47 protein-coding genes, 5 pseudogenes and 1 riboswitch (1 of these 53 running past the window's edge) are annotated in these 56267 nt (G+C 71.1%); of the genes and pseudogenes, 19 read left to right on the forward strand and 33 right to left on the reverse strand.

Annotated elements, in window-relative coordinates; translation table 11 throughout:
- Positions 1-12 precede the first annotated feature (12 nt).
- The 7 genes and pseudogenes from ACFU53_RS10340 to ACFU53_RS10370 all read right to left on the reverse strand — a co-directional run bounded on the left by ACFU53_RS10340 (position 13) and on the right by ACFU53_RS10370 (position 8971).
- Positions 13-1203: a 4-hydroxybenzoate 3-monooxygenase gene (locus tag ACFU53_RS10340; RefSeq protein ID WP_383988678.1), complete on the reverse strand. Its 1191-nt coding sequence runs from the start codon at positions 1201-1203 to the stop codon at positions 13-15.
- 189 nt (positions 1204-1392) lie between these two features.
- Entirely contained in the window at positions 1393-2583 is a 1191-nt protein-coding gene (locus ACFU53_RS10345) for a type III PLP-dependent enzyme (RefSeq protein WP_383988681.1), read from the reverse strand.
- 87 nt (positions 2584-2670) lie between these two features.
- Positions 2671-4398: an IucA/IucC family protein gene (locus ACFU53_RS10350; protein ID WP_383988684.1), complete on the reverse strand. Its 1728-nt coding sequence runs from the start codon at positions 4396-4398 to the stop codon at positions 2671-2673.
- Between the two features lie 154 nt (positions 4399-4552).
- Positions 4553-4864: pseudogene (locus tag ACFU53_RS10355) on the reverse strand (MFS transporter); the annotation flags it as partial.
- The gene (locus ACFU53_RS10360; protein WP_383988822.1) at positions 4861-6648 is read right to left on the reverse strand and encodes an IucA/IucC family protein; all 1788 of its coding nucleotides are present in this window, start codon (positions 6646-6648) and stop codon (positions 4861-4863) included. The gene ACFU53_RS10360 and the pseudogene ACFU53_RS10355, both read right to left, overlap by 4 nt.
- 65 nt (positions 6649-6713) lie before the next feature.
- Positions 6714-7913 carry an acetyl-CoA carboxylase biotin carboxylase subunit family protein gene (locus ACFU53_RS10365; protein WP_383988687.1) on the reverse strand — a complete coding sequence of 400 codons (1200 nt, stop codon included), beginning with the start codon at positions 7911-7913 and terminating at the stop codon, positions 6714-6716.
- A 193-nt stretch (positions 7914-8106) separates the two neighbouring features.
- Positions 8107-8971: pseudogene (locus tag ACFU53_RS10370) on the reverse strand (FecCD family ABC transporter permease).
- A gap of 246 nt (positions 8972-9217) precedes the next feature.
- Here ACFU53_RS10370 and ACFU53_RS10375 point away from each other — a divergent pair.
- Positions 9218-10108, forward strand: coding sequence for a (2Fe-2S)-binding protein (locus tag ACFU53_RS10375; RefSeq protein WP_383988690.1), 891 nt, complete (start codon positions 9218-9220; stop codon positions 10106-10108).
- A 208-nt stretch (positions 10109-10316) separates the two neighbouring features.
- Here the strand turns inward: ACFU53_RS10375 and ACFU53_RS10380 are convergent.
- A pseudogene (locus tag ACFU53_RS10380) lies at positions 10317-10684 on the reverse strand (3-hydroxyacyl-CoA dehydrogenase NAD-binding domain-containing protein); the annotation flags it as partial.
- Between ACFU53_RS10380 and ACFU53_RS10385 the strand changes: the two are divergent.
- Both ACFU53_RS10385 and ACFU53_RS10390 read left to right on the forward strand, forming a co-directional pair.
- Positions 10611-11108, forward strand: coding sequence for a hypothetical protein (locus tag ACFU53_RS10385; protein ID WP_383988839.1), 498 nt, complete (start codon positions 10611-10613; stop codon positions 11106-11108). The pseudogene ACFU53_RS10380 and the gene ACFU53_RS10385 sit on opposite strands and share 74 nt — an antisense overlap.
- An 80-nt stretch (positions 11109-11188) precedes the next feature.
- Positions 11189-13297 (forward strand): family 43 glycosylhydrolase, encoded by a 2109-nt coding sequence (locus tag ACFU53_RS10390; RefSeq protein ID WP_383988693.1) that lies wholly within the window; start codon positions 11189-11191, stop codon positions 13295-13297.
- Here the strand turns inward: ACFU53_RS10390 and ACFU53_RS10395 are convergent.
- The 3 genes from ACFU53_RS10395 to ACFU53_RS10405 are packed head-to-tail and all read right to left on the reverse strand — an operon-like array spanning position 13269 to position 15499.
- Entirely contained in the window at positions 13269-14189 is a 921-nt protein-coding gene (locus ACFU53_RS10395) for an endonuclease/exonuclease/phosphatase family protein (RefSeq protein WP_383988696.1), read from the reverse strand. The genes ACFU53_RS10390 and ACFU53_RS10395 overlap by 29 nt on opposite strands.
- Positions 14190-14215: 26 nt before the next feature.
- Positions 14216-15130 carry a LysR substrate-binding domain-containing protein gene (locus ACFU53_RS10400; RefSeq protein WP_383988699.1) on the reverse strand — a complete coding sequence of 305 codons (915 nt, stop codon included), beginning with the start codon at positions 15128-15130 and terminating at the stop codon, positions 14216-14218.
- 9 nt (positions 15131-15139) lie between these two features.
- Positions 15140-15499, reverse strand: a complete 360-nt coding sequence (locus ACFU53_RS10405; protein ID WP_383988702.1) for an ArsR/SmtB family transcription factor — start codon at positions 15497-15499, stop codon at positions 15140-15142.
- A gap of 194 nt (positions 15500-15693) precedes the next feature.
- On the opposite strand from ACFU53_RS10405, the gene ACFU53_RS10410 reads away from it, so the two are divergent.
- Complete coding sequence (locus ACFU53_RS10410) at positions 15694-17076, forward strand: MFS transporter (protein WP_383988705.1); 1383 nt, start codon at positions 15694-15696, stop codon at positions 17074-17076.
- A gap of 34 nt (positions 17077-17110) precedes the next feature.
- On the opposite strand, the gene ACFU53_RS10415 is transcribed toward ACFU53_RS10410, so the two are convergent.
- The 6 genes and pseudogenes from ACFU53_RS10415 to urtA form a co-directional block, all read right to left on the reverse strand.
- The gene (locus tag ACFU53_RS10415) at positions 17111-17722 is read right to left on the reverse strand and encodes a nucleoside deaminase (RefSeq protein WP_383988708.1); all 612 of its coding nucleotides are present in this window, start codon (positions 17720-17722) and stop codon (positions 17111-17113) included.
- A gap of 139 nt (positions 17723-17861) precedes the next feature.
- Positions 17862-18554: an urea ABC transporter ATP-binding subunit UrtE gene (gene urtE / locus ACFU53_RS10420; protein WP_383988825.1), complete on the reverse strand. Its 693-nt coding sequence runs from the start codon at positions 18552-18554 to the stop codon at positions 17862-17864.
- Positions 18555-18778: 224 nt separating this feature from the next.
- Positions 18779-19543, reverse strand: a pseudogene (gene urtD / locus ACFU53_RS10425) (urea ABC transporter ATP-binding protein UrtD); the annotation flags it as partial.
- Complete coding sequence (gene urtC, locus ACFU53_RS10430) at positions 19540-20682, reverse strand: urea ABC transporter permease subunit UrtC (protein ID WP_383988711.1); 1143 nt, start codon at positions 20680-20682, stop codon at positions 19540-19542. The gene urtC and the pseudogene urtD, both read right to left, overlap by 4 nt.
- Positions 20679-21563: an urea ABC transporter permease subunit UrtB gene (gene urtB / locus ACFU53_RS10435; protein ID WP_383988713.1), complete on the reverse strand. Its 885-nt coding sequence runs from the start codon at positions 21561-21563 to the stop codon at positions 20679-20681. Before urtB ends, urtC begins: the two co-directional genes overlap by 4 nt.
- Before the next feature lie 165 nt (positions 21564-21728).
- The gene (gene urtA, locus ACFU53_RS10440) at positions 21729-22982 is read right to left on the reverse strand and encodes an urea ABC transporter substrate-binding protein (protein WP_383988716.1); all 1254 of its coding nucleotides are present in this window, start codon (positions 22980-22982) and stop codon (positions 21729-21731) included.
- 260 nt (positions 22983-23242) lie between these two features.
- On the opposite strand from urtA, the gene ACFU53_RS10445 reads away from it, so the two are divergent.
- Positions 23243-23737, forward strand: a complete 495-nt coding sequence (locus ACFU53_RS10445) for a MarR family winged helix-turn-helix transcriptional regulator (RefSeq protein WP_383988719.1) — start codon at positions 23243-23245, stop codon at positions 23735-23737.
- Here the strand turns inward: ACFU53_RS10445 and ACFU53_RS10450 are convergent.
- The 3 genes and pseudogenes from ACFU53_RS10450 to ACFU53_RS10460 form a co-directional block, all read right to left on the reverse strand.
- Complete coding sequence (locus ACFU53_RS10450; protein WP_383988722.1) at positions 23694-24812, reverse strand: substrate-binding domain-containing protein; 1119 nt, start codon at positions 24810-24812, stop codon at positions 23694-23696. The genes ACFU53_RS10445 and ACFU53_RS10450 overlap by 44 nt on opposite strands.
- A 112-nt stretch (positions 24813-24924) precedes the next feature.
- Positions 24925-25149: pseudogene (locus ACFU53_RS10455) on the reverse strand (HoxN/HupN/NixA family nickel/cobalt transporter); the annotation flags it as partial.
- Between the two features lie 312 nt (positions 25150-25461).
- On the reverse strand, positions 25462-26205 hold the full coding sequence (locus tag ACFU53_RS10460) for a DUF1775 domain-containing protein (protein ID WP_383988724.1): 744 nt from the start codon (positions 26203-26205) through the stop codon (positions 25462-25464).
- Positions 26206-26402: 197 nt separating this feature from the next.
- A riboswitch (cobalamin riboswitch) is annotated at positions 26403-26609 on the forward strand.
- 29 nt (positions 26610-26638) lie between these two features.
- Between ACFU53_RS10460 and ACFU53_RS10465 the strand changes: the two genes are divergently transcribed.
- Genes ACFU53_RS10465 through ACFU53_RS10480 form a run of 4 tightly spaced genes read left to right on the forward strand, consistent with a single transcriptional unit; the run spans position 26639 to position 29446 of the window.
- On the forward strand, positions 26639-27352 hold the full coding sequence (locus tag ACFU53_RS10465) for an energy-coupling factor ABC transporter permease (protein ID WP_383988727.1): 714 nt from the start codon (positions 26639-26641) through the stop codon (positions 27350-27352).
- On the forward strand, positions 27349-27819 hold the full coding sequence (locus ACFU53_RS10470) for an energy-coupling factor ABC transporter substrate-binding protein (RefSeq protein WP_383988729.1): 471 nt from the start codon (positions 27349-27351) through the stop codon (positions 27817-27819). Before ACFU53_RS10465 ends, ACFU53_RS10470 begins: the two co-directional genes overlap by 4 nt.
- Before the next feature lie 6 nt (positions 27820-27825).
- Positions 27826-28581 carry a cobalt ECF transporter T component CbiQ gene (cbiQ, locus tag ACFU53_RS10475; protein WP_383988732.1) on the forward strand — a complete coding sequence of 252 codons (756 nt, stop codon included), beginning with the start codon at positions 27826-27828 and terminating at the stop codon, positions 28579-28581.
- Position 28582: 1 nt separating this feature from the next.
- Positions 28583-29446, forward strand: a complete 864-nt coding sequence (locus ACFU53_RS10480; protein WP_383988735.1) for an energy-coupling factor ABC transporter ATP-binding protein — start codon at positions 28583-28585, stop codon at positions 29444-29446.
- Between the two features lie 29 nt (positions 29447-29475).
- Here the strand turns inward: ACFU53_RS10480 and ACFU53_RS10485 are convergent, their stop codons facing one another.
- From ACFU53_RS10485 to ACFU53_RS10510, 6 genes are read right to left on the reverse strand one after another with little or no spacing between them, the layout of a single operon-like run.
- Positions 29476-30336, reverse strand: coding sequence for an amidohydrolase family protein (locus tag ACFU53_RS10485; RefSeq protein WP_383988828.1), 861 nt, complete (start codon positions 30334-30336; stop codon positions 29476-29478).
- Positions 30337-30395: 59 nt separating this feature from the next.
- Positions 30396-30707, reverse strand: coding sequence for an L-rhamnose mutarotase (locus tag ACFU53_RS10490; protein ID WP_383988738.1), 312 nt, complete (start codon positions 30705-30707; stop codon positions 30396-30398).
- A complete protein-coding gene (locus ACFU53_RS10495; protein WP_383988740.1) occupies positions 30704-31720 on the reverse strand; it encodes an aldo/keto reductase in 1017 nt (338 codons plus the stop codon). Before ACFU53_RS10495 ends, ACFU53_RS10490 begins: the two co-directional genes overlap by 4 nt.
- On the reverse strand, positions 31717-32505 hold the full coding sequence (locus ACFU53_RS10500) for an SDR family NAD(P)-dependent oxidoreductase (protein ID WP_383988743.1): 789 nt from the start codon (positions 32503-32505) through the stop codon (positions 31717-31719). The genes ACFU53_RS10495 and ACFU53_RS10500 overlap by 4 nt, the downstream gene beginning before the upstream one ends.
- Positions 32502-33839 carry an L-fuconate dehydratase gene (locus ACFU53_RS10505; RefSeq protein ID WP_383988746.1) on the reverse strand — a complete coding sequence of 446 codons (1338 nt, stop codon included), beginning with the start codon at positions 33837-33839 and terminating at the stop codon, positions 32502-32504. Before ACFU53_RS10505 ends, ACFU53_RS10500 begins: the two co-directional genes overlap by 4 nt.
- An 11-nt stretch (positions 33840-33850) precedes the next feature.
- A complete protein-coding gene (locus tag ACFU53_RS10510; protein ID WP_383988750.1) occupies positions 33851-34702 on the reverse strand; it encodes a fumarylacetoacetate hydrolase family protein in 852 nt (283 codons plus the stop codon).
- Positions 34703-35110: 408 nt separating this feature from the next.
- On the opposite strand from ACFU53_RS10510, the gene ACFU53_RS10515 reads away from it, so the two are divergent.
- The 4 genes from ACFU53_RS10515 to ACFU53_RS10530 all read left to right on the forward strand — a co-directional run bounded on the left by ACFU53_RS10515 (position 35111) and on the right by ACFU53_RS10530 (position 39677).
- Positions 35111-36160, forward strand: a complete 1050-nt coding sequence (locus tag ACFU53_RS10515) for a sugar ABC transporter substrate-binding protein (protein ID WP_383988831.1) — start codon at positions 35111-35113, stop codon at positions 36158-36160.
- A gap of 91 nt (positions 36161-36251) precedes the next feature.
- Positions 36252-37901: a sugar ABC transporter ATP-binding protein gene (locus tag ACFU53_RS10520; RefSeq protein WP_383988753.1), complete on the forward strand. Its 1650-nt coding sequence runs from the start codon at positions 36252-36254 to the stop codon at positions 37899-37901.
- 2 nt (positions 37902-37903) lie between these two features.
- The gene (locus ACFU53_RS10525; protein WP_383988756.1) at positions 37904-38944 is read left to right on the forward strand and encodes an ABC transporter permease; all 1041 of its coding nucleotides are present in this window, start codon (positions 37904-37906) and stop codon (positions 38942-38944) included.
- Between the two features lie 31 nt (positions 38945-38975).
- A complete protein-coding gene (locus ACFU53_RS10530; protein WP_383988759.1) occupies positions 38976-39677 on the forward strand; it encodes a FadR/GntR family transcriptional regulator in 702 nt (233 codons plus the stop codon).
- A gap of 447 nt (positions 39678-40124) precedes the next feature.
- Here the strand turns inward: ACFU53_RS10530 and ACFU53_RS10535 are convergent, their stop codons facing one another.
- The gene (locus tag ACFU53_RS10535; protein WP_383988762.1) at positions 40125-41441 is read right to left on the reverse strand and encodes a phytase; all 1317 of its coding nucleotides are present in this window, start codon (positions 41439-41441) and stop codon (positions 40125-40127) included.
- Positions 41442-41630: 189 nt separating this feature from the next.
- A complete protein-coding gene (locus tag ACFU53_RS10540) occupies positions 41631-42863 on the reverse strand; it encodes a DUF418 domain-containing protein (RefSeq protein WP_383988765.1) in 1233 nt (410 codons plus the stop codon).
- Between the two features lie 191 nt (positions 42864-43054).
- Here ACFU53_RS10540 and ACFU53_RS10545 point away from each other — a divergent pair, with 191 nt between their 5' ends.
- The 3 genes from ACFU53_RS10545 to ACFU53_RS10555 all read left to right on the forward strand — a co-directional run bounded on the left by ACFU53_RS10545 (position 43055) and on the right by ACFU53_RS10555 (position 45963).
- Positions 43055-43732: a response regulator gene (locus ACFU53_RS10545; RefSeq protein ID WP_383988768.1), complete on the forward strand. Its 678-nt coding sequence runs from the start codon at positions 43055-43057 to the stop codon at positions 43730-43732.
- The gene (locus tag ACFU53_RS10550; RefSeq protein WP_383988771.1) at positions 43729-44850 is read left to right on the forward strand and encodes a sensor histidine kinase; all 1122 of its coding nucleotides are present in this window, start codon (positions 43729-43731) and stop codon (positions 44848-44850) included. Before ACFU53_RS10545 ends, ACFU53_RS10550 begins: the two co-directional genes overlap by 4 nt.
- 141 nt (positions 44851-44991) lie before the next feature.
- Complete coding sequence (locus ACFU53_RS10555; RefSeq protein WP_383988834.1) at positions 44992-45963, forward strand: NAD(P)-dependent alcohol dehydrogenase; 972 nt, start codon at positions 44992-44994, stop codon at positions 45961-45963.
- Positions 45964-45988: 25 nt separating this feature from the next.
- On the opposite strand, the gene ACFU53_RS10560 is transcribed toward ACFU53_RS10555, so the two are convergent.
- From ACFU53_RS10560 to ACFU53_RS10580, 5 genes are all read right to left on the reverse strand, one after another.
- Positions 45989-47155: an SGNH/GDSL hydrolase family protein gene (locus ACFU53_RS10560; protein WP_383988836.1), complete on the reverse strand. Its 1167-nt coding sequence runs from the start codon at positions 47153-47155 to the stop codon at positions 45989-45991.
- Positions 47156-47234: 79 nt separating this feature from the next.
- Complete coding sequence (locus ACFU53_RS10565; protein WP_383988774.1) at positions 47235-49658, reverse strand: glycoside hydrolase N-terminal domain-containing protein; 2424 nt, start codon at positions 49656-49658, stop codon at positions 47235-47237.
- A gap of 26 nt (positions 49659-49684) precedes the next feature.
- On the reverse strand, positions 49685-51508 hold the full coding sequence (locus ACFU53_RS10570) for an alpha-galactosidase D (RefSeq protein ID WP_383988777.1): 1824 nt from the start codon (positions 51506-51508) through the stop codon (positions 49685-49687).
- Between the two features lie 101 nt (positions 51509-51609).
- Positions 51610-52797, reverse strand: a complete 1188-nt coding sequence (locus ACFU53_RS10575; protein ID WP_383988780.1) for an ROK family protein — start codon at positions 52795-52797, stop codon at positions 51610-51612.
- Between the two features lie 184 nt (positions 52798-52981).
- Entirely contained in the window at positions 52982-53455 is a 474-nt protein-coding gene (locus ACFU53_RS10580) for a response regulator transcription factor (RefSeq protein WP_383988782.1), read from the reverse strand.
- A gap of 259 nt (positions 53456-53714) precedes the next feature.
- Between ACFU53_RS10580 and ACFU53_RS10585 the strand changes: the two genes are divergently transcribed.
- From ACFU53_RS10585 to ACFU53_RS10595, 3 genes are all read left to right on the forward strand, one after another.
- The gene (locus ACFU53_RS10585) at positions 53715-54404 is read left to right on the forward strand and encodes a response regulator (protein ID WP_383988785.1); all 690 of its coding nucleotides are present in this window, start codon (positions 53715-53717) and stop codon (positions 54402-54404) included.
- Between the two features lie 171 nt (positions 54405-54575).
- Entirely contained in the window at positions 54576-55847 is a 1272-nt protein-coding gene (locus tag ACFU53_RS10590) for a sensor histidine kinase (protein ID WP_383988788.1), read from the forward strand.
- 220 nt (positions 55848-56067) lie between these two features.
- On the forward strand, positions 56068-56267 hold the beginning of the coding sequence (locus ACFU53_RS10595) for a phytoene desaturase family protein (protein WP_383988791.1). Its footprint extends 1225 nt past the window's final position; 200 of the gene's 1425 nt are visible here — the first part of the coding sequence; the start codon lies at positions 56068-56070; the stop codon falls past the right edge of the window.

Consider the following 56267-nt stretch of genomic DNA (forward strand, 5'->3'; position numbering starts at 1 on the left):
CGCCCGGCCCGGTCAGGAATCGGTCTCCAGCGACAGCCCCGTGTAGTTCTCGGCGAGTTCGGCCGCCGCGTGGCGCGAGGTGGCGACGCGGTCGAGTTGGGAGAGCTGGAGCCTGGTCTCGAACGGGGACTGATCCGGGTCGGCGTGGAGGGTCGTGGTCATGAAGTAGGAGAAGTGCTCGGCCCGCCAGACCCGGCGCAGACAGGTGTCGGAGTAGGTGTCGAGCAGGTCGGTCGAGCCGGTCTCCTTGAGCCGGGCGAAGGCGCGGGCCAGCACGATGACGTCGGTCGCGGCCAGGTTGAGCCCCTTGGCGCCGGTGGGCGGCACGATGTGGGCGGCGTCCCCGGCCAGGAAGACCCGGCCGTAACGCATCGGCTCGGTGACGTGGCTGCGCATCGGCAGGACGGCCTTTGCGGTGACGGGCCCGCGCTTTAGCCGCCAGCCGGGGTTCGCGGTGAGCGCGAACCTGGCGTCCAGCTCGTCCCAGATCTGCTCGTCGGACCAGTCGGCCGGGTCGGTGCCGTTCGGGACCTGGAGGTAGAGGCGGCTCACGGACGGCGACCGCATGCTCGCCAGCGCGAAGCCGCGCTCGGAGTGGGCGTAGATCAGCTCGTCGTAGACGGGCGGGGCGTCGGCGAGGATGCCCAGCCAGGAGTAGGGGTACGTCCGCTCGTACGTCGTCCGCACGCCGTCCGGGACAGCGTCACGGGCCACCCCGTGGAAGCCGTCGCAGCCGACCACATAGTCGCAGGTCAGGGTCTTCTCGTGGCCCTCGTGGGTATACCGGATCAGCGGGCGGTCGCTGTCGGCGCCCTCCACCGCGTGCACCTCCGCCTCGAACAGCAGGGGTCCGCCGTCGGTGAGCTGGAGGGCGATGAGGTCCTTGACGACCTCGGTCTGGGCGTAGACCCACACCCGGCGGCCGCCGGTCAGCTCGGGGAAGTCGACGCGGTGGGCTCGGCCGTCGAAGCGCAGCTCGATGCCGTCGTGGGGCATGCCCTCGGCGTCCAGCCGTGCCCCCGCGCCGGCGGAGCGCAGCACGTCGACGGTGGCCTGCTCCAGGATTCCGGCGCGCTGGCGCTGCTCGACGTAGGCGCGGTCCTTGCGTTCCAGAACCACACTGTCGATTCCGGCGTTGTGCAGCAGACGGGCCAGCAGCAGCCCCGCCGGGCCGCCGCCGATGATGCCGACAGTGGTGTGCATTGAGTACTCCTCGTCGTTGAGGACGAGCCGCGTCCCGTCCCCAGGCCGCCGACCTTGTTCGTCAGGTGAAATTCATTTCACTGTCTTGTGCGTATGAGTCTGCGCCCGGCCTGCCCGCCTGTCAACGGTCACACTCCCCCAGAGGGGTCGGGCGGGCGGGCGGGTTCCGTCGAGGAGCGGGCGGGCGGGTCAGTCGAGGAAGTGGAAACCGGGGTGGGGGTGCATCAGAAAGTCGTGGTGCGAGATGTTCCAGGCGTACGCGCCCGCGAGGGCGAAGGCCACGCGGTCCCCCGCCCGCAGCCCCGGTGCGTGGGCGGCGCGGGCGAGGAGGTCCTTCGGCGTGCACAGCTGTCCGGCGAGGCTGACGTACTCCCCCTCGGCCACCGGGCGCGGCCACGGGTGCGGCCACTCCTCCACCGCCAGCACCGAGCACGGCTGGTCGTGGCCCTTGGTCGCCGGGGTACGCAGATGGTGGGTGCCGCCCCGGACCACGGCGAACTCCTCGCCGTGGCTGTGCTTCACGTCCAGTACCTCGGTGGCGTACCAGCCGCAGTACGCGGTGAGCGCCCGGCCCGGTTCGATACGCAACGTCAGGTCCGGGTGGGCTTCGACGAGTTGGGCGAGGCCTTCGCCGTACGTCTTCCAGTCGAAGCGACTGGCGGGGTGCGTGTAGTCGACGGCCATGCCGCCGCCGACGTTCACCTCGGAGAGCGGTACACCCAGCCCCGTCGCCCACTCCACGATCGAGCGGGCGACGGAGAGCTGCTCGGGTGCGTCGAGCCCGCTCGCCAGGTGGGCGTGGACGCCGAGCAGTTCGAGGTGCGGATACGTGCCGTCCGTGAGGGGGCGGAGCACGTCCGGCGCCCGTGAGGGGTCCAGGCCGAACGGGGTGGGGCGTCCGCCCATGGCGAGGGAACTGCCCGCCAGTGAGCCGTCGGCGACCGCGAGGTTGAAGCGGAGGAGCACCCCGACTCGCGTGTCCGGCACCACCTGGCGGGCCAGCCCGGCGAGCATCCGCAGGTCGTGCTCGCTCTCGACGTGGAAGCGCTCGACGCCCTGCTCCAGGGCGGCCCGGATCTCGTCCGGGGTCTTGCCGGGGCCGCCGAAGGCCAGCGGGCGGCCCGGGACGGCCTTGGCGACGTGGACGAGTTCGCCGCCGGAGGACACCTCGTAGCCGTCGACGTACGGTCCGAGTGCGGCCAGGATCTCCGGCTCGGGGTTGGCCTTGGCGGCATAGTACAGCTCGACCCGTTCGGGGAGGGCGGCGCGTACGTGTGCCGCGTGTTCGCGCAGGGTCGTCAAGTCGTATATGTACGTGGGGAGTTCGGCGGGCGGCAGGGACAGGACGCGGTCGCGTACGGCGGGGGTGGGGAGGGGCATCGAAGGCTCCTGGCTCAAGGAAGGCTCATGGCTCGACAAGGGATCCTGGCTCAAGGACGGCTCCCGGCCCGACTAAGGACCCATGGCTCATCGAGGGCTCCAGCGAAGGACGTCCTCGGCGAGGGGTGAGGGCAGACGGACGTAGCCGGCCTCGCGGTCGGCCTTGCGTTCCCAGCGGGTGAGCAGGTTGGTCTTGGCGGGGAGCGGGACCCCCGCGAGAAGGGCGGAGAGGCGGGGCGGGCAGCCCTCCTCGTCGGCGTACGTCCGGATGGTCGCGCGGACCGCCGCCCACAGGTCGGCCTCGGTCTCGGGGTGCAGGTCGGCGAGAGCGGCGAGCAGTTCGGCGATGTGGTTGACCAGCAGGCAGTACACGACGCGGTCCCAGCCGCGCCGGGCGCCGTACGACATCGGGCCGGCGACCTCGGACGGGAGCGCGGCGAGGGTGTCCGCGTGGTGGTCGGGGACGAGCTTGGTGCCCTCCAGGTCGCGGAAGAGGACCTGGGCGGGCATACCGTCGGCGTCGACGCAGATCAGGACGTTCTGGAGGTGGGGTTCCAGGACGAGGCCGTGGTGGAAGTAGGCGGAGAGGACGGGCGGGACGAGGAGGCGGAGGTAGGCCGTCCACCAGTCCAGGGCGGCCTGGGGGCCCGCGCCGTCGAGGAGGCGGGAGATGTGGGCGGCACTGGTCGGGTACTCGTCGGCGACGGCGGCCGCGAGCAGCGGGGTCGTGCCGGGCAGCAGCCGCCGGGACAGGCCCTCGCGGACGATCACACCGAAGCCTTCGAGGAGGGCCCGGTCGGGGGTGCCGTCGGGGCCGGGGACGGCGAGGCTGCGGTAGGCGGGTTCGCGGAGCATCGCGCTTCCGGGGAAGCGGGTCTCCAGGTCGGCGAAGGCGGGGGCGAGGACGCGGGTGAGGGCAACGGCGCCGGAGAGTTCGTAACTGGCGTTCTTGCGAAGGCAGTTGGTGATGCGGACGTTGAGGCTGAACTTCAGGAAGGAGTCGCCGTCGAAGAGGGTGCGGACGGAGGCGGTGGCCGCGTACTCCCGGCCGCCTGGGCCGAGGTCGAGGATGTCGCCGCGGCCGAGCGCCGCGCGCAGCAGCCGGTGTTCGCGCAGCATCTCGTACTGCCAGGGGTGGGCGGGCAGCAGCCGGTAGCCCTCGGGGACGTCGCCGCGTTCCCGGTCGAGCACGGCGGTGGCGCCCGCCTCGGCGCTCTCCTCGGCGATCAGGTGGTCGCGGACGGCGAGGTGGCGCAGCGGGAAGGAGGCGCCGGCCTCGGGGGCGTACGACTGCCAGGCGTCCGCGTCGCCCGTGCGGGCCTTGGGGGTGGGGTGGAAGCGGTGCCCGAACAGCAGGGACTGCTCGGAGGCGAGGTAGTCCGGGAGCCCGTGCGAGGCGTTGTCGTGAGTGGTGAGCGCGGTGGTCTCGCGGGTGGCGAGCGCGGTGGCGAGGGTGCGGTGGCTGGAGTCGATCTGGTACAGGAACTCGTCGTTGCGGACGCCGGTGCGCAGCGACAGCTCGTCGTGCGTGTACTCGGCGAGGCGGCGCCAGTCGAGTTCTCTCCAGCCGGTGTCGGACTGCTCGTGGACGGGACCGGTGAAGCGATGGGCGCCCAGCAGGGACGTGCGGCGGAGGGCCACACGGAGGAGAAGGCCGCGGCGCGGCAGGCGCAGCAGGAGGTGGCCGTCGATGACGGCGGTCTGGTGTTCTGGGCCGGACACCTCGCGCAGCAGGCAGTTGAGGAGGGTGTGGGCCACCACGTCGTCGGCGGTGGGGAGGTGGGTGATACCGAGCGAGTCGGTGAGCGGGGGCATTCAGTGGCTCCAGCGGGTACGCGGATGTGGGGTAGGAGAGTCGCGAAGACGGTGAGGGCGGCTATGCCGCCGCCCATCAGCACCGGCGCGGCGGGTCCGAACCGGGCGCTGCCCACGGCGGCGGTCACCCCGGCGCCGACGGCGCCGGCCTTGGCGAGTCGGCCCAGCCTGCGAGGACGAAGGAGGCGGCGAGGCCCAACTGGGCCCGCAGCAGCAGCCGTTTCCGTCCGAAGCGGTCGGCGAGCCGCCCCCACAGGGGTGCCGCGATCGCGCTGAACACGGTGGGCACCACGTGCAGCACGCCCGCCCAGTGGGCGGTTCGGTCGCCGAGTTCCGGCAGTATCTCCGTGAAGTACGGCGGCAGCCCCGGCGCGGCGAACGTTGCCACGAAGTAGCAGGCGGCCACGGCGTGCACCTGTCGGCGGCCGAACGCGGGGCGCGACATCGCAAGCGCCTCGGCGGTCATGCCGAACCTCCCTCCCGGAGCAGGTAGTTGGGCCCGGTGGTGTAGTGCTTGTTGATGTCGGCGGCGCCAGACCGCTCCTTGCTGAGCAGGGTCCCGGCGGTCACCATCGCCTTCACCGGCAGCTCGGGCGCGTTCAGCACCCGCTCGCGCAGTACGGCCGCCGCGTCACCACCGAGACGGTCGACCGCCTCGGCGAGGCGGTCCCGTACGAGGCCCAGCAGCTTCGGCAGCGGGGCGCGGCCGTGCCGGGCGAGGCCGAACGCATAGGCGCCGGCGCACAGATGGACGGTGATGGTGGTGAACACGTCGGTCACCGCGCGGTCGTCGGTGGTGAAGGTGCGTGCGTCGTCGAAGCCCCAAGTAGTGTCGTTCTTGCCGAACTTTGCGGTCAGCCGGACCCTGTTGATGCGCGGCCCGTCGTTGTCCTTCAGCAGCAGTCGCAGGTCGCCGGGCTCGGGGCCGAACACCAGGGAGACGTTCTGCTGGTGCGACTCCAGCGCGATGCCGTACCCGAAGAGTGTCGTCTGCCAGTCGAACAGCAGGGTGAGCACGGCGTCGAGCAGGGCGGTCGTGTCACCGCCGTGGAAGCGGTCGGCGAGGTGGTCGACGACCAGTCCCCCGCCGGGTGCCTCGGCGAGCAGGACGGCCATGGGGACGACCACACAGTCGTCGAGGTCCGTCGGGTAGCGGCGGCACAGGACGGCGAGCAGTTCGTGTCCGGCGTGCGCGTACACCGTCTCGTCGGCGTGCAGCACCCGGCCCTTGAAGCGGGGCTCGCGGTCGATCACCGCCGCCAGCAGCCGCTGTCCGGCGGCCCCGTCGACGAGGGTGCCGGGCTTGATGGACCGCTTGTTGCGCAGGCCCAACGTCGCGGTAGCCAAGGGAAGTTTGAGGTGCAGCGAGGGGGCGGCGGCGGGCGCGACCGTACGCATCGACAGTGTGGGCACCACGGAGAGGTACGCCCGGTCGGCGAGCACGGCCCGGTCCGCGAGTCCCGCCTCGCGCAGGGCCGCGTCGAGGGGCGCGCCGACGGTCAACGGGTGGACGGGCAGGGCGACATGGGTCCGGTCGAGGTCCGCGAGTCCGAGCCCGGAGGGGGTGGGCCAGCCGTCCGGGAGGTCCCCCGTGACCGTGACGGACTCGCGGGGCAGGGCGAGCCAGTGGAGTGCGAAGCTCGGGTGGAACTCCGGTGCGTGGCCCCGCAGTTGGTCCTCGTCTAGGCCCGAGCGGCCGCGTGCGGTCGGGTAGACGGGGTGGTCGAGGCGCGCGGCGAGGGTCTCGTACGCGAGGCCGCCGCGCAGGCCCGTCCAGTCGGCGAGGTCGGTGCCGTACAGGTCGGTGAGCCCGTCGGCGATCTCCTCCCCCGTCGCCTCGTGCAGCCGCATCGTCGCGAGGGTCTGGCGGCACTCCTCGGCGAAGGCGTCGAAGCCGTCGTGGTCGACGGGCTCGGCCAGTGTGCGCAGTTCGGCGAGGGCGGTGTCGCAGGTGGTGAGGGGCGTGCCGTCCGACTCCCTTACGAGCAGGGGCAGTCGGGCTGCGTACGTGTGCTGGAAGCCGTCCTCCGTGACGGGGAGAAGGAGGGCGTCGTCGCCGTCGGTGGCAGGAAGGCGGAGCCAGGGGCCGTCGGGGCGGTGGACGAGGGTGCTGCGGGAGCGCAGGTCGACGACGTCCTCGCGGAGCAGGGCGCCGAGCACGCGGGTGAGGAGTTCGGCTTCGGAGCCGTCGACGGGCTCGGGAGCGACGGTTCCGGCAGGGGCGGTGGCCACGGAAGTTACGGGGGTCATGGAAGTTACGGGGGTCACGGAAGCGGCAGTGGTCACGGCGCCGTGCTTCTCGGAGGCGACGGTGGTCACGGCTGGATCTCCCAGCGCTGCGCGGCGAGGAAGTCCGCCACCACCCGGTCGACGGTCCCCTGGCCGGTGCCGGTGGCGCGGAGCACTCCGAGGTAGTCGCGGTTGGTCCAGTGCAGCTCGTGGTGTGCGCCGACCTCGCGGAGCGGACGGTACATCAGATGGACCCCGTCGACGGTCAGTTCGGTGGCGGCGGGGGCGGCGACGAGGGTGCCCGCCCGGTCGGCGCAGGGGTACTCCAGACGGGCCGCGCCGTCGCGCCGGATGTCCAGGTCGGCGGGCAGCGGCTCGCCGAGGTGGGTGCGGAGGATGTGCTCGAAGAGCGGAAGCTCGAGGAGCTGGGCGAGCAGCAGGTCGCACTGGTCGCCGATGGCACGGTAGTTGACCTCGATGATGCGGGCCCGGCCGTCGTGCACGACGAACTCGGTGTGGCAGGCGCCGAACCCGACGCCCAGCGCGTCGAGTTGGGCGAGGATCTGTGCGACGACCGGCTCGGGGTGGGCCGGGACGAAGCTGAGCCGCTCTTCGATGAAGTACGGCGGCGGAGACAACTCGGTGTGGAAGCCGCCGAGGACGTGCCGGACGTGGCCGTCGCCGAGGGTCTCCAGGGTGTACAGCTCGCCGGGCAGATACTCCTCGACGACGAGGGTGACGCCCGGGCGGCGGGTCAGGATCTCCTTGCCGCGGGCCACGAGGTCCTCGGCGGTGTCGACGAGCACGACGTCCTCGCTGGCAACGCCTTCGCGGGGCTTGATCACACAGGGGTAGGGGGCGTCGACGACGAGCGTGCCGGTGAGGTCGGCCGGATCGGTGATCTCGGCGGACCAGACGGTGTCCACGCCGGCGGCGGCGAGGTGGCGGCGCATCTCGCCCTTGTCCTTGCCGCGCAGGGTGGCCCGCCAGTCCTTGCCGGGAACCCCGAAGTAGTGGGCGGCGAGGGCTGCCTGCGTCTGGAGATGGTCGCTGTTGGTGAAGACCGCGTCAGGCCGGTGGTGGGTGGAGATCCGGGTGACGACGGAGCGGTAGTCCCGTACGTCGCAGTCGAGGACCTCGATCTCGGGGTGCTCCGGATACGCGGTGCGGTGGGCGTCGGGCTGGTCGGTGAGGATCGTGACATCCAGGCCGAGCCGGGCGGCGGCGGGCAGGAAGCCCTCCGTGACGGAGTCGGTGGGGTTGAGGGCGAGCAGGTACAGGCGCATGGGATGGTGCACAACTTCCGCTAGCGGGTGGGGGGTCGGCGGGGGCGGGCCCGTCTCGTGGTGGGGCCCGCCCCGGGAACCGGGGGAGTTACTGCTTGGGAAGAGAGGAGGCCGGTCGTGCCGTACGCGAGGAGGCGGGAACGGCCGGGTGCGCGGCGCGTGTCCTGTCGTACGGCCGCCTTGTACGTCAGCGTCATCGGGCGACCTTCCGGGCGAGCAGGGCCAGCAGGGGTGCGCCGAGGAACGCGGTGACGATGCCGACCTGCAGTTCCGCCGGGCGGATGACCAGGCGGCCCTGGATGTCGGCGGTGAGCAGGGGGCCGGCGATCAGGCAGCCGGGGGCCAGGAGACGGTGATCGCCTCCGAGCAACGGGCGGACGAGGTGAGGTGCTACGAGTCCGATGAAGGCGACGGGACCGGCGAGGGCCGATCCGGCGAGCAGGACGACCGCGATGCCTCCGGGACGGCAACACCAGCCAGAGTGAGTCGAGTTGGCGTCCGGTGATGGAGTTTGCCGGCCAGAAGCGTGCCTCGTCGAGGGTGCGCTGACTGGCCGGCATCAACGCCGACGCCCAGGACAGCAGCACCAGTTGGAGCACGGGGGCGCCGAGGGCGAGGCGTACGGGGTCGATGTCACCGGCACGGCGGGCCAGCGCCTGGGCGAAGACGGCAACGCCGACGGCCCCGGCGAAGGCGAACCACGCGTACTCGACGAGGTCGGCGGACTTCAGCGCGAAGATGGCGACGACGACCGCGAAGCCCGCACCCGCGTTGATTGCCACGGTGGTTGGGGAGGCGAGCGGATTACGGGTGATTCCCTGCGCCACGGCTCCCGCGACCCCGAGAGCGGCGCCGACCGCGAGACCGATGACCGTGCGCGGCAGCCGAAGCCCCGTCACCACCGGTGCGTCCCGGCCCTCCGCTTGCCCCGCCGGTGCGTCGAGCACGGTGGACAGGGGCACGGAACGGGCTCCGAGGGCGAGGCTCAGCGCGGCGCAGAGCGCCGGCGCGCCGATTCCGCCGAGGAAGGGCAGGTGCCTCAGGGCACGCGGGGGCACACCGGTCGGCGCGGCCCGTTCGGTCGCAGTCACGAAACGTGAGCTTAGGGTAGGCACGCTTTAGCCTTCAACAGCTATGGGTTCACCGTGACCCACGCCGTTCCTGATCAACTCGTAGGCGACTTCGCTGGTCAACGACGCACACGACTACTTCCCACCCCGCCTGGTCATCGGCACGCGATCTTGCAGCTAAGGTAAGCCTTACCTCCTCGGAATGCCAAACCTCTTCACGCTCTGGAGTTGCCGATGACCGTGGCCCACCTGGATACCGCCCAGGCCGACACCGCCACGCATGTCCCGGAACTCCTCGCCGCCGCCTACCGCCGCCTGGATGTGGTGTGCGAGGCGCTGTCCGTACGCGTGGCTGAACCCGGCCGCTCTTCCACCCGGCAGCCGCTGTCTCGTCTCGCGGCCTCGCCCCAAGTGACCATGGCCACAGTCGGCCTGATGGACGGTCAGCGGAGCGTGGAGGCCTTCGTCGAGACGGAGGTCGCCCGCATCCAGGACCGCTACGACCACACCGCGCCCCCGCATGTCGCCGCCTCCCGCGCCCTGCACGACTACGCCTGGTCGGTCGGCCTGCTGATGAGCGGCGTCTGGTACCTGGAGCGGCGCGTGCCCCGTATCGCACCGTCCGACATACGGGTCGACCTCGCGACGGGCAGGTACGAGATCGCCCCCGGCGCCGACCTCGCCTGTCTGCCGGACGACCCGGCGACCGCCCTGCCCGGCACCCGAGCCGTAGCCCACCGGGAGGCTCTGCGTGCCGAGTTGAGGGCCGCCGTCGCGGACCACATGGGCCCGGTGCTGGACGCGATCGGCCCGTACGTCCGCCGGGGCTCACGCGCGCTGTGGGGCCTGGTCTCCGACGACCTCGTCTCCGGCCTCTGGTACCTCGGCCGGATGCGGGGCGACGAAGCCGCCGGCGTCCGGGCCGCCTCCGCGGTCCTCCCCACCGCCCACGCGCCTTTCCCCGGCGGCGCCGGCTTCCGTGCCCTCCGTACGAGTGACGGCCGCGAACACCCGACCCGCACCCGCATGGGCTGCTGCCTCTACTACACGATCCGCCCGGCGGAGGCCTGCTCCACCTGCCCCCGCACCTGCGACGCGGAACGGCTGCGCCGGCTGGAGGGCTGACCGCGCGCCCGGTGCCCCTACCGCACGGATGACTCCACAAGATGGCTTCACCGATAGCTGCGCCGATGGCTCGACGGACTACTCCACGAAGTCGGGTTCCAGGGCAGGACCCGGTCCTTCTACGGAGGTGTTTCTCGGGGGTGTGTCGCAAACGGGATGACGTGCCTCAAGAGGGATGACGTGTCTCGAGGGGGTTGTGGGGCGGGAGTCAGGCCGCCGGGTACACGCAGAACCCCTGCCCCGACTTCCGGCCGAGGTGCCCGGCGGCGACCATGCGGCGCAGCAGCGGCGGGGGCGCGTACAGCGGTTCGGCGCGCTCCTCGTACAGGGGGTGGCGGTGCCCGACTGGACCATGCGTGCGGCGGAGAGCAGATACGGCGGGAGCAGGGCGTTGACGATGAATCCCGCTTCGTTCAAGGCCTGGACGGCGGTCTTGCCCAGCTGCTCGACGGCGAAGCGGCGGGTACGGTCGAGGGTGTCGGCGCTGGTGGTGAGGGCCGGGATGAGCTCGACCAACGTCGGTACGGGGACGGGGTTGAAGAAGTGCAGCCCGACCACGCGGTCCGGTCGGCCGGTTCGGCCCCGGGCGCTGTTGCGCACCTGGCTGACGTCCATGGCTCTGTGCTGTGTCGTGCTGTGTGCGCCGGCCGCGGCCGGGCGGCCTCCGTTCCTCGCGACGGTTGTCCTGATCTACCTGGCCGTGTCCTCGCCGGGCCTGGTGGCCGCCAACGCCACGGCCCTCGCCACCGCCCGAGCCCCGCACGCGGCCGGCAGTGCCTCGGCGCTGTTGGGCGCGCTGCAGTTCGGTCTGGCGGCCCTCGTCGCACCGCTCGTGGGCCTGGGCGGCGAGGGGACGGCTCTCCCCATGGCCGCGACCATGATCGCTTGGGCTTGCGTGGCCTGCCTGGGCGGTCTGCTGCTCACCCGAGGTGACCGTGACCTGCGTGGAAGCACCGTCGCCGAAACTTTCGATGCCGCTCCGGAGTCATGTGGCAATTGACGCCGCTCGCCGCAGATAGCAACACTCTTCGACGGGTTTCCAACAGGAAGCTTCAAAAGGTCGCAGCACTGGAGGTCGGCTTGCAGGACTACGCCGGATACGTCTTCGTCTACTTCACCGGCGAGGGCAGCCCGGACGGCGAGCAGATCAGGTTCGCGCTCAGCCGGGGCGACGACCCGTTGCGCTGGCGCGAGCTCAACGGCGGCGCGCCGGTCCTCACTTCGGACCTCGGGACGCGCGGGCTGCGTGATCCGTTCGTCGTCCGTGACCCGGAGGGCGACCGGTTCCATCTGATCGCCACCGACCTCAGAATGCACGGCGAGCAGGACGGCGACTGGGAGCAGGTGCAGCGCACCGGCAGCACCTCGCTGATGGTCTGGGACAGCACCGACCTGGTGCACTGGACCGACCGCCGTCTCGTACGCGTCGCCCCCGACACCGCGGGGAACCTCTGGGCACCCGAGGCCTGTTACGACCCCGGCCTCGGCGCGTACGTCGTCTTCTGGGCGTCGAAGCTGTACGCCGAGGACGACCCGGACCACACCGCCGACACCCACAACAGGATGCTGTACGCGACCACCCGCGACTTCCGCGACTTCAGCGAGCCCCGGCTCTGGAACGACCCCGGCCACTCGGTCATCGACTCGACCGTCGTCCGGCACGAGGGCATCTTCTACCGCTTCACCAAGGACGAGCGCGCCAACTCCCCCGCCTCGCCCGGCGGCAAGTTCCTCACCATCGAGAAGTCGACCGGGCTGCGCGACACCTCGTACGCCTTCGTCGCCGACCGGATCGGTCAGGGGACCGTCGAGCAGGGCGAGGGGCCGATCGTCTTCAGGTCGAACACCGACGATCACAAGTGGTATCTCTTCATCGACGAGTTCAGCGGGCGGGGCTATGTCCCCTTCGAGACCGCCGACCTCGGTTCCGGCAAGTGGACGCCGTGCGAGGGCTTCGCGCTGCCGCCCGGCGCCCGGCACGGTTCGGTGCTGCCGGTCACCCGGGCCGAGTACGAGCGACTCCTCGCCGGGTACGCACCGAAGGCGTCCCTCGTCGACGCCACCGTCCCGGGAGGTCCGAAGGCGTACGCGATCGTCGACGACCCCGCCTCGAAGGTCGTCCTGCCCCTGCACCCGGGCATTGAACTCGACGGTCTCGCCCCGGAGTTCGACCTCTCGGCGGACGCCCGGATCGACCCGCCCTCCGGTGCCCCGCGCGACTTCCGCACTCCGCAGCCGTACACCGTCACGACGGCCGACGGGACCGTTCGCACCTGGACCGTCGAGGCCGTGCACATGCGCAGCCCACTCCTGCCGGGACTGCACGCCGACCCCAACATCCAGGAATTCCAGGGCCGTTACTACATCTATCCGACGACGGACGGCTTCGAGGGCTGGGGCGGGACGCGGTTCGAGGTGTACTCCTCCGACGACCTGGTCACCTGGGAGGACCACGGGGTCGTTCTCGACCTGGAGTCCGACGTGAGCTGGGCGGACCGCTACGCCTGGGCGCCGGCCGCCGGGGAGCGCGACGGGTCGTACTACTTCTACTTCTGCGCCGACCAGCAGATCGGCGTGGCCGTCGCGGACAGCCCGACCGGCCCCTTCCGGGACGCCCTGGACCGGCCGCTCATCGCACGCGACGACTACGAGGGCCAGATGATCGACCCCGCCGTCTTCAAGGACGACGACGGCACGGCCTATCTCTACTGGGGCAACTGCGAGGCGTACGGTGTGCCCCTGAACGAGGACATGGTGTCCTTCGACCCGGCGCTGGTACGGCAGTTCACCCCGGACGACTTCCGTGAGGGCGCCTTCGTCATCAAGCGGCGGGGAGTCTACTACTTCATGTGGTCGGAGGACGACACCCGAAGCGAGGACTACCGCGTCGCCTACGCCACCGGCTCCTCCCCGCTCGGCCCTTGGACCAGGCAGGGGGTCATCCTGCGGAAGCGACCGGAGTACGGGATCCTCGCCACCGGCCACCACACCGTCGTGAACGTCCCGGGTACCGACGACTGGTTCATCTGCTACCACCGGTTCGCGATTCCCGGCCCCGGCACTCCGCGCGGCGACGGCATGCACCGTGAATCCACCCTGGACCGGCTGGTGTTCGCGTCGGACGGCTCGATCGAGGAGGTCGTGCCGACGCTGGAGTCCATCAGGCCGGTGGTCGGCTGCCCAAGGTGATCCGGGCGGCGACCGGCAGATGATCGCTGCCGGTCGCGGGCAGGGTGCGGATATGGGCGACGGTCGCCGAGCGGGCCATGACCTGGTCGATCCTGGCCAGCGGGAAGCCGGCGGGGAAGCTGAGGGCGAAGCCCCGCTCCGCCACGTTCATCCGTGAGGTCAGCGGGGCCAGCCCACGATCGTCGACCGTGCCGTTGAGGTCACCCAGCAGGATCACCGGGTTCCGCTTCTCGACGGCGACGGCCTCGCCCAGCAGATCGGCACTCTCGTCACGCCGCTGGGACGCGAGCCCTCCCGCCCCGACACGGATCGAGGGCAAGTGCGCTACGTACGCCGCGATCTCGCCGTGCGGCGTGTGGACCACGGCCCGCAGCCCGCGGCTCCATTCCTCCGCGATCCCCTCGGGTTTGATGTCCAACAGCCGGGTCTCGGTGAGCGGATGCCTCGACCAGAGCCCGACGGTGCCCCGGACCGCGTGGTACGGGTAGTCCGGGGCGAGGGTCTTCTCGTAGACCGGCAGCGCTGTGAGCCCCAACTCCTCCAGCGCGATGAGATCGGGCTCGGCGGCGGCCAGGGCGCGGGCCGTCCCCGCCGGGTCGGTGTTCTCGTCGCTGACGTTGTGCTGCACCACGACCAGGTCGCGCGCGCCGGGCTTCGCCCCGGGCAACAGCAGCCCGCCGAAAACGTACGTCCAGGCCGCCGCCGGCAGCAGGAGGGCCACCAGAGCGACCGCCGACCGGTGCAGCAGCCCCAGGCCGAGCAGTACCACGACCACCAGGCCGAGCCAGGGCAGGAACGCCTCCAGCAGACTGCCCACGCGGCCCACGGAGTTGGGAACCGCACGGGGGAAGAACAGCAGCCCGGCCGTCGGCACCGCCACCACGGCGGCCACCCGTCCCGTTCCGGGGCGATCCGGCCTCACGTGGTCGCCGTCGTCGACAGAGTCTCGCGCGCGTACTGGGCGAAGGCGAATGCCCGGCGGGTGGGCGGGACGCTCACGGCGTGGGCGATCACGACTCTGATCTCCTCCAACGGGTCGCTGATCGGTACCGACGCCAGCGGCAGGCCCTCGAAACTGGTGGCGGTCGGCCGGCGCTGGATCGGCATCGAGCAGCAGAGGCCGCGGGCGACCAGGCTGTGTACGGCCTCGATGCCGGAGGTGCGGTAACGGATGTTCGGTTTGACGCCGGCGCCGTGCATCCAGCGGTCGGCGTCGGCCGGTGCCGACGGGGCCGCGTAGACGATCAGGGGCTCGTCGGCGAGTTCGGTGAAAGAGACGGCGTCCCGTCCGGCCAGGGGGTGACCGGGCGAAAGGATCACGTACGGCCTGCTCGCCCGCACCGTGGTGCACGACAGGCCCGTCTCGGCGCCGGTCTCGTACAGGAGCGCCAAATCGCAGGCGCCGTCGAGGAGGGACTGCCGGATCTCCTCCTGGGAGCCGTCGACGAAGTGGAGGCCGACGCCGGGGTGGAGCCGGGTGAAGCCGTCGACGAGGGGCGGGATCAGGAACGGGGAGAGGGTGGCGTAGCAGCCGATCGTCAGGCGACCGGCGAGCTGCCCCTCCTCCGCCTCGGCATCGGCCTTCAGGACCTCGGCCCGCGCGAGTACGGCCTGTGCGTGCTCCAGGACCCGGGTGCCGTCCTCGGTGAGGAAGACGCCCTTGGCCCGCCGCCGCACCAGCAGCTGCACGCCGAGCCGGCGCTCCAGGTCGGCGATCGCGGTGGAGAAGCCCGCCTGGGAGCCGTGGCACTGCACGGCTGCGGCACTCATGGAGCCCGTGTTCGCCACGGCCACGGAGTACTCCAGCTGTCCGAGCGAGAAATCAGCGGTCATGGGCCGTCCTCAGTCGTGCGGTGCCTGCCCGCTGACCCTGTGGTCCGCGTGGCTGAGTGCCTCCACGACCAGGCGTCGCAGATGCCCGTCGGCGAGGCTGTAGTAGATGTGACGCCCCTCCCGGCGGGTGTCCACGAGCCCGGCGAGCCGCAGCTTCGCCAGATGCTGGCTGACCGCCGTACGGGACGCCTCGCAGCGGTCGGCCAGTGAGCCGACGTCCGACTCGCCCTGCGCGAGCAGCCACAGCAGATGCAGCCGGGTGGCGTCGGAGAGCATCGCGAACACTCCGGTCGCCTCGGCGAGCCGCGCACTGTCGGGGGCGCGCAGATGCGCACCGGACGCAGGTGACACGGCATGGCGTTCAGGCATGGGCCCAGCGTAGGCGCTCCGCCGGGGGCGCGGGGGTCGTCCGTTGTCTGCGGCTTCGTCGTGACTGGTCGCGCAGTTCTCCGCGCCCCTCCGGGACGCCACCATGCTCGGGGACCATCATGTGCGCAGGTGCGCACATGATGGTTACACTCGGCTGTACAAGCCGCAACGCCACGCCGAGGGGAGCCGTTCGAATGCTCGCCGTTCTGCGCCATCGCGCCTACCGGCGTCTCTTCGCCGCCCAGGTCATCGCCCTGGTGGGCACGGGTCTCGCGACCGTCGCCCTCGGTCTGCTGGCCTATGACCTCGCGGGCGCCGACGCCGGTTCCGTCCTCGGTACTGCTCTCGCGATCAAGATGGTGGCGTACGTGGTGATCGCCCCGGCCGTCGGCGCGGTCGCCGACCGGCTGCCGCGCCGGGCGCTCATGGTGACGGCTGACCTGGTGCGCGCCGGGATCGCCGTGTCCCTGCCGTTCGTCGGCGAGGTCTGGCAGGTGTACGTCCTGGTGTTCCTCCTCCAGTCCGCCTCGGCCGCGTTCACGCCCACGTTCCAGGCCGTCATCCCCGACGTGCTGCCCGAGGAGCGCGACTACACACGGGCGCTGTCGATGTCACGGCTCGCGTACGACCTGGAGAGCCTCTTCTCCCCCGCGCTCGCGGCCGCCCTGCTGTCCGTCATCACCTACAACTGGCTGTTCACCGGCACCGTCCTCGGTTTCCTCGCCTCGGCCGCGCTGGTGGTCTCGACCGCCCTGCCCGAGCGGGCCGCCGCCACCGCCCCGCGCACGGACGGCGCGTACACCAAGGCCACGGCCGGCACCCGCCTCTTCTTCCGCGCCCCCGAACTGCGGGCCCTGCTCGCCCTGAACCTCGCTGTCGCGGCGGCCGGTGCGACGGTGACGGTCAACTCCGTGGTCTACGTCCGCGATGTGCTGGGCCTGTCGGTGGGCGCCGTACCGCTGGCGCTCGGGGCGTACGGGGCCGGGTCGATGGCCGTGGCCCTGGTACTGCCGCGTCTGCTGGACAACATGCCGGACCGGGCGGTGATGCTGCCGGGCGCGCTGTCGCTGACCGTCGTCTTCGCCGGGCTGGGAGTTGTCACGGCCGCGCGGGACGAGAGTTGGCGGCTGCCCGCACTGCTGGTCCTCTGGGCCGCGTTCGGTGCCGCGTGTTCGGCGGTGCTCACCCCGACCGGGCGGCTCGTCCGCCGCTCGGTGGCGCCCGGGGAGCGGACGGCCGCGTTCGCCGCGCAGTTCTCCCTCTCGCACGGCTGCTGGCTGCTGACATACCCCCTGGCCGGGTGGCTGGGAGCGGCGGCCGGGCTCAACTGGGCGGTGCTCGCCCTGGGGTCGATCGCCCTGGGTGCGGCACTGCTGGCCGTACGGCTGTGGCCGGCGCGCTCGACGGCCGACGTGCACGCAGCCCACGCGCCCGCGGCTCACTCGCCGGCGGCTCAGGCGCCCCACGTGCACGCGGACCTCCCCCTCGGACACCCCCATCTGGTGGGCGCCCTGCGCGTCCCGTCGGGCTGGCGGCACAGCCACGGTCACCTCACGGACAAGCTGCACGCACGGTAGGTGGTAGGTAGTGGGGGCGTGAGGTCCGGCCCTATCAGTCGGCGCCACCACGGGCGTTGTAGACCACGACGTCATCGCCGGAGTCGACGGCCTCCCGGTAGTCGCGGAACACCGCGAGCGCCTCGTCGCGGAGGACGTTGTTCACGACCTTGATGCCACGGGCCTCGAACTGCTCGGCCCAGTCGGCGCCGAGCGGACCCTCGTCGAACGTGGTGATCTCCTCCAGCTCCGGGCCTTCGCCGGCGACCACTAGGCCGCGTACCCCGGACCACAGGACGGCGCCGTAACACTGGACGCACGGGCGCCAGTTGACGACCAGCTCGTGGGACGGCAGGCCCTCGCCGCCGAGGTCCCAGCCGCCGGTCGTCCGCTGGGCCAGGCCGAGGGCGACGACCTCGGCGTGGGCGCTGGAGACACCGGTGGTGAGGACGGCGTTCACGCCGACGGAGACGATGCGGCCGGTGTCCTGTTCGGCGACGACGGCCGCGAACGGGCCGCCGTCGCCCTCGCGCCAGTTGCGGTCGGCGAGCCGGTGCACGAGCCGCATACGGTCCTCTCGGTCGGGGACGACCTCGGGCACGTCGGCGAGCTCGTCGTCGATCCAGGCGGGCAGTGTTACGCGGTATTCCTTCACGACCTGGATCACGATCGGGCTTCCTCTCAGACGATTCGACGGGCTCGGGGCGCGCTGTGGGCGGCCAGGGCGGTGTGCCGTGCGGCAAGGTGGGCCCGCCGCCCGCAGCGCCGGTCGGCACACTCGTCAGAGTGACGCCGACGACGAGCCGTCAAACACTGAGCGCCGCCCGGACGGTCCGCTCGGCACCGGTGCCCCCTTCTCCCGAGGAGGTGACCCGGCCCGCCTCCAGCACGTAGTACCGCTCGGCCGCCCGCATGGCGAAGCCCACGTGCTGTTCGACGAGGAGGACGGAGAGGCCGCCTCGGCGGGTCAGGGCGAGGATCGTCTCCTCGATCTCGGCGACCACGGAGGGCTGGATGCCTTCGGTCGGCTCGTCGAGCAGGAGGAGCCTGGGGCGGGTGATCAGGGCGCGGGCGAGGGCGAGCTGCTGGCGCTGGCCGCCGGAGAGGAGACCTGCTCGGCGGCCCGACAGCTCCCGCAGGACGGGGAACAGGTCCACGGCCTCCGCGACCGCATCCTTGCCGTCCGGGCGGCCGTCGGCGACCAGTTGCAGGTTCTCGGCGGTGGTGAGGTGCGGGAAGGACTGCTGGCCCTGGGGGACGTACGCCATGCCCCTGGCCACCCGCTGGTGCGGGGCGAGGTGGGTGATGTCCTCGCCGTCCAGCAGGACCGTCCCGCTCTTCGGCTTGAGCAGGCCCATGGCGGCGCGCAGGAGGGTGCTCTTGCCGGCGCCGTTGTGACCGAGGACGGCCGCGACACCGTCCTTGGGGACGGAGACGGTCACGCCGTGCAGCACGGTCGTGCGGTCGTAGCCGGCCTGGACGGAGTTGATCTCCAGCATGGGCGTCACGCCTCCTCGGCGACGGAAACGGGAGCGGCGACCGGCTCGGAGGCGGTCACGGACGCGGGCTCGGGCTCGGGCTCGGGCGCGGACGCGGGCGCGGATGCGGGCTCGGGCTCGGGCTCGGGCTCGGGCTCGGGCGCGGATGCGGGCGCGGGCGCGGGCGCGGATGCGGGCTCGGGCTCGGGCTCGGGCTCGGGCGCGGATGCGGGCGCGGGCGCGGACGCGGGCGCGGGCTCGGGCTCGGGCGCGGGCTCGGGCGCGCGGCCGAGGTAGACCTCCTGGACCTTGGCGTCGGCCTGGACCTCGGTGACGGAGCCCTCGCTGAGGACCTTGCCGGCGTGCAGGACGGTGACACTGCGGGCGTAGGAGCGCATGAAGTCCATGTCGTGCTCGATGACGACGACCGTGTGGTCCACGCTGACGCCCCGCAACAGCTCGCCCGTGGCCTCGCGTTCGTCATGGCTCATACCGGCGACCGGCTCGTCGAGCAACAGCAGTTTCACGTCCTGGACGAGCAGCATGCCGATCTCCAGCCACTGCTTCTGGCCGTGTGCCAGGACACCCGCCGGGCGGTCACGCAGTTCCGTCAGACCGGTGGTCTCCAGGGCCCTGGTCACCGCCTCCGGCACGCTCTTGCGGCGCCGGAGCAGCGTCAGCGGGCCGCGTCCGGCACCCGCCGCGATGTCGAGGTTCTGCAGGACGGTCAGCTCTTCGAAGACCGTGGCCGTCTGGAACGTACGGCCGATGCCCCTGCGGGCGATCCTGTGCACCGGCTTGCCGATGAGCTCCTCGCCGCCGAAGCGGACCGATCCGGTGGCCTTCACCAGTCCGGTGACCGCGTCGACGAGGGTGGTCTTGCCGGCGCCGTTCGGGCCGATGAGGAAGCGCAGGTCGCCGGGGCGGATGTCGAGGTCCACGCCGTCGACGGCCTTGAAGCCGTCGAACGTCACCCGCAGGTCGCGAACCGTCAGTCCCTCGCCGCTCATGCCGTTCCTCCTGTCGGAACCGTGGTCGGGGTCGGGGTCGTGGGGGTGCGGCGCCTGCGCACCACGCTCGCCAGGGACGCCAGGCCGCCGGGCAGGAAGCCGACCGCCAGCACGAACAGCAGGCCCCGGAGGTAGGTCCAGGCGGCCGGGAAGGCGTCGGAGAGGGTGCTCTGCGCCCAGGCCACCGCGATCGCGCCGAGTACGGCGCCCACCAGGGAGGCCCGGCCGCCCACCGCCGCGCCGATGACGAAGCCGATGGACGGGACGACGCCGATCAGGGCCGGGGAGATGATCCCGACCGCCGGGACGAAGAGGGCGCCGGCGAGGCCCGCCATGCCCGCTGCCACGACGTACGCGACGAGCTTGACGTTGGCGGGGTCGTAGCCGAGGAAGCGGACGCGCTCCTCGGAGTCCCGTACGGCGACGAGGAGTTCGCCGTAGCGGCTGACGAACAGCTGGCGGGCGGCGGCCATCAGCAGCAGGAGCACGGCGGCGATGACGAAGTACACCATCCGCTGGTTGACGGGGTCGTTGAGGTCGTAGCCGAAGAAGCCCTGGATGTCGGTGAGGCCGTTGGTGCCGCCGGTGGTGGCCTGCTGGCCGACGAGCCAGATGGCGAGGGCGGCGGCCAGCGCCTGGCTGAGGATCGCGAAGTACGCGCCCTTCACCCGGCGGCGGAAGACGAAGAATCCGAGCAGCGCGGCGACCGCCATCGGCAGCAGGACGGTCATGGCGAGGGCGAAGAGCGGGTTGGTGAAGGGCTGCCACCACCAGGGCAGGGTGTCGCCGGTGCCGTAGAGCTGCATGAAGTCGGGCAGCGTCTGGCCGGTGTCCGCCGCGTCGGCGAGCTTGAGGTGCATGGCCATGGCGTAGCCGCCGAGGCCGAAGAACACGCCCTGGCCGAGGACGAGCAGTCCGCCGCGGCCCCAGGCGAGGCTCACGCCGACCGCCACGATGGCGTAACACAGGTACTTGGCGAGGAGGTTGAGCCGGAAGTCGGAGAGGGCGAGCGGGGCGACGCCGATCAGCAGGACGGCACCGAGGAGGAAGGCGCCGGGTACGCGGAAGCGGTCCAGGAGGGATGGCGACGGCTCTGCCACGGGAGCCGTCTTCTCGGGAGAGGTCGTTGTCGTCGTCATGCCAGGCTCCGGGTGCGCAGGGTGTACAGGCCCTGGGGTCGCCACTGCAGGAAGGCGACGATCGCCACGAGCACGATGACCTTGGCGACGCTGACCGTCGTCGAGTACTCCAGCACGGACTGCAGGACGCCGAGGGCGAAGGCGGTGATGACGCTGCCCTTGAGCTGGGCGACGCCGCCGACGACCACGACCAGGAAGGCGTCGACGATGTAGTTGGTGCCCATCGTCGGGCCGATCGGTCCGACCAGGGTGAGCGCGACACCGGCCACGCCCGCGAGGCCCGAGCCGATGAAGAACGTCGTACGGTCCACGCGCTCGGTCGCGATGCCGGACACCTCGGCGAGGTCCCGGTTCTGCACGACGGCCCGGATACGGCGCCCCAGCGGGGTCAGCCGCAGGATCAGGGTGAGGCCGAGGACGCACAGGAGGGCGAGGCCGAGGATGAACAGCCGGTTGTTGGCGAAGGTGATGCCGCCGACCGAGATGTTGCCGGTGAGCAGGTCCGGGGCGCGGGTCTGGACGTTCGGGGCGCCGAAGATGTCACGGGCCAGCTGCTGGAGCATCAGGGAGACGCCCCAGGTGACCAGCAGGGTGTCCAAGGGTCTTGTGTAGAGACGCCGGATGAGGAGCCATTCGAGCAGCGCGCCCATGGTTCCGGCGACGAGGAAGGCGACGGGCAGGGCGACGAGGAGGGAGGCGCCGGCGCCGCTGATGGACTTCTGCAGTACGTACGTGGTGTAGGCACCGGCCATGATGAACTCGCCGTGCGCCATGTTGATCACGCCCATCTGACCGAACGTCAGGGTCAGACCGAGCGCGATGAGCAGGAGGACGGCTCCGATGCTGATGCCGGTGAAGGACTGGTTGAGGACGACCGTCATTGAGCGGCTCCGGGTCGGGGGACGGGTTGTTCGGCGGGTGCGGGTGGGATGTGGTTGCTCGCGCCCACGCGGCGGAGCCGTATATGTCACCGCCCCGCACCCCTCAGAAAGCAGGGGCTGCGCCCCGTGTTTCTTGCTTTTCAGGGGTGCGGGGAACCGTCGGAATCACGAAAGGCCGGCGGCCCAGTCATAGCCCTTCAGATAGGGATCCGGCTCGATCGGCTTGCCGGAGTTCCAGACCTCCTGGATCAGGCCGTCCGAGCCGATCCTGCCGATACGGGCGGTCTTGTAGACGTGCTGGGTGGCGCCGTCGACGGTGACCTTGCCCTCGGGGGCGTCGAGTTCGATACCGCCGGAAACCTTCTTCACCTTCGCCACGTCGAAGGAGCCGGCCTTCTCGACCATCTCCTTCCAGAGGTGGACGGAGATGTACGCGGCCTCCATCGGGTCGCTGGTCGGCTTGTCCTTGCCGTAGGCGGCCTGGTAGGCCTCCACGAACTTCGTGTTGGCGGCGCCCGGGGTGGTCTCGTAGTAGTTCCAGGCGGTCAACTGGCCCTCCAGGTACTGGGTGCCGATGCTCTTGACCTCCTCCTCGGCGATCGACACCGAAAGGACCGGCAGGCTTTTCGCGCTGAGCCCGGCGGACTTGTACTCCTTGAAGAAGGCCACGTTGCTGTCGCCGTTGAGGGTGTTGAAGACGGCGTCCGCGCCGGCGTCCTTGACCTTGTTGACGATGGTGCTGAACTCGGTGGAGCCGAGCGGCGCGTAGTCCTCGCCGACCACCTTCATGCCCTGGGCCTCCGCGTACGCCTTGATGATCTTGTTGGCGGTGCGCGGGAAGACGTAGTCGCTGCCCACCAGGTAAAGCCGCGTCAGGCCCTGCTTCTTGAGGTAGTCCAGGGCGGGCACGATCTGCTGGTTGGTGGTGGCGCCGATGTAGAAGATGTACGGGGACTGTTCCAGGCCCTCGTACTGCACGGGGTAGAACAGGAGCGACTTGTAGCGCTCGAAGACCGGCTTGACGGCCTTGCGGCTGGCGGAGGTCCAGCAGCCGAAGGTGGCGACCACCTTGTCGTCGGTGATCAGGGCCTCCGCCTTCTCGGCGAAGGTCGGCCAGTCGGAGGCGCCGTCCTGGCTGATGGGCTTCAGCTTCTTGCCCAGGACGCCACCGGCGGCGTTGATCTCCTTCACCGCGAGCAGCAGCGCGTTGTGCACGGTGACCTCGCTGATGGCCATGGTGCCCGAGAGCGAGTTCAGCAGACCCACCTTGACGGTGTCGCCGGTGGTGTCCGCCTTCGCTCCGGGGGCCGAGGACGTGCCGGTGCCGGTCTTGGCGCCGCACGCGCTGAGGGCGGCGGTCGTGCCGAGCGCCGACGCGCCCGCGAGGAGACCGCGTCTGCTGATGCTGAGGCCGGACATGCAATACCTCCTTGCCCACGAAGGGCGTTTCGAAGAGGGAGCGGAAGTGCGTCCACAGCCTGCGAGTCAAACGTTTCCCTCGCGTTTCAGGGCAATTGAAGAACAGTTTCCAGGGGAAGCATTTTCCGAGGTGAAGAAAGATTTATCGCTTCCTGCGGAAAGGACGTGATTCCTGAATTCCGCTGTCCGGAGCGCGGTGATCGAAGGTAGGCTCCGGGCATCCCCGTCGCGGGGCGTGTGAACGCGAGTTGAGGAGTGCGATGGCGAGGCGACCCGAGGAACTGCTCCACCTGCTGACCCGGGCCGAGCGCCTCTCCGTACGTCGAGTCCAGTCCCTGCTCGACGAGTTCGACTGCTCCGTCGAGGCGTGGCGGGTCCTCGACCTGCTCTCCGACGGGCAGGGCCACAACATGACGGCCCTCGCCGAACACGCCTTCCTGCCGGCTCCGAGCCTGACCAAGCTGATCGACCAACTCGTCGACCAGAACCTGGTCTTCCGCCGAGTCGACCCCACCGACCGGCGCCGCGTCCTCGCCCACCTCACCCCGCGCGGTAGGGAGCGATGGCAGCTGCTCACCCGCGAAGTACGCGCCGACTGGGCCGAGTTAGAGTCGCCGCTGACCGACGAGGACGGGAAGCGGCTGGAACTCCTGCTGGACCGACTGGCCCGGACCCTGGAGGACGGCGGAACCGCCGACGGTCAGGGCAAGGTCAACGCAGGTCGTGCGGAGCGCGCAGCTGGGCGAGGACGTTGAAGTCGTATCCGTCCGCCTGCGCGAGGTAGATGCGCTGGCGCACATGCCGCCCGTCCAGGCTCAGCAGACCGCGCGGCCCCTCGTACGAGACGGTGTCGGCGGCCGCCCCGATCGCGGTCACGTCCAGGGCGCGCGCCCGCTCGACGAGCGCGGCGAGCAGCAGGACGCCCTCGTAGCAGGACTCGCCGAGGCTGCCCGGGGTCGGCGCCTCCAGGCCGAAGCGGCCGGCGTACTGGCCGTGGAAGTCCAGGGTGTTCTGGTCGGCCAGCGACGCGAAGAACCCGGCCGTGCTGTAGAGATCGAGGGTGGCCTCGGGGCCGCTGCCGATCAGCATGTTCTCGTCCATCAGCGTGCTCAGCCGCAGACATCGCCGGTCGAGCCCGGAGGCGGCGAAGGCCCGGTTGAAGCGGACCGCGTCGCTGCCGACCAGGAGCATCAGGACCCCGTCGGCGTCGGCCCGCTCGATACGTCGCAGTACGTCTTCGAAGTCCTCGGTACCGAGCGGCAGATACGCCTCACCGCAGACCCGGCCCCGGCACTCGCGGGCGTAGCCCCGGGCCGCCCGCGCGGTGTGCCGGGGCCACACGTAGTTGTTGCCGACGACGAACCAGCGGCGCACGCCACGGGACTCGGCGAGCAGCCGCATCGCGGGCAGCAGCTGCCAGGAGGGCGTCTCGCTCGTCATGAAGACGCCCTCGGTGCGCTCCCCGCCCTCGTACAGGGCCGTGTACACGTACGGCACCCGGTGCGCGACGCGGGGGGCCACCGCCTGCCGGACGGAGGAGATGTGCCAGCCGGTGACGCCCTGCACCGCGCCCGAGGCGACCAGGGCCTCGACGTCCTCGGCGACCCGCCGCGGCTCGGCCCCGCCGTCGACCTCGATCAGCCGCAGCTCCCTGCCCAGCACTCCCCCGGCCTTGTTGACCTCCTCGGCGGCCAGCCGGGCGCACGCCCCGCAGGTGGGGCCGAAGATACCGGCGGGCCCCTGCATCGGGTACACGAGCGCCACGTTCAGGGTCGAGTCGTCGGCCGTGACCCACTCGGGGGTGTGGAGGCGGGGCGGTGGCCGATTCATGGCCTCATGATGGCGTGATCGTCATCGGCGCCCCAGGCGGTGCCACGGATCGAGACCGATTCGTAGGCCGGGGCCGAGGCCAGGTCATGACTTCGGGGTCGCGGGTGGATGTTCAGCGTGTCGTCCACTTCTCCTCGATCCGCCCGAACCGCCACACCAGCAGGGGGACCGCCCAGGTGACGAAGAACAGGCCGACGACGACATAGCCGATGGCGTCGAGGGCGAGGCCGTAGACCCACTCCCAGAACGTGCCGCGCAGATGCGCCTTCTCGGCGACGAGACCGAGCAGTTCGACCGTGCCGATGACGAGAGCGACGGCCACCGAGAGGCCGGTGATGCCTGCCCCAGTCCTCCCCGACCGGGACTTCACCCCCGTCCCCGGCACTGCGTCCCCACTCGGAATGGCAGTGCCAGAGCCTGGGCGGAAGCTGCCCGCCGCGACCAGCGCAGGGATACGCCGGAGACCCGGCGCACCCGCTACCGCCGGGTTCCATGGGCTGCGCGCTGCTGGAGCGACGGGTCTGAGCCCATGGTGAGGTTCTCGTCGGCCCAGAGATCCTTCAGGCCGAAGACGTGGCCGGCCTCATGAGTGGCCACACGCCGCGAAGGTCGATCTCACCCACACGACTGCTGGCCGGCTTGGAGCAGGTCAGGCGGTCCCGCCCCGGCGCGACCGGAACCACCACACGCCGCCGCCGAGCGCGAGGAGGACGGCGGCACCGATGCCGAGGGGCACAGCGAGGGAGACACCGTCGTCGCCGTCGCCGCTGTCCGCCGCGGGCTCCGCCGACGGCGTGGCGGTCTTGGCACTCGTCTCGGGTGAGGGCGAGGGGGACGCCGTGGTGGGTTCTTCCGAAGGGGTGGGGCTCACGACTTCGGCGCCGGGCGCGGCTGCCTTCAGGTCCAGGCGGGGTGCCGGGTGACCGTGGCCGTGGCCGTCCCCTTCGGATTCCTCCTCCAGCTCGATCCAGCGGTCCACCTTGCCGTCGCTGTACGACTGGAGGGTCTTGAAGACCAGCGACTTGGCGTCGGGCAACTGCCGTACGGTGACGACGTACTCGACGTCCTCCCCCACCGCGAGTTTCGCGCCCGACACGGTGTAGCCCCGGCTGGTGGGGGCGAACTTCCAGCCGTCCGGGCCCTCTTTGTAGGTGATGTCGGCGGGGACCATGCCCTCGGGCAGGATCACCTCCAGCTTGGTGATGCCGGCGGAGGAGGACTCCGACTCCGCGGAGAAGGTCAGTTCGACGTTCTGGTCGAGGGACCGGGCGCCCTCCGCCTCGACCTCCGCGTGGGCCGCGGCCGGTCCCGCGGTCGCGACGGCTACCGCGAACGCGGCTGCGGTGAGAACGCCGAGACGGCGCGAACTGCGTACCAAGGTCGGGCGGTGCACTGCGGACTCCCCTGTGCCGACGGCGTGAAGCTGAATTCAAGCGCAGGGCGGGACCTGTGGCCAAGGACGACCACCTGTACGAGCGGTTCCGGCCATCTGCCGTCTTCGCGAGTTCGCTCGTGTGCGGCGTGGGGGCGGTGGGGCGTGTGCCGTGGTGTGAGCTGTTCCACGGCGCCCGCGCGCCCCTCGTCTCGGCTTGTCAGCGCCCTTATGTGGGCACTACTGTCACCACGCCTTGGTGAACGGGAAATCCGGTGTCATGCCGGTGCGGCCCTCGCCACTGTGATCGGGAAGTCCGGCTCCAGTCCTCACGGACAGCCACTGGGTCCTTGTGACCCGGGAAGGCGGAGCACGGGCGGTGGTACCCGTAAGCCAGGAGACCGGCCAAGGCGCGTCAACCATCCACGAGGTGCTGGAGAGGGTCTGCTGAGCCATGCACATAGCCGAGGGTTTCCTTCCTCCGGCGCACGCGATCGCCTGGAGTGTCGCGTCCGCGCCGTTCGTCGTCCACGGAGTCCGAGCACTCACCCGTGAGGTCAAGGAGCATCCCGAGAGCACGCTGCTGCTCGGCGCTTCGGGGGCCTTCACCTTCGTCCTGTCCGCGCTGAAACTGCCGTCGGTCACCGGGAGTTGCTCCCACCCCACCGGCACCGGACTGGGCGCCATCCTGTTCCGGCCACCGATCATGGCGGTCCTTGGCACCATCACCCTGCTCTTCCAGGCCCTGCTGCTCGCGCACGGCGGCCTGACCACGCTCGGCGCCAACGTCTTCTCGATGGCGATCGTCGGCCCCTGGGCGGGTTACGGCATCTACCGGCTGCTGTGGCGGTTCGACGTACCGCTGATGGTCACGGTGTTCTTCGGCGCGTTCGTCGCCGACCTGGTCACCTACTGCGTCACCAGCGTGCAACTGGCGCTCGCGTTCCCCGACCCGAGCAGCGGCTTCCTGGGCGCGCTCGGCAAGTTCGGCTCCATCTTCGCCGTCACCCAGATCCCGCTCGCCGTGAGTGAGGGTCTCCTCACGGTGCTGGTGATGCGTCTGCTGGTGCAGTCGAGCAAGGGTGAACTGACCCGGCTCGGCGTGCTCCTGGCCGGCAGGCGCAACCGCACCGAGACCGAGACCGAGAGCGAGGCGGTGGCCCGATGAACCGGAACACGAAGATCAACGCCCTGCTGCTGCTCGTCGTGGCCGCGCTCGCCGTCCTGCCGCTGGCCCTCGGCCTCGGCGACCACAAGGAAGAGCCCTTCGCGGGCGCCGACGCCGAGGCGGAGACCGCGATCACGGAGCTCAAGCCGGACTACGAACCGTGGTTCTCCCCCCTGTACGAGCCGCCGTCCGGCGAGATCGAGTCGGCGCTGTTCGCCCTGCAGGCCGCGCTCGGCGCGGGCGTCCTCGCCTACTACTTCGGTATCCACCGGGGCCGGCGCCAAGGCGAGGCACGAGCCCGGGCACAGCTGAACGGGGCCGGGGACGCCACCACGGCCGAGGCGGCCGAGGCGGTTCCGGTGAGCGTGGCGGCGACCACCACGGCAACCGCGACGGCCTCGAAGGGCGCGACCGGCGACGAGGGCTCGTCCGGTGGTTCCGGGGAGTCCCCCGCCGGGCGGGTCTGAGCCCGCGTGCTGCCGATCGACGCGGCGGCGCACAGCAGTCGCTGGCGCCACCGCCATCCCGTGGACAAGGCCGTGCTCGGGCTCGGCCTCACCGTGCTCGCGATCTCCCTGCCGCCCTGGCCCGGCGCGGCCCTGGTCCTGCTGACCGCGCTCGCCGTGCTGCTGGGCCCGGCGGGCGTGCCCGGCCGCCGACTGTGGCGTGCCTACCGGGTGCCGTTGGGTTTCTGCGTGACCGGCGCGCTGCCGCTGCTCGTCCAGGTCGGTGGGCCCGGCGGGTTCGTGACCCTGGCCGAGGGCGGACCGGTCCGCGCCGGGGAGCTGCTGCTGCGCACCTCGGCCGCCTCCCTCGGCGTCCTCCTGTTCGCCTTCACCACGCCCATGTCGGATCTGCTGCCGCGCCTGGTGAAGGCCGGGGTGCCCGCACCGGTCGTGGACGTCGCGCTGGTCACGTACCGCATGAGCTTTCTGCTCCTGGACTCCGTGCGCCGGATCCGGGAGGCGCAGGCGGCCCGGCTGGGGCACACCACGCGGGCCGCCACCTGGCGTTCACTCGCCGGTCTTGGCGCCACCGCGTTCGTGCGGGCCTTCGACCGGGCGGCACGGCTGCAGACCGGGCTCGCCGGGCGGGGGTACGACGGCACCCTGCGCGTCCTGGTGCCCGAGGCCCGGATCTCCGCCCGCTTCACCGTGGCCGCCGTCGCCCTCCTCACGGCCGTGGCCACCCTCACCTTCGTACTGGATTCGTCCTGGAAAGGCCGCTGACATGAGCGAGCCCGTGCTGGTCGCCCTGCGGGGCGCGTCCTTCGCGTACGAGGACGGTCCGGCCGTGCTCAGCGATCTCGACTTCGAGGTGCACGAGGGGCGCGCGCTCGCCCTGCTGGGCCGCAACGGCAGCGGCAAGACCACGCTGATGCGGCTGCTCAGCGGCGGGCTGCGGCCCCGTACGGGCGAGTTGGCGGTCGAGGGGCAGCGGGTGACGTACGACCGGAGAGGCCTGACCCGGCTCCGTACGACGGTCCAGCTGGTCGTCCAGGACCCGGACGACCAGCTCTTCGCGGCGTCCGTCGCGCAGGACGTGTCGTTCGGCCCGCTGAACCTCGGGCTCCCCGACGCACAGGTGCGGGCCCGGGTGGACGAGGCGCTCGGCGCGCTCGGCATCGGCGCCCTCGCCGACCGGCCCACCCATCTGCTCTCCTACGGCCAGCGCAAGCGGACCGCCATCGCCGGCGCGGTCGCGATGCGGCCCCGGGTCCTGATCCTCGACGAACCGACCGCCGGGCTCGACCCCGACGGACAGGAACGGCTCCTCGCCACCCTGGACGAGCTGCGCCGGTCCGGCACCACCGTCGTGATGGCCACCCACGACGTCGACCTCGCCCTGCGCTGGGCCGACGACGCGGCGCTGCTCACTCCGTCCGGCGCGCGCACGGGCCCGGTGGCCGCGATGCTCGCCCGCACGGATCTCCTCCAGCAGGCGGGGCTACGGCTCCCCTGGGGCATAGCGGTCGCTCAACTGCTGCGCGAGCAGGGGCTGTTGACCAATGAGGAGCCCGGTCCACGCACGCCGGAGGAGCTGGCCGCCATGGCGAAGGCACGCGTCGCTCCCCCTGTACCGGCCGACGGCTGACACACCTGGGAGTCTTCGGCGAGGCCGCGTCAGATCCGCAGGCCGTAGGTACGGATCGCGGTGCCCGCGAAGACCTCTTGGTCTTCGGCCGGACTCAGTGCGGGCAGCAACGACTCTGCCACGTCGATGACTTCGACGTAGTCGGAGGCGAGCCGGCAGACGGGCCAGTCGGAGCCGTACATCAGCCGCTCGGGACCGAAGGTGTCCAGCACGGTGTCGGCGTACGGGACAAGGTCCGCGACGGACCAGGAGTTCCAGTCCGCCTCCGTGACCAGGCCGGAGAGCTTGCACACGGTGTTCGGCAGGGCGGCGAGCCGCCGTATCTCCCCCGCCCACGGCTCCAGTTCGCCGGAGGCGATGGGCGGCTTGCCCAAGTGGTCCAGGACGAAGGTGAGTTCGGGTAGCCGGGCCGCCGCCTCCACGGCGGCCGGGAGCTGGTGGGGTTTGACCAGGAGGTCGTAGACGAGTCCCGCTTCGGCGACTGCGGCCAGGCCACGCAGAACGTCCGGGCGTACCAGCCAGCGCGGGTCGGGTTCGCCCTGCACCTGGTGGCGGATGCCCACCAGATACTCGCCGCCGGGCCCTTCGCGCAGTTCGGCAAGGGTCTCGGCGGCGCCGGGCGACGTGAGGTCGGTCCAGCCGACGACCCCGGCGACCAGGTCGCTGCCGGCGGCCAGGGCCAGGAACTCGGGGGTCTCCTCGGGCACGGTGATCGTCTGTACCAGCACGCTGGCGGCGACGCCGACGAATCGTGCCGCCGCCTCCAGCTCTCGGAGGGTGAAGTCGCGCCGCAGCGGCGCGAGTTCGGGGCCGGTGATCCAGTTCTGGTCGCGGACGGAGAGGTCCCAGACGTGGTGGTGGGCGTCGACGATCAAGGGGTGAGCGTCCACGTCGGCCCCGGCTCCCACGGATTTCGTACCGCCCGCCGCCCCCGGGCCGTCCGCGCCGCTCACAGCTCCCACACCACGGGCAGGCCGGCGTCGGAGCCCTCCGCCGAGTAGTCGTGGACGACGTCGAGCAGGTCGGTCATGCGGGCCTGCCAGGCGATGTTGACCGGCAGTTTCTCCAGCTCGGCGATCATCGCCGCGTAGTCCTCGACCTCCAGCAGGTGGAAGAGGTCGGTGCCGCTGCGCCAGATCGTCCACTCGCTCACGCCTGCGGCGCGGATCGCGGTGGTCAGCTCTTCCGGGACCTCGCGGTGGGCCGCCTCGTACTCCTCGACGCGGTCGGCGCGGACCTTGGTGTGCAGGGCGACCCTCACGACGACTCCTTTTCTTCGAGAGGCACGGGGGCTTCCGGAGCGAGCAGGCCCCCCGCGCGCAGCTCGTCCCAGAGGGCGGCCGGTACGGGGTGCCGGGCCTGCTCCACGGTGTCGCGGACCTCGTCGGGTGAGCGGGCGCCGGTGAGGACGCTCGCGACGGCCGGGTGGCCGAGGGGGAAGCGGAGGGCGGCGGCGCGCAGGGGCACGCCGTGGCGTTCGGTGACCGTCTTCAGGCGCAGGGCCCGTTCGAGTACGGGTTCCGGGGCGGGCCCGTAGTTGTATGTGGCGCCCGGCTTCGGGTCGGTGAGCAGGCCGGAGTTGAAGACACCGCCGATGAGGACGCTCCGGCCACGGGCGGTGGCCTCGGGGAGCAGTTCGGCGAGGCCTTCCTGTTCCAGGAGGGTGTAGCGGCCGGCGAGGAGGACGACGTCGATGTCGGTCTCGCGCAGGAAGCGGGCCGGGAGCGCGGACTGGTTCATGCCGACGCCGATCGCTCCGACGACGCCTTCGCCGCGGAGTTGTTCGAGCGCCGGGTAGGCCTCGTCGAGGGCCTGTTCGGCGTGGTCGTCGGGGTCGTGGAGGAGGACGATGTCCACCCGGTCCAGGCCCAGTCGGTCCAGGCTGGCTTCGATGGAGCGGCGGACGCCGTCGGCGCTGAAGTCCCAGACACGGCGCAGGGTCGCGGGGACGGCGAAGCCGTTGGCCAGGTCGTCGGCCGCGCCGCCACCTTCGCCGTCCCCGCCGGCGGGCACCAGCAGACGTCCGACCTTGGTGGAGAGGGTGTACGTGTCCCGGGGGCGGTCGCGCAGGGCGGCGCCCAGGCGGCGTTCGGAGAGGCCGAGGCCGTAGTGGGGCGCCGTGTCGAAGGTGCGGATCCCGGCGTCCCAGGCGGCGTCGATCGCGGCGGCGGCCTCCTCGTCGGCCACCGGGCGGTAGAGGTTGCCGATGCCCGCGGCGCCGTATGCCAGCTCGGTGACGCGGACATCGGTGCGGCCGAGGGCCCTGGTCCTCATGAGCCCGCCGGGCGGAGCCGCAGCCCCTGCATGCCGCCGTCGACGGCGAGGGAGGTGCCGGTGACGGAGGCCGCGGCGGGACTCGCCAGGTAGACGATGGCGGCGGCCACCTCGTCGGCGGTGACCAGGCGTCCCATGGGCTGGCGGGCGTTGAGGGCGGCGCGCTCGGCGTCGGGGTCGTCGGCGGCGTCGAGGAGCCGGCCGACCCAGGGGGTGTCGGCGGTGCCGGGGTTGACGCAGTTGACGCGGATGCCCTCGCGGACGTGGTCGGCGGCCATGGCGAGGGTCAGCGAGAGGACCGCGCCCTTGCTGGCGGAGTACAGGGCGCGCTGCGGCAGGCCCGCGGTGGCGGCGATGGAGCAGGTGTTGACGATCGCCGCGTGGGAGGAGTGGCGCAGGTGGGGCAGGGCGGCCCGGCTGGTGCGCACCATGCCGAGGACGTTGACGTCGAGGACCCGCTGCCACTGGAGGTCGGGGTTGTCCTCGACGGTGCCCTGTGCGCCGATGCCCGCGTTGTTGACGAGGATGTCGAGGCCGCCGAGCCACTCGACGGCCTCCGCGACGGCGGCCCGTACGGAGGCGTCGTCGGTGACGTCGGCCTTGAGGCCGAGCAGCGGCGCCGACGCGCCGGAGGGGTCGAGGTCGAGGACGGCCACCGCGGCGCCCCGGGCGGCCAGCAGCCGGGCCGTGGCCAGGCCGATTCCGGACGCGCCTCCGGTGACGATCGCCCTGAGACCGGTCAGCTCACCTGTCGGCTCGGTCGGTTCACCTGTCGGCTCGGTCATGCGACTTCCTCCCGTCCAGCGAGGTCGGCGGCCCAGAACGTGCCGTCCGGGTAACGGTATTCGGTGAGCGACCCGGGGTGCATGGTGGCGGAGAAGCCCGGGGCCAGGGGAGCGACGTAGTGGCCCTCGCGCATCACCACGGGTTCGGTGAAGTGCTCGTGAAGGTGGTCGACGTACTCGATGACCCGGTCGTCGGTGGTGCCGGAGAGGGCCAGGTAGTCGAACATCGACAGATGCTGGACCAGTTCGCACAGGCCCACGCCGCCGGCGTGCGGGCAGACCGGGACCCCGAACTTTGCGGCGAGCAGCAGGATCGCCAGGTTCTCGTTGACTCCGCCGACGCGGGCCGCGTCGATCTGGAGGACGTCGATGGCTTCGGCCTGGAGGAGCTGCTTGAAGACGATGCGGTTCTGGACGTGTTCGCCGGTGGCGACCTTCACGGGGGCGACGCCCCGGCGGACGGCGGCGTGGCCGAGGACGTCGTCGGGGCTGGTGGGCTCCTCGATCCAGTACGGGTCGAAGTCGGCGAGGGCCCGGGTCCACTCGACGGCCTCGCCGATGTTCCAGCGCTGGTTGGCGTCGATGGCGATACGCACCCCGTCGCCGACGGCGGCGCGGGCGGTGCGCATCCGGCGGAGGTCGTCGGCGAGGTCGGCGCCGACCTTGAGCTTGATCTGGGTGAAGCCGTCGGCGACGGCCTGCTTCGCCAGCCGGGTGAGCTTCTCGTCGGAGTAGCCGAGCCAGCCCGGTGAGGTGGTGTAGCCGGGGTAGCCGCGTTCCAGCAGCGTCGCCTCGCGCTCCGCGAGTCCGGTCCGGCCTTCGCGCAGCAGCCGGAGGGCGTCCTCGGGGGTGAGGGCGTCGGCGATGTAGCGGAAGTCGACCTGGGAGACCAGCCACTCGGGGTCGGCGTGGGCGAGGAGCCGCCACAGGGGCTGTCCGGCGCGCTTGGCGGCCAGGTCCCACACGGCGTTGACGACGGCGCCGATGGCCATGTGCATCACGCCCTTCTCGGGGCCGAGCCAGCGCAGCTGGCTGTCGCCGATCAGGTCGCGGTTGACCGAGCCGGGGTCGGCGCACAGCTCCTGAACCGAGCGGCCCACGAGGTGGGGCCGCAGGGCTCCGATGGCGGCGACCTGGACGTCGTTGCCGCGGCCGATGGTGAAGGTGAAGCCGTGGCCTTCGAGGCCGTCCCCGGCGTCGGTGCGCAGCACGACGTAGGCGGCGGAGTAGTCGGGGTCCGGGTTCATGGCGTCCGACCCGTCCAGCTCCCGCGAGGTGGGGAAGCGGATGTCGTAGGTGTCGACCGCGGTGATCCGGGCGGGGGTTGCAGTCAAGGGGGTGCCTTTCACGCTTGGCCGAAGGTCTGGCGCTGGCCCCCGAGCCCGTCGATCTCTAGCTCGACGGTGTCACCGGGGCGGAGATAGGGGGTGCCGGGCAGGCCGAGGGCGACGCCCGCGGGCGTACCGGTGTTGATCACGTCACCGGGCTCCAGGACCATGTACCGGCTGAGGTACGCGACGATCTCGTGGACCGGGAAGATCATGTCGCGGGTGTGCCCGTGCTGGCGTTTGACGCCGTTGACGCTCAGGCGCAGCCCGAGGTCCTGCGGGTCGCCGGCCTCGTCGGCGGTGACCAGCCACGGGCCCATCGGGTTGAAGGTCTCGCAGGACTTGCCGAGGTCCCACTGCGAGGAGTACTCCAGCTGGAACTCGCGCTCGGAGACGTCATGGCTGACCACGTACCCGCCGATCACCTCGGCCGCCGCCTCGGGGCCCTCCAGATAGCGGGCCCGCCGTCCGATGACGACGCCCAGCTCGACCTCCCAGTCGGTCTTGACCGAGCCGCGCGGGATGAGCACCTCGTCGTACGGGCCGACGACCGTGCTCGGGTCCTTCATGAAGACCACGGGGCGGGGCGGAATCGCGGCGCCGGTCTCGGCGGCGTGGTCGCGGTAGTTCAGCCCGACGCAGATGACCTTGCCGGGGCGGGCGACGGGGGCGCCGATCCGCGGGCCGTCGGTGTCGAGCTCGGGCAGTGCGCCCGCCTCGACCGCCGCGCGGGCCCGGTCGACTCCCCCGGAAGCGAGGAAGGGGCCGTCGATGTCGGAGGCCACGGAGGACAGATCCAGCAGCCGGCCGTCGTCGGTACGGACGGCGGGCCGCTCCTCCCCCGGGGCGCCGACGCGTAGCAGTTTCACTGGGGCAGCTCCCTTGCCATGGGTTCGTTCATTCATCGGAGGAATGGCGCACCGTGACTTTAGGGGCAGTTCGGCGCCCTGACAACGTATTCCTCGGATGTATTTGGCTGACATGGAGCTGTTGCGCAGGTCACAGATCCGGAATATACGAATTCATCCCCACGATGATCGCCAAGCATCCCCCTCGATCGAGCACGCAATTCATTGAGAGACCTCTTGTCAACTCCGGCAATGCCGTCGTAACGTCCTCGACGTCCGAGATACATCGGAGGAATCGCACCACTGCATCGTGGCCGTTCAAACTCCGCTGCTCGTTCACCGGTTGACCCCCTGTCCCTCCCCTCCGACGGTCCACGCATGCCTGTACCGGAGGGCGGCCTCCCCGTCCTGGCTAAGGAGAACCCGGCCATGAAGCTCGCTCGCACCCGCTCCACCGCCGCAGCGGCCTGCGCCCTCGCGGCCCTCACGCTCCTCACCGCGTGCAACCGTGAGAGCTCCTCCGGGTCGGCCGGCTCGGGCGGTGACAAGCCCGCCATCGGTATCGACCTGCCGCGCTCCGACTCGGACTTCTGGAACTCCTACGCCGAGTACCTGAAGAAGGACGTCAAGTCCGAGGACATCAACGCGCTGCCGCTCAGCAACTCGCAGAACGACATCACCAAGCTCGTCGCCAACGTGCAGGTGTTCCAGAACACGGGCGCCAAGGCCGTCGTCATGGCCCCCCAGGACACCGGAGCCATCGCCTCCACCCTCGACACCCTCGCGTCGAAGAAGATCCCCGTGGTCAGCGTCGACACCCGGCCCGACAAGGGCGACGTCTACATGGTCGTACGTGCCGACAACCGGGCGTACGGCACCAAGGCCTGCGAGTTCCTCGGCGAGCAGCTGGGCGGCAAGGGCAAGGTCGCCGAGTTGCAGGGCGCGCTGGACTCGATCAACGGGCGGGACCGCTCCGAGGCGTTCGCGGAGTGCATGAAGACGAAGTTCCCGGACATCAAGGTGTTCGAGCTGCCCACCGACTGGAAGGGCGACGTGGCCTCGGCCAAGCTGCAGAGCCTGCTCGCCCAGCACCCCGACCTGAACGGCATCTACATGCAGGCCGGCGGTGTCTTCCTGCAGCCCACCCTGGCCCTCCTGGAGCAGAAGGGCCTGCTGAAGCCGGCCGGGGAGAAGGGCCACATCTCGATCATCTCCAACGACGGCATCCCGCAGGAGTTCGACGCGATCCGCAAGGGCCAGATCGACGCCACCATCTCCCAGCCCGCCGACCTCTACGCCAAGTACGCGCTGTACTACGCGCAGGCCGCGGCCGAGGGCAAGACCTTCGAGCCGGGCAAGACCGACCACGACTCCACGATCATCGAGATCCCGAACGGCCTGGAGGACCAGCTTCCGGCGCCGCTGGTGACCAAGGACAACGTGGACGACAAGACCCTGTGGGGCAACAACGTCGGCTAGCCGCGCAAGGGCCGACGCCAGGGCGGAGGGACGCGGCCCGTCCCTCCGCCCGCACCCCCTCGTATCCACCCCACGAAGGACGGTATCCACCATGGCGGACACCGCGACCGCCGCGGCGAACGGCGGCGGGAACCCCGCCGCCGGGAGCCTCGCCCCGGTGGCCGAGGCCACCGGCATCAGCAAGAGGTTCGGCGCCACCGTCGCGCTGCGCGACGCCCGTATCACCATCACCCCGGGCGAGTCGCACGCGCTGGTCGGCCGCAACGGCGCCGGCAAGTCGACGCTGGTGTCCATCCTCACCGGACTGCGGCACGCCGACACCGGCACCCTGCGCTTCTCCGGCGAGGCGGCGCCCGCCGTCGGGGACATCGACGCCTGGCGCTCCAAGGTCGCCTGCGTCTACCAGAAGTCCACGATCATCCAGGACCTGACCGTCGCCGAGAACCTCTTCCTGAACCGGCAGAGCGACGGCCCGCTGCGTCCCATCCGCTGGAAGCAACTGCGCGCGCGGGCCGAGGAGTTGCTCGCCGGATACGGCGTGGATGTGAAGGCCGACGCGCGGGCGAGGGATCTCACGGTCGAGCAGCGGCAGTTCGTCGAGATCGCGCGGGCGCTGTCGTTCGGCGCGCGCTTCATCATCCTCGACGAGCCGACCGCCAAACTCGACGCCCGCGGCATCAACCGGCTCTTCGACAAGCTCCGCGGCCTCCAGCGGCAGGGCGTCGCCTTCCTCTTCATCTCGCACCATCTGCAAGAGGTGTACGACCTCTGCACCACCGTCACGGTCTACCGCGACGCGGCCCACATCCTGACCGCGCCCGTCGCCGAACTCCGCCATCAGGCACTGGTGGAGGCGATGACCGGGGAGACCACCGTCACGGCGGCGGCAGCCGTCGAGAACCGCGCCCCGGTACGGGCCGACGCCCCCGAACTCCTGACGGTCGAGGGCCTCACCCTCCCCGGCGCCTGCCAGAACCTGTCGCTCACGGTGCGCGCGGGCGAGGTGGTCGGCCTGGCCGGCGCCGCGGCCAGCGGCAATGTACGGGTGGGCGAGACCATCGCAGGGTTGCACCGCCCCGAGGCGGGCACGGTCTCCGTCGGCGGGCGGCGCGTACGGGGCGGCAGTGTGCCGTCGGCGCTGGCCGTCGGTGTCGGGCTGGTCCCGGAGGACCGGCATCTGCAGGGCCTGGTCAACAACCGCAGCGTGGCGGAGAACGCGACGCTCACCGTCACCGACCAGCTCGGCCCGTACGGCACGGTGCTGCCCGCCCGGACCAGGACCTTCGCCCAGCGCATGATCCTGGACCTCGACATCAAGACCCCCGGCGGGTCCACCCCCGTGTCGGCCCTCTCGGGCGGCAACCAGCAGAAGGTCGTCGTCGCCCGCGCCCTGGCCACCGACCCCCATGTGCTGGTCGCCATCCGCCCCACCAACGGGGTGGACGTCAAGTCCAAGGAGTTCCTGCTGCGCCGGATCCGGCAGATCGCCGACGGCGGGAAGGCCGCGCTGATCGTCTCCGACGAGCTGGACGACCTGAAGGTGTGCGACCGGCTCGTGGTGATGTTCCACGGGCGGGCGGTCGCCGAGTTCGACCGCGGCTGGAAGGACGAGCAGGTGGTCGCCGCCATGGAGGGCGTGGCCGACCGGGCCGAAGCAGCCGACACCGCCGCCACCTCCTCCGACCCCGCCGCCGCCGCCGCCGACACAACCTCGGACACCACCGAAGAGCACGGAAGGTAGTCATGTCCGCCACCACTGATGTCACCGACCCCGCCACGAGCGTGGCACGGGAGACCACCGGGGACACCCGCCGCGGGCTCGGCCTCGGTCGCTTCCGTGAACTGTCCCTGGTCCCGGCGATCCTCGTCCTGGGCCTGATCGGGTTCATCGTCTCGCCGGCCTTCCTGACCGCCGACAACCTCATCGGTGTGGCGCAGCAGTCCACCGAGCTGAGCCTGCTGGTCCTGGCCACCGCGCTGATCCTGATCTGCGGCCGGATGGACCTGTCCCTGGAGTCCACGATCGGCGTGGCGCCCGTCATCGCCGTCTGGCTGGTCCTGCCGACCAGCGGCGCCCGGTTCACGGGCCTCGGGCTGCTGCCCGAGTGGACGGCCATACCGCTCTGTCTGCTGGTGGGTGTGGTGATCGGGGCCGTCAACGGGTTCCTGATCCTGAAGCTGCGCCTCAACGGCTTCATCGTCACCCTCGGCATGCTGACCATGCTGCGCGGTCTCCAGGTCGCCCTCTCGGAGGGCCAGTCCATCGTGGAGCTGCCGTCCTCCTTCACCTACCTCGGCAAGGCGTCGTGGCTGGGTGTGCCGGCCGCGATCTGGATCTGTGTGGTGCTGTTCGCCCTCGGCGGCAGCGCGCTGGCCTGGCTGCGGCACGGGCGGGCGCTGTACGCGATCGGCGGCAACGCGGAGGCGGCCCGCACCGCCGGTATCCGGGTGGACCGGATCGTCTGGGCAGTGCTCATCCTCGGCAGTGTGCTGGCCGCGTTCGCCGGCATCCTCTACAGCGGTCACTACGGCTCGATCTCCGCCACCCAGGGCAGCGGCTGGATCTTCCAGGTCTTCGCCGCGACCGTCATCGGCGGGGTGAGCCTCAACGGCGGCAAGGGCTCGGTGTTCGGCGCGCTCACCGGTGTGCTGACGCTGCAACTCGTCGTGAACGTCATGACGTTGGCGGGTGTGCCGCCGCTGTGGAACCAGTTCCTCAACGGCGCGATCATCATCGTCGCGCTGATCATCTCCCGCTTCGCCTCGGGCGAGAAGCAGGAGTAGTGCCGGTAGCGCCGGTACAGGGAGGCACCTCGTGGCACTGACGGACGAGGCGATGGACAAGATCAAGGCGATGATCGTGGCCGGCGAGCTGGCACCGGGCTCCCGCCTCCCCAAGGAGGAGGTCCTCGCCGCCCAGCTCGGCCTGTCCCGCAGTTCGCTGCGGGAGGCGGTACGGGCGCTGACGGCGATGCGGATCCTGGTCACCAGGCAGGGCGACGGCACGTACGTGTCCAGCCTGGAGCCGCATCTCCTGCTGGAGTCGCTCTCCTTCGCCTCGGACGTCTCCCAGGGCCAGACGGCCCTGCAGCTGCTCCAGGTACGGCGGCTGCTCGAACCCCAGGCGACCGGGGCGGCCGCCGCCCTGCTCACCGCCGACGACCTCGACGAACTGGGCGCCATCCTGGAGCGGTCGCGGGCCGCCGCCACGGTCGAGGAGTTCGTCGGCCACGACATCGCCTTCCATCTGCGGATCGTGGAGGCGGTCGGCAACCCGGTGCTGTCCATGCTGTTGCGGGTGCTCTCCACCCGCACCCAGCGGGCCCGCATCGTCCGCGGCACCCGCACCGAGCGGTCCGTGGAACACGCCCACCGCGAGCACGAGGAGATCCTGCGCGCCCTGCGGGCCCGCGACGCCGCGCTGGCGGTCTCCGCCGCGACGGTCCATGTCGCGGCCGTGGAGCAGTGGATGGCGGCCGGGCTCGACGAGGATCCCCTCTGCGCGATCGAGGACTGACCGTTCCTGTGGACTGAGCCGGAGTGAGCCCGTTCAGCCGCGCGCCCCGAACGGTCCTGGGCGAGCTGGTCCCCGGCGTACTCGACCCCGGGGCGACCACACGCATCCTGTGCGTGGTCCGGGCCCGGGAGGCCCCCGCGGCCGGAGGCCGCTGATGGACACACCCCTGCGAGACCTGGCCAGATGGGTATGGCCAGAGGCGACGGGGAGGCCCTGAACCATCACACCGGTGAAGCAGGGGCCCCGCACGCTGACGCCGTACCCCGCGTCCCAGATCGCAGATCGCACGATCACGCCAACCCAAACAGCCCAGGACAACGCCAGCCCGGAAGCCGACCATCACACGATCGAGCTCATTCGACCTCATGCGCACTCCTTGGCGAGCAGCTACCACCCCTTCAGCGGACCGTCACGGCCGCCGGGCCCACCCGGCGGCCGTACGCGTCGTCACATCCCGGTGGTGTCCACCAGCTTGCCGAGGTCGACGAACTTGAAGCCGGTGGCCGTGCGGGTGCCGCCCTCGCCGTCCGGGACCTCGGGGGTCTCGTGGCCGTCCTGGACCACGAGGAGGCCGCGCGGATAGCGGCTGCCCAGCGGGGCGTTGAGGACGGCGGCGCCGTCACACTCCTCCACGCTGTCGAGCGTCGGCGAGGCGGCGCCGATCCGGAAGCCGCCCTCGTACTCGTTGCCCTCGCCGACCTCGCGGTCGTACAGGGCGAAGGTGTTGTCCCCCTGGCTGGAGGCGAGCAAGTAGCCGTCTCCGCCCCGCTCCTGATAGATCGTCAGGCCCTCGACGTCGGCCGACAGCCGCTTCCCGCCGTAGCCGGGGTCGGCGCCCGGCGTGCACTCCTCGGTCTCCTCGTCGTACGTGCCGGGGACGCCGTACTCCTTGGTCCTGTCGACCAGGACCGGCTTGCCGGTGAGGTTGGCGCGCAGACGCCAGATGCCGATGTCCTCCTGCCCTGCGTAGAGGGTGCCGGTGACGGGGTCGACGACCATGCCCTCGACCTGCGGGAGTTCACCGGGTTCGCCGCAGGGGCTCCACGTGGTGCCGTCGGGCAGGCGGAAGGAGGCCGGCAGGTCGAGGGTGCGGATCTTGCGGTAGCCGACCTTGCCGTTCGCCGCCGGGAGGAGTTCCAGCAGGGCGAGGCGAGTGCGCTCGCGTTGGCTGACCAGGGCGTAAATGCGGCCGGTGGATTTGTCCGTCCAGGTGGCGAGGCCGTACGCGGTGCGCTGGTCGTTGATCTCGGCCTGGTCGGCGGAGAAGACGGGGGCGGCGGCCGGGTCGGTGATGTCGGTCAGCGGGCCGTTCCGGCGGGAGGGGTCGATGCGGTAGATCCGCAGCCGGTCGTTGCCCCGGTCGCTGACCACCGCCACGTCGGCCCGGCCCGCGGAGGTGCGCAGGCCGGCGACGAGGTCGACGTTGTTGTAGCGGCCCGGGGCGTCGCCCTCCGTCGGCGGCTTCGGCGCGGGCACCGACTGCACCAGGCGGGCGTCCAGGTCGTAGACGCGCAGACCGCCCTCCTTCGCGGTGGCGACGACAAGGCTGCGGCCGGGGTCGGCCGGGTTCCGCCAGATCGCCGGGTCGTCGGCGTCGGAGTTGCCGCCGGCCTCGTCGTCGTACAGCGCGGCCGACTCGCTCGTCGCGGTCACCGTCGGGAGGCCGGACGTGCCCGCTCCCGCGGGGGACGCCGCGAGGAAGGTGGTCAGCGCGGTGCCCGAGGCGAGGAGGGCGACTCTTCGAGCAGTGCGGGGCGTTCTCACAGGTGTTCGCTTCCTTACCGTCGTGATGTCGACCGTCGTGATCACGACCGTCGTGATGTCGTCGATTGTCGGGGACATGCAGATGGTGCGGAGAGAAGCTTGCGCGCAGGCGGACACGACCTGTCCATGCCGTCATGGTGAAACGACGTCGGTTTGGCCGGAGTTCGCCCGGACGTCGCCCGACCCGCCTCACCTGATGTAGCGGGCCGGGAGCGTGCAGACGTAGAGCAGATGCTCCAGCGGTCCACGGCGGAACCATCGGGTCCAGGCGGTGGCGAGCAGCATCGCGACCGAGCCGTGGACGAGGAGGTCGACGAGCGCCGGTCCGGCCTCGTCCTCCACGCCGAGCTCCCGGATGGCGAGGATGTGCAGCACATACGCGGTCAGGGCCGTCATGCCGACGGCGCACACGGGGGTGGTGAGGCGTCCGAAGCGCGGCAGCCGGTCCATGGCCGTCACGCACGCCACCACAACCAGCAGCGCGACACCGGTGTTGCCGAGGATGGAGAAGGTCGTCTGACTGTGCGGCGCGCCCACCAGGAGCCAGACCGCCGGGGTGTCGTCGACGATGTGGCCGACGGTGTCGGACCACCAGGCCCAGGCGGCCGAATCGCCGTCCGTGGCGGCGGCGACGGTGGCCTGCGCGTGCGGGACGAGGCGGAGAGCCAGCCAGGAGCCGCCGTAGCCGAGTACGGCCAACACGCCGCCGGTGACGGCCAGTTGGGAGCGGACCATACTCCGGGTGAGGTCGAGGCGGGCCACCGCCATCCCCGCGAGCATGAACGACATCCAGGTGAGCACGGGGTATTCGCCCGTGAACAGCAGTTCCATGAAGCCGTCCGTGTCGCCGACCCGGGCCAGCGGGTCCCAGGCGACGACCGTGTCCACCCAGTCGCCGTTCTCGATCAACAGCCTTGTCACGTACAGGATTTGGGGCATGACGAGCGCACCCAGGGCGGCGAGGAGCGCGAGCGTCCGGGCCCCCAGCCGGTACAGCGGGAGGACGGCGAGGAAGGTCAGCCCGTAGAAGGCGAGGATCACGTCGACATCGGTGTCGAGGCCGGTCAGGGCGAACCCCAGGACGATCAGGACGAGGGAACGGATGGCCATCCGGGCCACCGCCTGCCGTCCGGCGCGCCCGGTGCGCGGGTGCGGGCGGCCGGTGATCAGTACGAGGGTGAAGCCGGCGAGCAGCGCGAACAGCGCGGAGGAACGGCCCCGCGCCAGCTCCATGACGAAGCCCAGCGGTCCGCCGGCCGCCGGGTCGGGGCCGACGTGGGCGGCGTACATTCCGAAGACCGCGAGCCCACGGGCCAGATCGATGCCGACCAGCCGCCCGGTGGACGGCCTCTCGGAGACCGGGGCGGCTGTGGGGGTGGTGGCCGGCTTGGACGACAGGTCCGATGACGTGTCTGGTGTCATGGCCTTCAGAGTCGGGGGCGCGAGGGGCGCGTTGCCATCCGGCGGGTGGCTGGAAGGTCCCCGCCGACCAGCCGGAGTCGCCCCCGCCAGGTGACCGGATACCGGGAGGAATGGGAACCCGGCGGCGACTTTGGACGTCGTAGGAGTTCCAGGAGAAGTCCAGTGGTGGTCCGACGGCGAGCGGGGCACAGGTGATCCGGGTACTGGTGGTCGACGACGAAGCTCTGATCCGCACGGGCTTCGAGCACATCCTCAGCTCCGCGGACGACATCGACGTGGTGGCCGCGGTCCCCGGCGGCCGGGCGGTCCACGCCGTACGGGAGCTGCGCCCCGAGGTGGTCCTGCTGGACATCCGTATGCCGGACGTGGACGGGCTCACCGTCCTCGCCGAACTCAGGAGACTCCCCCGCCCTCCCGTGGTGGCCATGCTGACCACCTTCGACATGGACGAGTACGTGGCGGCCGCCCTGCGCTCGGGGGCCGCCGGCTTCCTGCTCAAGGACACCGACCCGGAGCAACTTCCGGATCTGGTACGGACATTGGCGGCCGGCGGGGTCGTACTGTCGTCCCGCGTGACCCGTACCGTGGTGGACGGTTATCTGAACAACGGCCCCCTGGAGGCCGCCGTCCGGCTCGTCGAGCGGCTCACCGAACGCGAGCGCGCCGTTCTCGTCCTCATCACCGAGGGGCTGTCCAACACCGACATCGGTGACCGGATGCATCTGAGCACGGGGACGGTCAAGGACCATGTGAGCGCGCTCCTCACCAAGTTGGAGGTGAGCAGCCGGGTGCAGGCGGCCCTGCTGGCAGAGCGCGCGGGCCTGCTCAGGCCGTCGCGCTCCGTCGGCGGCGAACGGGAGGGCGGATGAGGCCCCCCACCCGCACCCCGCACGGGCCGGCGATGGACGCCGCGCTGGTCGCGGCCTCGCTGCTGGACGTGTGGATCCATGACGTGGGCACCCATCACCCCCGGGAGCTGGCCGCCGCCCTGCTCGCGACCTTCGCGCTCGTCATGCGCCGCCGGCTGCCGCTGCCGACCTTTCTGCTCACCCTGCCGACCGCCCTGTTCACGGACGCGGTGTTCGCCACGCTGGTGGCGCTGTACACCCTCGCCTCGCGCACCCATCACCGGGTGCCGCTGGCCGTGTGCGCGCTGGGGTTCACGGTCTGCGACCTCACCTGGTGGTCGTGGCCGTCACCGGAGTTCGCCGACCTCGACGGCCGCCAGGCCCTGATCCCGCTCTCCTACAGCGTGGCGCAGGCGACCGCGCCCCTCTTCCTCGGGCAGCTCGTCCAGGCTCGCCGGGAGCTGTCTTTGCGTCTGGCAGAGGTCTCCGAGGTGAAGGAGCACGAGCGGCTGCTGGTCGCGCAGGGCGTCCTGGCGAAGGAACGCGCCCAGCTCGCCCGGGAGATGCACGACGCCGTCTCCCACCAGGTCAGCCTGATCGCCGTGCGTGCCGGGGCCCTCCAGGTGGGCAGCCGGGACCCCGACGCGAAGGAGGCGGCGGCCACGATACGGCTGCTCAGCGTGCAGACCCTGGACGAGCTGCGGCACATGGTGGGCATACTGCGCGCTTCCGGCAGCCGCCCCACCGAACTCACCCCGCAGCCCTCCCTCGCCGATCTCGACCGGCTCGTCACCGGCAGCGGCATCGACACCGACCTGCGCACGGACCTGCCGGCCGACCTCCCGCCGCCCGTCCAGCGCGCCGTCTACCGCACCGTGCAGGAAGCCCTCACCAACATCCGCAAGCACGCCCCCGGCGCCACGGCCACCATCCGCGTCCACCAGCGCGACGGCACCCTCCGCGCGAGCGTCACCAACACCGCGCCCAGCCGCCCGGCCCTCTCCCTGCCGGGCGCCCACCACGGTCTGATCGGCCTGCGTCAGCGAGCCGAACTCCTCGGCGGAACGGTCACGTCCAGGCACCTGAGGGACGGGGGCTATGAGCTGCGACTGGAGCTGCCGGTGAACGGGGCGCCATGAGCCGTTCCAGGGCTGGTCAGCGGCACGAGTCACCGGGACGATCCTGAGTACGCCCGCCCGGACACGACCCATCGGCCGACAGGCCCCCGGCCGACGGGCAGTTGGACTCACCGACCGGCAGAGCAGTCAGGGAGACCCATGATGAAGGCCATCGTCCAGGACGCCTACGGCTCCGCCGACCTCCTGCACCTGCGCGACATCGAACGCCCCGCACCCCGCGCCGACGAGGTCCTCGTCGAGGTGCGCGCCGCCGGCGTCGACCCGAGCGTCTGGCACCTCATGACGGGACGCCCGTACGTGGCCCGTCTGAGTCCGCAGATCGGTCTGCGCAGGCCCACCCACCGCGTCCGGGGGTGGGACGCCGCCGGACATGTCGCGGCGGTCGGCGCCGAGGTGACCCGGTTCAAGCCCGGTGACGAGGTCTTCGGCAACTGCGAGGGCTCCTTCGCCGAGTACGCCCGCGCCAAGGAGGAGCAGTTGGCGCACAAGCCCGACGGCTTCACCTTCGAACAGGCCGCGGCCCTTCCCGTCTCCGGTGTCACCGCCCTCCAGGCCCTCGACACGGCCCGTCCGCGGCCCGGTCAGAAGGTGCTCGTCATCGGCGCCTCCGGCGGCGTGGGCACGTACGCCGTCCAACTCGCCGTCCATTACGGCGCCCACGTCACCGGTGTCTGCGGGCCCACCGGCACCGGTCTCGTTCGTTCGCTCGGCGCCGCCGAGGTCATCGACTACACCCGCGAGGACATCACCGACCGCCCGGTCCGCTACGACTTCGTCCTCGACGCAGCGGGCAACCGCCCCCTCTCCCAGCTACGCCGCGTCCTCGCGCCACGCGGCACCGTCGCCTTCGTCGGCGGCGAGAACGGCGGACCTCTCCTCGGCGGCATGGACCGCTGGGCACGCGGACTGATTCTCTCCCTCCTCGTACGCCAGACGTTCCGCCCCGTCTTCGCGGTCACCCGCCGCCAGGACCTGCTGACCCTCAAGCAACTCGCCGAGACCGGCGCGCTCACTCCCGTCATCGACCGCGCCTATCCCTTGGGGGAAGCTGCCGCAGCCGTCCGTCACCTGGAGTCGGGCCACCCCCGGGGCAAGCTGGTCGTCACGATCTGACCGGTCGCCGGGGTAGTGGGCGGAATCAGCCTGCGTCGCGGTCGCAGGAGAGGCTCTCGATCTCCACCGCGTCGGCCATCGCCTGCATGCCGGTGTCGTTGGGGTGCACATGATCGCCGTTGTCGAAGAACGGCAGGATGCGCTCGTGGTCGTAGGGGCTGCGCAGAACGCGGTCGAAGTCCGCCACGGCGTCGAACTCGCCGCTCTGGCGGATGAACGCGTTGACCTCCTGCCGTACGGCCTCGGCCGGCGCGTCCCACTCGTACCAGCCCTTGAAGGGCCCGACCGTCGCCCCGACGACGCACACACCGGCCGCGTGCGCGCGGTCGATGATCCGGCGGTAGCCGTCGATCAGCTCCCCGGCCGTGACACCGGTGTGTGCCTTGATGTCGTTGACGCCCTCGAAGAGGAGGACCGTGCGGACGCCGGGGTGGGAGAGCACGTCCCGGTGCAGTCTGTTGAGGGCGCCCTGCCCGGCTCCGTCCGCGAGGACCTTGTTGCCGGAGATCCCCTCGTTGGCCACGCCCTTGATGTCCGTGTCGGGGTCGGCCTGGAGACGGCGGGCCAGGTAGTCGGGCCAGCGGCGGTTCTTGTCGGTGGTGGACTGCCAGCCGTCGGTGATGGAGTCGCCCAGGGCGACGACCGCTCCGACGTCCGGGGCTGTCCGTACGGTGACGGCGTCGAGGTAGAACCAGGAGCCGGTGGTTCCGGTCCAGTTGTCCGGGCCCTCCTGAGCCGCGTGATCGCCTGCGGCGGTGTAGGACGTCTGCATGGCCATGCCGTGCCCCGTTGCCGGGCCGCCGGCCTCGGCCACGTACAGGCTGACCACCAGCGAGGTCGCGGCCGGCAGCCGTCCGGGGAGCGGATCGCTGAGCACGCTCGCACCGGCGGGTACGGTCACGGACCGCTCGCCGCCGAACGTGAGCGGCCGGTTGCTGCCCCGCACCAGGGCGGCACCCTCCTTCTGCACGCCCGCGTACGCCCTGCCGAAGGTCAGGGGCCGGTCGCCGAAGGCGTTGGAGAGACGAACGCGTAGATGGGTTCCACCGGCGCTGGTCCGCACGACGAGCCGGTGACTGCGGTCCGAGACCGCCTCGCCCATACGGTCGGCGCTCGCACCCCAGGTGACGACCTCGTGCGTCGCGGCAGTCGAGGCAGGGGCAGCCGTCACCGGCACGGTCAACAGCTGCATGGCGGCGGTCAGCACGACGACCGCCAAGGCGAGTCGCCGCAGGATGCCCGCGAGCCGGGGACTGTGTCGAGGCATCGCTTCACCGCCCCAGGTCGCGCAGGGTCACGGACCGGCCGGGTGACAGGGTGACCTTCCGGGATCTCTCCCCGTAAGCCACCGTGGTCGTACGACCGCCGACGCTCGTCACCGTGACCTCGGTGGGCCTGCCGTCCTGCCAGCGCAGGTCCACGGTGAAGCCACCGCGAACGCCCACGCCCGTGATCGATCCGGACGCGGCCCAGGCGTCGGGCAGCGCGGGCAGCAGCTCGACATGGCCGGGACGGGAGTACACCAGCATCTCGATCATCGCGGCGGGCGTACCGAAGTTGCCGTCGATCTGGAAGATGCCCCGGCCCCGCTCGACCTCGTAGATGTCGAACAGGTTGGGCGCGGTGCCGTTGGCTCCACCGGTGGAGGGCCGCAGGTTGTTCACGACGAGTCGGTAGGCCTTGTCGGCGTCCTTCAGCCGGGCCCAGCACAGGCCGCGCCAGGCGTTCGCCCAGCCGAAGCTCTCCATGCCGCGCGCGGTGAGCAGCGCGGTCGCGCCCTCGACGATCTCCTCGGGGGTGGAGCCGTCCGGGCGGATCCGGTCGCCGGGGAACAGCTGGACGAGGGGGGACAGATGCCGGTGGGTGGTCTCCCCCAGGTTGTCGGGGGACATCCACTCCTCCAGCCAGCCGGTCTTCGCGCTCACCCCCGGCAGATGGAGCCGTCGCTGCAGTCCGGCGACAGTCCGGGCGTACGCGGTGTCCCTGCCCAACACCTCGCACGCCGTGCGGTAGTTGGCGAACAGGGCCCAGACCAGCTCCTGGGCGTAGGTGATGCCCTTGGCGTCGAGCGGGCCGTGCTCGGGCGACCAGTCGCTGTCGGCGACGAGGACGTCCCGCTGCTCGCCGGTGACCGGGTCCGTGACCGTCGTCGTCAGCAGCCTCGCCTCCCAGAACTCGCAGGCCCCCTTGAGCATCGGGTGGATACGGGCGAGATGGGTGCGGTCCTGGGTGAACTCGTAGTGCTCGTAGAGGGAGTTGCACAGCCAGGCGTTGCCTGCGGGATGCCACCACCAGCCCATGCCGCCGTGGATGTTGGTGGAGATGGCGACCGTCCAGCCCGCGAGCTTCCCGGTGGAGTTGCGGTAGCGGTTGCGGGGGTCGTTGAAGCGGGTGCGGGTGAGTTCGGTCCAGGAGGGCAGCTGGGCCAGGCAGTAGTCGGTGAAGGCGTCGAAGCAGTCGGACAGGGCGGCCCGGTCGGCCATCCAGTAGTTCATCTGGATGTTGATGTCGGTGTGGTAGTCGCCCATCCAGTCGGGGTGGTTGCCGTCGAGCCACAGGCCCTGGAGGTTCAGCGGCAGACTGCCGCGCGAGCCGGCGATCATGAGGTAGCGCCCGAACTGCAGGTAGGCCGCTTCGAGTTCGGGATCGGGCGTGCCGTCGGTGTGCCGTGCCCGGATCCGCTCCCAGGTGTCCATGCCGCGTTGCAGTGCGCTGGAGGTGCCGAGCGACACGTCCATGCGCTCGAACAGCTTGCGGTGGTCGGCGACATGGGTGTGCAGCAGGGTGGTCGGCGAGTGTTCGGCTGCGTCGAGGACTTTGCTGCGGGCGAGTCTGCGCGGGTCGAGCGACGGGGCGCGGTAGTCGGTGGCCGGGTCGGGCGCGTAGTTCGTGCCGCCGGCGACGATCACGGTCAGACTTCTGCAGTTCCGGAAGGAGATCCGCGCCTCGTCGACGGCGACGGCTCCTCCGCTGCCGTACGCGGTGACGGCCGCCCCGTACCGCAGCCGGTTCGCGAACTCCGCGCCGAAGGACACGAGCCGTCCCGCCGGTACGCCTGTGGTGGTCTCGCCGTGGGTGCCGTCGAGGCTGATGTCGCCGGTGTAGCGCCCGCCGCCGTCCTGGGTGAAGTGCAGGACGATGACGTCGTCGGACGCGCCGGCGAACATCTGGCGCCGGTAGGTCACGCCGGAGCGCACGTAGGAGGCGGTGACCAGGCCCTGGCGGAGGTCGAGGGCGCGCCGGTAGCCGGAGACGGCCGAGAGGTCGTGGTCGGGGATGTCGACGGTCAGCTCGGCCAGCAGGGTGAACGAACCGAAGTTCTCGCGGGCGTAGGGGAATTGGCCGTCGTCGTCCAGGGTGGAGTTGAGATCTCCGGTCCACAGGGTGGCATCGGTGATGAACAGCCGCTCCCGGCCCGGGTCGTTGCTCACGAGCGCCCCGAGGCGGCCGTTGCCGACCGGTAGACCCTGGGTGATCATCGAGCCGTCGTCGGCGGGGGCCTGCCACCACAGTTCGGTGGTGGCGTCGGCGTCCTCGGGCAGCATCGGGGACTCGACGGGTCTCGCGGGTGCGGCGGAGGCGGTGAAGGCGGGCAACCCGCCGAGGGCGGCCAGGGCTCCGCCCGCGGCGGCGAAGGAGAGAAGGCCGCGTCTGCCGGGGAGGGGTCCGGACGAATCGGGGCGTGGGGTGTCCATGGATGCGCTCCAATGGGGGTCGGCCGTCAGGACGGGTTCGGTACGTCGATCCGGTCGATGTCCGGGGCGTAGCCGTCGCCGCTGTCGAAGCTGACGGTGTTGGTGCCGGCCTTCAGGTTGAGCGGCACACTCACCGTCTCGACGGTCCCCCAGTCGCCCGTGGAGGGGAACTTGTGGCTGGTGGCGCCCCCGCCGTTGGCGGAGATCCGTACGGATCGCGCGTCACCGCTGACGTAGGCGACGTCGACGACGTACCGTCCGGCCTTCGCGACCGTGACGCCGTTCATGGTGAGCTTGCCGCCGAGGTAGAGGTTGCCGACCTTCCTGTCCCCGGAGCAGGCGCCGCAGTCGGCCACCGAGGCGTTGCCGGCGAGGGTGTTGGTCCCCGCCTCCGCCTCGTAGGCCGTCTTCGTCAGGGCCGGGCCCTGCGGGGTGACGGTGAACAGCCGCGAGCCGTGCGCGGGCAGCGCCTGTGTGATCTTGTCTCGGTACGTGCCGAGGTTCTCGCGGTTCCACAGGTCTCGGACCTTTGCCTTGCCGGAGAAGCCGAGGGCGGACCAGTCGGCGGTCACGGAGGCGGGCGCCTCCCCGAGGTTGAACAGGGCGACCGTGAAGCTCCCGTCGGGGTTCTTCGCCGCCCAGACCTGTTGGTCGTCGGAGGGGGTGAGGGGCCTGGCGGGCGGGGTGCCGCCCTGGTTGACCGCGATGACCTCCTTGTTGGTGAGCAGGGAGAGCCCGTAGGAGTCGAGGCGCGTCAGGTCGTCACCCGTGTAGAGGGGCGACTTGGCGATGGCCCACAGGGTGGCGTAGCTCTGCCGTTCGGCTTTGGTGAGCCCGTCCATCGCGCCGTTGCCGACGTTGAGGGAGTCCAGGTCGTTCCAGCCGCCGGGGCCGGCGTGGCGGGTCCAGGCGGGGGTGTCGTCCCAACGGTCCTCGACGGAGTTCTCCCAGGTGACCAGCGTGTTGCAGTAGCACTCGACGTCGGTGTCGATGCGCCAGCCGTTGGAGTACCGCTTCCAGTCGGCGACATGGCCGATGTCGAGGGACCAGGACAGTTCGAGGTGGATCGGCCGGCCGGTGGCGGCGATCGCCTTCTGCCAGGCGGCGACGTCGGCGACGTTGTCGTAGTTCTCCCCGCTCTTGAACGAGCCGGGCCCGACACCGTCCAGCTTGAGGAAGTCATAACCCCAGTCGGCGAACAACTGGGCCTGGGAGTCGATGTACTTCTGGGCGCAGGGCCGCGAGAAGTCGATCTTGTACGCGCTGTCCCAGCCGTTGGTGGTGCGCAGGTCGCCGTGGACGATGTCGGCGGTCGTACAGCCCTCGGCGTGCCAGAGAGGCACCTTTCCCTCGCCGTACGCCTCCTTCTCCAGCCCGACCGGCAGATAGATGCCCGCCTTCAGCCTCTTGGCGTGGAGGTCGTCGGCGACGGCCTTCATCCCGCGTGGGAAGCGCCCGGGATCGGCGGCCTGTCTGCCGTACTCGTCGAATCGGGGCTTCCAGTCCATGTCCCGCCACCAGCCGGCGTCGATGTTGACGTACTCGTAGCCGTACGGCTTGAGCTTGGCGGCGAGGGCGTCGGCCTGCTTCAGGACGTTCTTCTCGGTCAGATAGCTGTAGTCCCCGTCGGGGTTGAGGCCCGGGTACTTGGAGGACTGCATGCTCCAACTCGTCCAGCCCATGTACGGCTTGGCCGCGGGCGGCGGTGAAACGGCCTCCGTGGCAGTGGAGTCCGTGGCCGTGGAGTCCGTGGCCGTGGCGGCGGGGGTGAGCGCCGCGAGGCCCGCGGTGAGGGCCAGGACGAGCAGGGTCCTGCTGGTGCGACGGGCACGGCGGGGGGACAACCGCATGGGTGCTACCTCCGGATCATTGAAGGATTATGGAGGACTATGGCGTGCTCATGACACAGAAGGAGCGTGGCCGGACCTCCGCGCAATGCGGCTCCGCGGCGTCATCCCTGCTCCTTGGGCGCGTCCGAGCGGATGAAGGACTGGATGGCGGTGGCCGCCGCCCCACGCGCCCACGCCTCGAAGGGCAGCGGGTGCGTCCTGAGGTCGCATCGCGCGGCGGTGCCGAACGCCGAGTCGGCGAAGGCGCCCTTGATCTGCTCGGCGAACAGGTCGTAGGCGGCGAGCCCTTCGCCGGAGATGATCACGCGTTCGGGCCCGAGCAGATTGACCACGGAGCCGATGGCCCGTCCGATGACCGCGCCGGCGCGCGCGTACACCTTCCGGGCTCCGGGATCACCGCGATGCGCGAGTTCCAGGGCCTCGGCCGCGTCCGCGACGTCCCTCCCCGTCTCCGCCCGTACGTCGCGCACGATCGCCGACTCGGAGGCGATGGCCTCCACACAGCCCCGGTTGCCGCAGTGGCAGCGCGGGCCCGCCGGGTCGAGGGAGAGATGGCCGATCTCACCGGCCACGCCGTGCGCGCCGGAGACGACCCGGCCGCCCACGACGAGTCCGCATCCGATGCCGGCCCCCACCGTCACCAGGGCGAAGTCGGACAGGCCCACACCCGCGCCGAACCACTGCTCGGCGCCGGTGAGCGCGCGGACGTCGTTGTCGACGGTGACCGGCAGACCGATGGTCATGGCGGCGAGGTGCGCGAGCGGGACGTCCCGCCACTCCAGGAACGGGGAGTACCGCACCATGCCCTCGGCCCGGTCGACATCGCCGGAGACGGCGATCCCCACGCCCCTGACCGACACCCCGAACTCCTCGGCCTCGATGAGCAGTTCGAAGGCCAGGTCGCTCAGGGTGGCGAGTACGCCCGCGGGTCGTCGGTCGCCCAGCGGGGTGTGCCGGGCGACCCTGATGCGGCAGCACAGATCGGTCAGTACGGCGATGACCTCGTCGCCCGTCACCTTGACCCCGATGAACAGCGCGCGCCCGCCTGCCACCCGCACCGGGTTGGCCGGCCGGCCGAGCACCGGCCTCGACTCCCCGTCGACGTCCTCCACCAGGTAGCCCGTCTCGATCAGGGGCCGGACGGCCTTGGTCACCGCCGCCGGGGACAGGGCGGCCCGCCGTGCGATCTCCGCCCGCGTGAGCGGGCCGTGGGAGAGCACGATGGTGAAGACCTGGGCGGCGGCCGGCGTATGGGCCGGGAACGCCTCCGAGAACGGGGTCGGGCGCATGTCCGGGAACGTACGGCCACTTATTTTCTGTTGTCAATAAAAGAAGCACGATTACAGGTGATGGAGCATCAAGGACCACGGCCGGGCAGGCGGTCGTGGGGCGCTACTCGTGCCTCGCCCCGGAAAGGCTGCGCCGAAGGACCAGCGAGCCGAGGCGGCACCCCCGCCCCGGCCCGGCGGCGCGCTACGCGACGCCGACGGGCTGAGCCCGGACCCCGCTTCGCCCCGTCAAGCGGAACGTTTCATCCAATCGATCAAGCCGGTCCGGCCACGCCGAACGATCCGAACGGTCCGCCCTGTCCAGTCGATCCGGCCTGTCCAGCCGGTCCGAACGGTCCATCAGGTCCCTTCGATCCGTCAGGTCGCTTCGATCCGTCAGGTCGCTTCGATCCGTCAGGTCGCTGCGGTCCGTCAGGTCGCTTCGGTCCGCCCAGTCCACCCGGTCCGTCCGCAGCGCGAGGACGCCCGCGCGCAGTGCGGTCACGATGAGATGCGTACGGTTCTTCGCGCACAGCTTCTCCCGGAGGCTGCGCATGTGGGATGCCACCGTGCGGGGTGAGATCGACAGCTGATGGGACATGTCCGCGTCCGACATACCGTGGGCTGCCAGAAGAAGGATCTCCATTTCCCGGGCGCTGAGTCGGCCGGAGCTGTCCACTGCCATGGGTGCCTGCCTTGTTCGGAGGGGGTCGAGGACCGGTGTGTCGTCCGTGTGGTGCGGCTGTGACTCTTCCGTGACACCCGGGCCCCGGCCATCGACCATTCGACCGATACCCGGCAGTAGTCATCGGCCGATCGGCCTCGGTCCTTCCGCCCGCCGCGGAACTTTCGCCGGGAACGCGCCAACCGCCCGATTCGCCACGGCCGTTCGGCCGCCGGCTTCCGCGGACGGCCGGACCGGCCACGTAATCCATGGCATGCTCGGCCGCGTGAGCAGCACCCCCACACGCGTGATGATTGCCGACGATCAGGATCTGGTCCGGGCCGGTTTCCGTCTCATCCTCGATGCCCAGGAGGGCATCGAGGTGATCGGAGAGGCCGCCGACGGGCTCGCGTGCGTGGAGTTGGCGCGCGCGTTGCGGCCGGATGTGTGCCTGGTGGACGTCCGTATGCCGAAGCTGGACGGGCTGGAGGTGACCCGGCTGCTGTCCGGCCCTGGGGCGACGCATCCGACCCAGGTCGTGGTGGTCACCAGCTTCGACCAGGACGACTACCTCAACATCGCGCTGCGCAACGGCGCTTGCGGCTTCCTACTGAAGGACGCCGCGCCCGCGTTGCTGATCGAGGCGGTGCGGGCGGCGGCGCGTGGGGACGCGCTGGTCTCGCCCGGAGTGACGGTCCGGCTGCTGAAGCAGCTGGAGGAGCGGGCGTCGGCACCGGCGGACGGCACCGGTGTACCCGAATCGTCGCTCAGCGCCCGGGAGTTGGAGGTCGCCCGGCTGGTCGCGGTGGGCCGGACCAATCAGGAGATCAGCGACGAGCTGTGTCTGTCCCTGTCCACCGTGAAGACGCATCTGGGCCACATCCACCACAAGCTGGGCGTGCGCAACCGTGTCGAGGTGGCCGCGTGGGCCTGGGCCAACGGAACCGTCCGGACCAGACGTTGACGGAGATTCCGTGAACACCATGTAGTCGATCTGTGTCGCTCCCCACAGATCGATCCACCGTCTGCCAGCGAGGCATGTCCATGCCTAGCCTGCTTTTCTATGACAACTTCGTCACTCGCGGCGCTCTCGGCACGAGCGACCCAGCCGCACCTGGGCCCCCCTCGGTTACCCGTGCGGGGGCTGAACCACCGCGCCCTGTACCTGGCTCTGGGCATGCTGTGGCTGCTCGACGTGGGCATCATCGGGTCGCAGCAACAGGGCCTTCTCGACTGGTTGCCTCTCGTGACGGGCCCCATCGCCCTGGCTCTGGTGCTGGTGCCCGATTCGCGACTGAGCATCGAGCGGCGTACGGGTTTCTGCGCGGCCTTCTCGACGGCGGTGACGCTGGGCACCTCCCTGATGGGGTGGGCCATGCCCGAATGGGGGCTGCTGGAGACGGCGTGCATGCTGGTCCTGCTCGCCCGCACCTGCCGCAATGTCACCCGGCCCGGCGTCGCCCTCGCGCTGGCCGCCGCGATGGGGGCCAGCGTCATCGACGAACCCCTGCGCACCGGGGGTACGGGAATCACCCTGACCTACCCCTTCCTGCTGACTTTCGCGGTCGGCGGGGCCGTCGGAGCGGGCTGCTATCTGCGCACCCTGGACGCCCGGCGCCGCCGTACGATCGCCGCCGTACGGCTCGCCGAGCGGATACAACTCGCCCGGGAACTTCACGACTTCGTCGCCCATCACGTGACGGGCATCATCGCGCAGGCACACGCCGCCGGTGTGGTCCACGAGAGTTCGCCCCATCAGGTCGGCCCCATCCTGAGCAACATCGCCGAGGCCGGGCAGCGGACCATGGACTCCATGCGCCGTCTGATCCGGGTGCTGCGCGAGGACGGCGAGCAGACCTCCATCGAGCGCCCCGAGGAGCCGTACGCCGAACTCACCAAACTGGTCTCGGCGTTCAGCGGCCAGGGTGACGGATCGACCGCCCAGCTGGAGATCACCGGAGTCGCCCGGAGGAGCGAACTGCTGCCCGAGGTGGGCTCCGCGGTCCATCGCGTGGTGCAGGAGGCGCTGACCAACGTACGGCGGCACGCGCCGGGCACCCAGGCGACCGTGCGCGTCCATCGCACCCGCGACGACCTGCTCCGGGTCGACGTGTACAACGACGGGCCCGAGCGGCGGATCTCCCGCCCCACGGGAGGCCGGGGCGGCTACGGCCTGATCGGGCTGCGCGAGCGGGCGGAGGCGGTCGGCGGCTCCCTGGCGGCGGGCCCCGCCGACGACGGTGGCTGGTGGCTCATCGCCCATTTCCCGGTACTCACGGAAGCCGCACTCCAGAACGCCGAAGAATCCGCCGGCGCGGGCCCGGCATCCCGCCGACCGTCCGGACGCCATGCCAAGCCGAATGCGCATACGGAGCCCGAACCGGACATGAGTTGGGACGCGGGTTAGGGCGATCCGGGGCGTGAATTAGGCAATTCTGCGAATCGCGCCGGACCGGCCCACCCCCTAATGTCGGAGACCCAAAGGCGCCGGGACGGCCTTCTCACGTCCCGCAGAGTGGTGAACCGGCCCGGACCGGGCCCTGTCGAGGGCCCGGTCCACCGTTTCCCGTCCGCCACTTCGCGAACCGACGGACCGGTGCCCATCGCCGAGGAGGCGCAGGAGACGTATGACTACGGCCGTAGTGGTGGGCAGCGGCCCGAACGGTCTCGCGGCCGCCGTGGCCCTCGCCCGCGAAGGCATCGAGGTCACCGTCCTCGAAGCCGCCGACACCATCGGCGGCGGCACCCGCACCAGCGAACTGACCCCGGGCCTCCTGCACGACCACTGCTCCGCCACCCACCCCATGGCCGTCGGCTCCCCTTTCCT

The organism is Streptomyces sp. NPDC057474 (genome assembly GCF_042802555.1).
Classification (GTDB): Bacteria; Actinomycetota; Actinomycetes; order Streptomycetales; family Streptomycetaceae; genus Streptomyces.

What these genes read in the sequence shown, in the direction of transcription:
- ACFU53_RS10500 (WP_383988743.1), bottom strand. Translation starts at nt 32,505, where the DNA reads ATGACCGAGCCGACAGGTGAACCGACCGAGCCGACAGGTGAGCTGACC.
- ACFU53_RS10550 (WP_383988771.1), top strand. Translation starts at nt 43,729, where the DNA reads ATGAGGCCCCCCACCCGCACCCCGCACGGGCCGGCGATGGACGCCGCG.
- ACFU53_RS10575 (WP_383988780.1), bottom strand. Translation starts at nt 52,797, where the DNA reads ATGCGCCCGACCCCGTTCTCGGAGGCGTTCCCGGCCCATACGCCGGCC.
- ACFU53_RS10560 (WP_383988836.1), bottom strand. Translation starts at nt 47,155, where the DNA reads ATGCAGCTGTTGACCGTGCCGGTGACGGCTGCCCCTGCCTCGACTGCC.
- ACFU53_RS10375 (WP_383988690.1), top strand. Translation starts at nt 9,218, where the DNA reads ATGACCGTGGCCCACCTGGATACCGCCCAGGCCGACACCGCCACGCAT.
- ACFU53_RS10345 (WP_383988681.1), bottom strand. Translation starts at nt 2,583, where the DNA reads ATGCCCCTCCCCACCCCCGCCGTACGCGACCGCGTCCTGTCCCTGCCG.
- ACFU53_RS10540 (WP_383988765.1), bottom strand. Translation starts at nt 42,863, where the DNA reads ATGACACCAGACACGTCATCGGACCTGTCGTCCAAGCCGGCCACCACC.
- ACFU53_RS10555 (WP_383988834.1), top strand. Translation starts at nt 44,992, where the DNA reads ATGAAGGCCATCGTCCAGGACGCCTACGGCTCCGCCGACCTCCTGCAC.
- urtB (WP_383988713.1), bottom strand. Translation starts at nt 21,563, where the DNA reads ATGACGGTCGTCCTCAACCAGTCCTTCACCGGCATCAGCATCGGAGCC.
- ACFU53_RS10445 (WP_383988719.1), top strand. Translation starts at nt 23,243, where the DNA reads ATGGCGAGGCGACCCGAGGAACTGCTCCACCTGCTGACCCGGGCCGAG.
- ACFU53_RS10465 (WP_383988727.1), top strand. Translation starts at nt 26,639, where the DNA reads ATGCACATAGCCGAGGGTTTCCTTCCTCCGGCGCACGCGATCGCCTGG.
- ACFU53_RS10365 (WP_383988687.1), bottom strand. Translation starts at nt 7,913, where the DNA reads ATGCGCCTGTACCTGCTCGCCCTCAACCCCACCGACTCCGTCACGGAG.
- ACFU53_RS10400 (WP_383988699.1), bottom strand. Translation starts at nt 15,130, where the DNA reads ATGACCGCTGATTTCTCGCTCGGACAGCTGGAGTACTCCGTGGCCGTG.
- ACFU53_RS10520 (WP_383988753.1), top strand. Translation starts at nt 36,252, where the DNA reads ATGGCGGACACCGCGACCGCCGCGGCGAACGGCGGCGGGAACCCCGCC.
- ACFU53_RS10450 (WP_383988722.1), bottom strand. Translation starts at nt 24,812, where the DNA reads ATGAATCGGCCACCGCCCCGCCTCCACACCCCCGAGTGGGTCACGGCC.
- ACFU53_RS10350 (WP_383988684.1), bottom strand. Translation starts at nt 4,398, where the DNA reads ATGCCCCCGCTCACCGACTCGCTCGGTATCACCCACCTCCCCACCGCC.
- ACFU53_RS10570 (WP_383988777.1), bottom strand. Translation starts at nt 51,508, where the DNA reads ATGCGGTTGTCCCCCCGCCGTGCCCGTCGCACCAGCAGGACCCTGCTC.
- ACFU53_RS10385 (WP_383988839.1), top strand. Translation starts at nt 10,611, where the DNA reads ATGAGCTCGACCAACGTCGGTACGGGGACGGGGTTGAAGAAGTGCAGC.
- ACFU53_RS10410 (WP_383988705.1), top strand. Translation starts at nt 15,694, where the DNA reads ATGCTCGCCGTTCTGCGCCATCGCGCCTACCGGCGTCTCTTCGCCGCC.
- ACFU53_RS10495 (WP_383988740.1), bottom strand. Translation starts at nt 31,720, where the DNA reads ATGAGGACCAGGGCCCTCGGCCGCACCGATGTCCGCGTCACCGAGCTG.
- ACFU53_RS10405 (WP_383988702.1), bottom strand. Translation starts at nt 15,499, where the DNA reads ATGCCTGAACGCCATGCCGTGTCACCTGCGTCCGGTGCGCATCTGCGC.
- ACFU53_RS10340 (WP_383988678.1), bottom strand. Translation starts at nt 1,203, where the DNA reads ATGCACACCACTGTCGGCATCATCGGCGGCGGCCCGGCGGGGCTGCTG.
- urtE (WP_383988825.1), bottom strand. Translation starts at nt 18,554, where the DNA reads ATGCTGGAGATCAACTCCGTCCAGGCCGGCTACGACCGCACGACCGTG.
- ACFU53_RS10470 (WP_383988729.1), top strand. Translation starts at nt 27,349, where the DNA reads ATGAACCGGAACACGAAGATCAACGCCCTGCTGCTGCTCGTCGTGGCC.
- ACFU53_RS10360 (WP_383988822.1), bottom strand. Translation starts at nt 6,648, where the DNA reads ATGACCCCCGTAACTTCCGTGGCCACCGCCCCTGCCGGAACCGTCGCT.
- urtC (WP_383988711.1), bottom strand. Translation starts at nt 20,682, where the DNA reads ATGACGACGACAACGACCTCTCCCGAGAAGACGGCTCCCGTGGCAGAG.
- ACFU53_RS10525 (WP_383988756.1), top strand. Translation starts at nt 37,904, where the DNA reads ATGTCCGCCACCACTGATGTCACCGACCCCGCCACGAGCGTGGCACGG.
- urtA (WP_383988716.1), bottom strand. Translation starts at nt 22,982, where the DNA reads ATGTCCGGCCTCAGCATCAGCAGACGCGGTCTCCTCGCGGGCGCGTCG.
- ACFU53_RS10515 (WP_383988831.1), top strand. Translation starts at nt 35,111, where the DNA reads ATGAAGCTCGCTCGCACCCGCTCCACCGCCGCAGCGGCCTGCGCCCTC.
- ACFU53_RS10480 (WP_383988735.1), top strand. Translation starts at nt 28,583, where the DNA reads ATGAGCGAGCCCGTGCTGGTCGCCCTGCGGGGCGCGTCCTTCGCGTAC.
- ACFU53_RS10585 (WP_383988785.1), top strand. Translation starts at nt 53,715, where the DNA reads ATGCTCGGCCGCGTGAGCAGCACCCCCACACGCGTGATGATTGCCGAC.
- ACFU53_RS10565 (WP_383988774.1), bottom strand. Translation starts at nt 49,658, where the DNA reads ATGGACACCCCACGCCCCGATTCGTCCGGACCCCTCCCCGGCAGACGC.